Source organism: Actinosynnema sp. NPDC037264 (assembly GCF_055603705.1).
This window is the reverse complement of sequence record NZ_JBVJVK010000040.1, coordinates 1-57,671: the sequence shown is the minus strand read 5'-3', so window position 1 is coordinate 57,671 and position 57,671 is coordinate 1. Positions and strand designations below refer to the sequence as shown.

The following is a 57,671-nucleotide window of genomic DNA, read 5'->3' as shown; positions in this document are numbered from 1 at the left end:
CGCAGGACACGATCCTCCTGGCGCACCGCACCATGAGCGCGCTGCTCCGCGTGCTGCCGCGCGAAGACTCCGCCACGGCCGGGTCGTCCACACTGGACGCCCAGCTCGTGGGGTGGGCGGGCGCGCGCGGCGAGGGTGACGTGCCCCCCGCCGTGCTGCTCACCGGCCTGCGTGCGTTCACCAGGCTGCACGGCGTGCTCAGCCTGGAGGTCTCCGGCCAGTTCGGGCCGATGGGGGTCGACCCGGCGCTGCTCTACCGCGCCGAGGTCGAGTCCTTGATCCTGGGTGATTCGGGGGTCCGGGGCTCCACCAGGCTGTCGGGGCCGGGGTAGACCAGCCCTTCGTGGCCGTCGGAGAAGCGGACCCGATACGGGGGCGCACCTTCCGGGCCGCGCACTTCGAGGATCTCGCCGACCGTCTCGTCGAGACCAACCGCGCGGCTGTGGATGTGCAACCGGTCGCCTACTGTCGCGTGCATCTGCAACACCTCCGGTGCGTCACAGCGTAGGACTGTTCCGAAGGTACCGACAGCCTGACGTTTCCGCTCAGGCGCAGGCGTTGGACAGCTTCGCCACCTGGTCCAGCTTCTGCTGCGACCACCCGGCGATGTTCGCCGGGTTCAGGTCGTCCAGCGTCACCTTGCCCATGGTGTCGGAGACGCCGGTGATGGCGTCCTGGAGCGTGGCGTCGCCTGCCTTGGCGGCGAGCGCGTTCAGCTCCTCGGCCTTCTTCTGGGTCTCCTCCAGCGCCTTCTGCGGGTCGGTGGCGTCGGGCGTGAAACCGGCCAGCTTGAGCGCGTCGATGCACAGCTGCGCCTTGTCCGCGGCCGCGCCGACCTGGTTGGCGGTGTCCGAGGCCTGCTGCACGGCCTCGCAGCCCGAGACCGCGGCGGCGAGTCCCATTGCCAGCAAGAGGGTGGCTACCGGACGACCTGCGCGCATGAGGTGCTCCCGTTCTACGTTGACCGTTTCGTCCGACTCTACCGACGCGCGTACAGCCGACGCACCACGTCGTCGATTTCCGGCTCGACGACCACCAGGTCGTGCACTTCCGCCCTGGTGGCCACGGCCGAGATCAGCGCCGCCGCCGTGGTGTCCGCCCGGCGGAACGTGAGGTGGTGTCGCAAACCGTTGAGCTCGACCCGGCTCGACGTCACGCCGGGCAGCCCGGCCAGCTCACCGCTGGGCTTCTCCAGGTCGATCACCAGCACCCGCTCCGGGGCCACCTCGGCGCGCAACTCCTCCAGCGCGCCGTCCGCGAGCACCGTGCCCCGGTCGATGACGACCAACCTGGGGCACAGCCGTTCGATGTCGTCCAGGTCGTGCGTGGTGAGCAGCAGGGTGGTGCCCCGGTTCGCGTTGAGATCGGCCAGGAATTCCCGGAGCCGTTCCTTGGATTCCAGGTCGAGCCCGATCGTCGGCTCGTCCAGGACGAGCAGTTCCGGCCCGTGCAGCAAAGACGCCGTGACCTCGCCCCGCATCCGCTGGCCGAGCGACAACTGGCGGACCGGCGTGTCCAGGAAAGGCCCGAGCTCCAACAGCTCGACGCACTCCCGCAACCGACTCCGGTAGTCGCCCGCCGGCACCCGGTAGATCGCCCGCAACAACTCGAAGCTGTCCCGCAACGGCAAGTCCCACCACAGCTGGCTGCGCTGACCGAACACCACGCCGATCCGCCGCGCCAGCTCCCGCCTGCCCCGCGAGGGTTCGACCCCGCACACCCGGACGTGACCGGACGTGGGCACCAGGATCCCGGTCAGCATCTTGATGGTGGTCGACTTGCCCGCGCCGTTGGGCCCCACGTACCCGACGGCCTCGCCCGCCGCCACGTCGAACGCGACGGCGTCGACCGCCCGCACCACCCGCTTCTCCCGTCGGAACCGGCCGACCTTGGTGGTCACCGTGAACTCGCGACGCAGGTCGCGCACTTCGATCATGATCCAGTCCCTCGGTAGTGCCGAACGGCCGTCCGCCACACCAGACCGGCCAGGACCGCCGCCGCGACCGCGACCAACGGCGAGATCCACCCCAGCAGGGCGGGCCCGCCCAACGGGTCCGGCCGGTCCAGCAGGGCCAGGGCGGGGTAGTAGGCGACGAACGCGCCGGGGACGACGAACGCGAAGAACCGCCGCAGCCAAGGCCCGAAGACCGTGGCGGGGTAGGAGGTGAACGCGTTGCTGCCGTACGTGACCGTGTTGGCCAACTCCTGGCCGTCCACGACCCAGAAGCACACGGCGTTGGCCGCCACCCAGATCGCGGAGAAGATCACCGCGCCGCTGATCGGCGCCAGCACGACGAGCCCGGCGGTCCACACCGACCACGCGATGTCGTTGTGGCCCAAGGCGTACACCAGCGCGCCGACCCCGGCGGCGATGCGCCCGACCTTCCGCAGGTGCAGGTCGGACGCCATCATCTGCGCCAACGTGCTCAAGGGGCGCAGCAGCAGCACGTCGAACGTCCCCGTGCGGATGTACGTGGGCAGTTCGTCCAACTGCCCCGCCACCAGGTCGGCGATCCCGAACGCCGTGCCCGCGATCGCGTACATCAGCACGACTTCCGAGACCGAGAACCCGCCCAGCGCGCTCACCCGGTTGAACAGCACCAGGATGATGGCCAACTCGGCGAGCTGGTTGACCGCCTGCGCGAGGCACTGCATGAGGAACGACGCGCGATAGGACATCTGCCCGCGCAACCGCGCGCCGACGAGCTTCGCGTACACGCTCTCAGCCACCCTGGACCACCACCTTCCGCACCGCCCGTGACAGCACCAGGTGCCCCGCGGCGAGCACCGCGACGGCCCAGAACGCCTGCCCCGCGAGGAGAGGCCACGGCGACCCGCGTTCGAGGAAGACGTCGATCGGCGCCTGCAGCATGGCCGCGAACGGCGTCGACCACACGATCGGCAGCGCCCACTCGGGGAAGAACGCGAGCGGCACGGCCAACCCGCACAGCAGCCAGGTGAGCGCCGTGTAGAGCGCTTGGACGCCGCGGTTGTCCAGCAGCCAGAACGTGGTCGCGTTGAGCAGGAACCGCAGGCCGAAGCTGACCGTCACGGCCAATGCCACGCTGACCGCGAAAGCCGGCAACGTGCCGATCGACGGCCAGCGGAAGGGGAACAGCAACGCCCCGAACGCCACCGGCGGAGCGAACCGGACGGCCACGGCGTAGCACGCGCGGCCCACGTCCTCGGCGAACAGCGCCAGTTGCAAGTGCCACGGCCGGTACAGGTCGACCACCACGTCACCGCTGCGCACCCGATCGGAGAGGTGCTTGTCGCCCCAGAGGACGACCACGGCCATCAATCCCTGGCCCAGCCACACGTAAGTCGCCGTGGCGGCGACGTCATAGCCCGCGATGGCGCCCTGCGTGACCGCCGCGACCAGCACGGCCAGCCTGAGCAGGCCGAAGGCGACGTTCGTCGCCATTCCGGCGACCATCGCCTGTCGATAGGTGGAATACCTGCGGAATCCGGCCAGCGCTAGGAAAGCGTAAGCGCGCACGGTTGTTCACCCTAGGAACCACCGCAACCGAATTACCGGACTACGACCGCGCCGACACCCACTCCCGCACCCGCTCCCTCAACCCCTCGTCCCGCACCTGCGAGACCACCGGCTCGACCGCCCGTGCCACGGCCTTCGCGTACCTCCCCGACAACCCGTCCTCGGCCAGCACGTCCACCGCCAACGCGTCCGGATCCGCCGCCCGGACACCCAGCGACCGCACCACCCGGGCCCGCAACGCGAACCGGTCGGCCACCGCCCGGTCCCGCCGCACCCCGCTCCGCTCGCCACCGCGCGAGGCCGCCAACGCCACCGCCGCCCACGCCAGCCGGTTCACGGCGGGCCGCTCCTCGTCGTACACCCGCCCCTGGGCGAGCACCCGCACCCACTCCCAGTCGTTCGCGTCACTCACCGCCGTGCCGCCAGCACACCGTCGAGCAGCCCCGGGAACAGCGCATCCAAATCCTCCCGGCGCAACGAACTGATCCGTGACGTCCCCTGCGGTCGAACGCGCACGACACCCGCCTCCCGCAACGTCCGCACGTGATGGGTGAGCGTCGACGCCGTCACCCCCAGCGGCAGCACCCCGCACGACAGGCCCTCCTCGTGCGTCGCCAACGCGCGCACGATGCGGAGCCGCACCGGATCGGCCAGCGCGTGCAGCACCGACGCTATCCGGATCTCGTCCCGCTCCGGGTGGGGGAGCACAACAGTCATAACGCCCATAGTACGAGCGTCATCAAACTTCGATGAACGTCGTAGTACGATCCCCGTCGAAACACACTCGACTGGGGGATCACACATGTCGGCACGCACCTACCTCCTCGCCGCCGGGGCGTTCGCCATCGGCACGAGCGGGTACATCGTCTCCGGCGTGCTGCCGGCCGTGAGCGAGGAACTGGACGTCTCGCACGCCACCGCGGGACAGCTGCTCACGGCGTTCGCGATCGCCTACGCGGTCTCGTCACCCCTCCTCGCGGTCCTCACCGGCCGGTGGGAGCGCCGCACGCTCCTCGTCGTCGCCCTCGGCGTGGCCGCGTTCGGCAACCTCCTGGCCGCGCTCGCCCCGAACTACCCGCTGCTCATGGTCGCCCGCGTGATCAGCGCGCTCGGCGCGGCGATCTACACCCCCGCCGCGACCCTCGTCGCCACCGTCCTGACACCGCCGGAACACCGCGGCCGAGCCGTCGCCCTGGTCTTCGGGGGCTTGTCGTTCTCGCTCGTCCTCGGCGTGCCCGCGGGCAACGTGCTCGGCGGGCCCCTCGGCTACCAGGGCGTGTTCGCGCTGATCGCGGCCGTCTCGGTGCTCGCCGCGATCGCCGTGCGCCTCTGGCTGCCCCGCGTCGACGCCCCGCCGGCCGTCGGCCTGCGCCAGCGCATCGCACCCGCCGCCGACCGCCGCGTGCTGATGGTCCTCGCCCTGACCGTGCTCGCGTGCCTGGCCGTGTTCAGCGTCTTCAACTACATCGCGCCCCTGCTGGCCGAGACCGCGGACGTGGAAGGCGCCACGATCGGCGTCCTGCTCATCGCCTACGGCCTGGGCTCCGTGCTCGGCAACTGGGGCGCGGGCCGCCTCTCGGACCGCTTCGACACCCGCAAGCTGCTCGTCGTCCTGTTCAGCTGCTTCACCGTCGTGCTGGCGACGTTGCCCCTCACCGCGACGACCCCGGTGTCGGCCGGCGTCGCGCTCTTCGCCTGGGGCGCGCTCACGTGGTCGGCGAACCCGCCCATCCAGAGCTGGCTGATCGAGCTGGCGCCCGCCAACAGCGGCCTGCTGCTCTCGCTCAACGCCTCCGCGATCTACCTCGGCGTGGGCCTGTCCGGCGTGCTCGGCGGCGTGGTGATCAGCTGGGTCGGGCTCGGCCCGCTGGCCCCGATCGCCGCGCTGCCCGCCCTGACGGCCCTGGTGATGCTGATCTTCGCGCTCAAGCCCGAACCGCGTCAGGACCCGCCGAACGCGCTGGTCGTCGTCTCGCCGCCCGCGGAGGGCGCCGCCAAGCAGTGGAAGTAGGCCTGGTCGCCGTCGGTGAACCCCACCGCCGTGAACCTCCAGCCGGAGGTGTCGACCCTCGGCCGGGTGTTGGCCGCCATCACCTCGGCCGTGCAGGCGCTCGCCACCTCGGGCGCCTTGACCAGCTCGTCGTTGTCGACGTCCGGGACCGGTCCGGACAGCCACCCGCCCGCGAACGCCTCCCAGAAGTGCTCCTCCGAGCAGTTCCCGACTTTGCGCGCACTGGCCGCCTGGCCGCCGACGGACACGATGCCGCGGTAGCAGGTCGGTTCGGCGACGCAGTACCCGGTCGCGCACTCCTTCAAGGCGGGCGGCGGGAGGGGCTTGCCGGAGCTTTCGCCGGTGGACCCGGCTCCGGTCGTCGTCGTGGTGGTCGTGGCGGTGGACTTGGACGCCCACCACCACGTGCCCAGGGCCACCAGCGTCGCGAGCACCGCGGCGCTGATCACCAACGGCCAGGGCTTCTTGGCCGGCGGCCGAACGTAACCGGCTCCCGCCGACGGCGGCGACACCCGAGGCGTCGACCCCGCCAACGGTTGCGGATCCCGGGGCGGCAACCCGGCCGCCGGCGGCGACCCCCAAGCCGGTGACTCGGCCGCCGGCGAGGACCCCCAGGCCGGTGACTGGGCCACCGGGGGCGACCCCCAGGCCGGTGGCTCCGCCGGCCGGTAGACCGGCGACGGGCCCGACGCCTCCACCACCCGGCTCAACTCGTCGCGCAACCGGTCCGCCGTGGGCGTCCGGCGACCGACCTCGGGCTCCAACGCCCGCACCAACGCCTCGTGCATCCCCTGCGGCACGCCGGGCACCCACGGCACCGGCGCCCGCAGCACCTGCCCCAACTGGTCGAACGACTCCACGGGCCACGGCACCGGCCGCGGCGGCTTGCCCGCCAGCAGGTCGTACAACGTGGCCGCCAGGGAGTACACGTCCGCCGCCGGCGTCGGCGGCGCCATCGCGAACGCCTCCGGCGGCGCGTAGCTGGGGCTCAACGCGTCCCGCGTGACCGTGCTCGAACCCTCGGCGTCCAGCAACGCCGCCAGCCCGAAGTCGGCCAGCTTCACCGTGCCGTAGCGGTCCAGCAGGATGTTGCCCGGCTTGATGTCCCGGTGCAGCACGCCTTCCGCGTGCGCGGCGGCCAGCGCGTCCGCCAACCGCACGCCCAACTCGAGCACCCTCGCCGCGGGCAGCGGCCCGTCGCGCTGCACCACGTCGGCCAGCGACCCGCCCGTGCACAGCTCCATGACCAGGTAGGGCGTGCCCTGCGGGGTGAAGTTCGCGTCGTGCACCGACACCACGTGCGGGTGCCCGGACAGCCGCGCGGCGGCGTGCGCCTCGCGCAGGAACCGCCGCCGGTCCCGCTCGCTCTGCAGGACCCGGTTGTCGACCTTCACCGCGACGTCGCGGTTCAACTGCACCTGGCGGGCCCGGTAGACGGTGGCGAAACCACCCTGGCCCAGCGGCGTGAGATCGGTCAGACCGGGCAACTCCACGCCGGGACTCTAGCCCTTCGCCGCCGCCTTGCCCGCCGTTTTCCCCTTCGCCACGGCGGTCTTCCCCTTCACCGCCGCCTCCGCTCCCGCCGGGCCCTCCACCTGACCGCCTGCCTTCGCCGCCTTCTTGAACGCCCGCACCTCGGCCAACGTCTCGGCGCTGGTCACGTCGGCGATGGACCGCCGCGAACCTTCCTCCCCGTACGCGCCGGCGGCCTCCCGCCACCCGTCCGGCGTCACCCCGCGCTGCTTGCCGAGCAGCGCGACGAAGATCCGGGCCTTCTGGTCACCGAACCCCGGCAGCTCCTTCACCCGGCGCAGCACCTCCTTGCCGTCCGGTTGGCCGGCCTTCCAGATGTTCGCCGCCTTGCCCTTGTAGTGCTCGATCACGTGCAACGCCAGCGCGTGGACCCGACGTGCCATCGACGCGCCGTACCGGTGGATGGCCGGCGGCTGCACGCACAGCTCGACGAACGCCTCCACGTCGGTCTCCGCGATCTTGGTGATGCTGAACCCGTCCATCCGGTCCGCGATCTTCCGCGGTCCGGCGAAGGCGTGCTCCATCGGGAACTGCTGGTCCAGCAGCAGCCCCACCAGCAACGCGAACGGGTCGTCGCTCAGCAGCTTGTCGGCGGCCGGGTCACCGGTCAGGCGCAGCTTCTTCGGCATGCGGGCCATCCTCCCACCGGATCCCACGACTCCACCCGCCGAACCTCGCCGATCACCCCGCCCTGTCGAACTCGCCGGTCAGCTGGCCGACCGGTGGCGGGCTCCGCACGACGTCCTCGTGCCTCGGAACGCAGCCCGCGCCCGCTGCCGACCTGCGCCATCCGGTTGACTGCTTAACCGGTTAATCGCTACCGTCCAACGATCCGCCGCCACGCTCCGAAGGCCGCCACCTTTCGAGAGGCAGGACGCAGTGCGAGCAGTGCGAACAGCGATGACGCTGGTAGCCCTACTTCTGGTCACCCTCGCCCCACCCGCCGCCTCCGCCGCGGCGGCACCGCCGCCGATCCCGGTCGTCGACTACCTGAAGCGCATCACCGGCACCCGCACGGTGACCGGGATGCACAACAAGGAGCCCAACTCCGACCCCGCCCGCCACACCGCGAAGGTCCACGCGATCACCGGCGTGTACCCCGGCCTGTGGGGCGGCGACTTCCTCTTCGCCCAAGCCGACGTCGACCACCGCCGGACGATGGTCGACCAGGCGCTCACCGAGTGGCGCAACGGTTCGCTGGTCACGTTGACCTGGCACGCCTGCCCGCCGACCCGGCCGACCGCGTGCGGCTGGGACGCGGGCGTGAACGACGACCTCACCGACGCCCAGTGGGCGCAGCTGATCACCGACGGCACCGCGCTCAACAACGCCTGGAAGGCGCGCCTCGACGAGGTCGTGCCGTTCCTGCGCCTGCTGCTGGACGCGGGCGTGCAGCCGCTGTTCCGGCCGCTGCACGAGATGAACGACGGCTGGTCCTGGTGGGGCGGCCGGCCCGGCGCGAACGGCAGCCGCCGCCTCTACCAGCTCACCCACGACCACCTGGTGAGGACCCGCGGCCTGGCCGGCATGGCGTGGGTGTGGAACGTCAAGGACCTCGACCCGGCCGGCATCGCCGACTACTACCCGGGCCCGGCGTACGCGGACGTCCTGTCGCTCGACGCGTGGAACAGCTTCTGGCCCGCGAGCACCTACCGCGACGTGCTCAAGTCGCTGGCGCAGGGCAAACCGCTGGCGCTGGCCGAGGTCGGCAAGGTCCCGTCACCCGCGGAACTGGCGTCCCAGCCCGAGTGGTCGTACTTCATGGCGTGGCCGGAGTTCTTCGACGACAAGCAGCTCAACCCCGACAGCGCCGTCCGCGCCACCTACGCCTCGCCGCGCGCGGTCAACCAGGGCGGGCTGACCGGGTCCGCCAACCTGGCCCTCGGCCGCCCGTCCTGGTCCACCACCACCGAGAGCGCCGCCCACCCGTCGGCCCACGCGTTCGACGGCAACCCGGCCACCCGGTGGAGCAGCGCGTTCACCGACCAGCACTCGCTGTGGGTCGACCTCGGCTCGGCGCGACCGGTCCGCCGCGTCCGGCTCGACTGGGAGGCCGCGCACGCCCGGCAGTACCAGGTGCAGGTCTCGTCCGACGGCACGACGTGGACCACCGTGCACGAGAACTACGCGGCCGACGGCGGCACGGACGAGATCACGCTGGACACGAGCGCGCGTTACGTGAAGCTGTACGCCTTCCAGCGCGCGACCCCGTACGGCTACTCGCTCTGGGAGATGGGCGTCTTCGGCTAGTCAGCCCGCGGTCCGCGCGATCGGCACGACCTGCCCGATCAGCAGGCGCAACGCCTCCCGGTCCACCGTGGCCGGGTCCTCGGCCAGCCAGTCGCCGATCTCCTCGACGAACTGGGCGGGCGTCATCGGCGGCACGATGGCGTCCGCCGGTTCCTCGGTGGTCACCACGCCGTCGCGGCTCGGGTAGACCAGCAGCGCGGTCCGGATCTCCAGCCACGGCAGCAGCTTCCGGTACACCGCGAGGCTGCGCGGCATCCGCATGCCGCCGCCCCGGAACGGGTGGCCGTTGCGCCACACCGTGCCGTCGTCCTCGGCCTCGTAGTGCCCGGGCAGCCACGACTTCGACTCGATCAGCACCAGCTTCCGCCCGCACAGCACGGCGTGGTCGACGTCGGCGAACACCGAGCCCGGCCAGGCGAGCCCGTGGAAGATCCGCGCGCCGGGCAGCCGGGTCAGGTACTGGCTGAGCAGGTCGGCGGTGAGCCGCTCGCAGACCCGGTCGTCCGTGGTCCCGTGCACGACGCCGGTGTCGTGGTCCGCCGTGAACGACCGGTCGGCCCGGACCGCCGCCAGGTACCGCCGCACGAGCCGGAACGCCGCCGTCGCCGCGGCGGCCACCACCAGCAGCCAGACGCCGAGCGCCAACGGCGAGAAGTCGATGACGACCACGGGCAGCAGCAGGAAGAACCACCCGCACATGGCGGCCAGCGCGGGCGCGTGGCCCGGACCGGAGGCGGGCGCGTACCGGACCCGCTGACCGACGTCGACCAGGTGCCACCACGCGAGGCCGCCGAGGTCCACCACGGGCTTCGGAGGTACGAAGTCGGGATCTTCGCCGAAGTTGCGCAACCGACCGGTCCGGCCGGAGCGCGGCGGGCGGGTCGGCGACGTCGGGCGTGCGCCCGGACGGGTGAACGACCAACCGCGGTCGTAGTCACGTCGGCGAGCCGGGTCCCGCAGGGTGTCATATGCCTCTTGCAGCATCCGGAAGGTGCCGGAGGACCCGCCCGCGTCCGGGTGCATGACCTTGGCCAGGGAGCGGTAAGCGGACTTGATCTCCGCCTCGGACGCGTAGCGGCCGACCCCGAGGAGTTCGTAGTAGTCGACTCCGCGCACGAGGGCAGACCTTAGCGGCCCTGTCTCCGCGACCTCGGTCATGGTTAGTGTTGGGCAGGAGCCCGGTAGCGCAGTGGTTGTCGCGCCCTCCCCAAGGGAGGGAGGACGCCGGTTCGAATCCGGCCCGGCTCGGGACCATGTAGCGCAGTGGTTGACGCGCCCTCCCCCTGGGAGGGAGGACGCCGGTTCGAGTCCGGCCTGGTCCGCTCGGTCCGACCTCGTGCGCGCGCACGGGGTCCGGGTTCGTCGAGCGGGTTCGAGTTGCCGGTGCCCGCCGACCGGCGCACGCTTCGGCCATGGCGACTTGCGACGTCTGCGGCAACGACTACTGGATGGCCTTCGAGGTCCGCACGGTCGGCGGTGGCGTGCACACGTTCGACAGCTTCGAGTGCGCGATCCAACGCCTGGCGCCGCGCTGCGAGCACTGCGACTGCCGCATCCTGGGCCACGGCGTCGAGGTGCAGGGCCGGTTCTTCTGCTGCGCCCACTGCGCGCGCAGCGCGGACCGCCTCGGCGCCGAGATCAAGGACACCGTCGGCGCGCACCCCGGCTGACCGCCGAGGTCTCAGCCGCAGTCCAGCACCAGCCGGCCGTTGACGAACGTCGGCTGCAGGTCGCCGCGCGCGTCCACGCTCTTCGTGCCGTGCGGCAGGACTTCCTCGATCGCGCTGAACGCGAGGATGTCCGACACGCCGTAACGGCCGCGCAGCGTGCGCTGGCCGGGGAACCGCAGCGCCCGGCCCTCCTTGCGGTCGCGGTGCGCCAACGCCGCCCGCAGCGCGCCGCGGGTCAGCTCCTCGGGCCCGGCGAGCCGTTGCAGGGAGCCGTTGTGCACCGCCACGCCGTAGCCGCGTTCGATCAGCGTCGACACGGTGTTCTCCGAGGGCTCCTCGGTGAGCCGGAACGACATCGCGTGCCGCCCCTCCACGTCGTGGACGCACACGAGTTGGGCGTGGAACAGCAGCGTTTCGTAGAGCGAAACCGCGACGGCGTCCGCGGTCGTCCGGTCGTCGTGACCGGCGTTGAGGCCCAGCCAGGTGGTCATCCGGCGGCCTCGACAACGTTGTCGTGCGTGGGGTGGGGCACGAAGTCCTCCTCGACGCGATCGGCGCGGGACAGGATTTCGGAGGAGGCTAGTCCGTTCGGGTGATGAAGTGGTAGCCGCCGAATGGCCGGTATCTGAAAATCAGATGGGCAGCAGGTCGAAACTTTCGAGGAACGGGAGCGCGCCCGCCTGTTGCAACGCGGCGGCGGACAGCCAGACGCTCAGGATCGTGACCAGCGGACCGACGATGGCCATCTCGACCCGGCCGCCGGTCTTCATCCGCATGATCTTCGGCGGCGCGACCGGGAACCAGGTCTTGCCCATCAGCGGGATCGGCCACAGGATCGGGCAGCCCTGCTCGGTGATCGCGTCGCCGAGGTAGTGGGCGAAGCACCCGACGCCCACCGCGACCCCGCACGCCGCCGCGCTGGCGGGCGTCTGCGCCGTCCAGGCCACGCAGGCGACCGTGATGGCGGCCGAGACGCCCGTGATGAGCAGGGCGTCCTTCTGCGGGCACCAGTCGTTCATGATCCCGCGCACGGCGAGGCCCGCGAACACGAACATCAGCGCGGGCAGCGCCCACTTCTGGGACTGCTGCACCACGGCGGTCGTGCCGACGGCGGCGACCAGGGCGAAGGCCAGCGTGTGCGTGAGGCCGCGGTGCCCGCCGTCGCGGTTGGAGTCCTTGCGGGTGCGGGTGGTGCGGTAGACGAACGAGCTGATCGTGTTGATCAGGGCCGACGCGCCCGCGCTGACCGGCCCGAACGTGCGGGAGATCGTCGAGGACGGGTGGTCGAGGTCGGGCAGCAGGGCGGCGCCGGTGGCGAGCACCGCGCCGACCGCCCAGCTCTGCGGCGTGAGCTGGCCGATGGGGTGGTTCTCGGCTATCGCGGTCACCGCCGCCCAGGCCAGCAGACCGCTCATGGCGTGGGTCGGACCCGTCGACAACGCTGCCCCCTTGATCACTCGTCCGGGTCCGAGGTTAGCGGGGCGGGGACGTCCGGAGGGTGCATTCCGCGAACGCGTGTTCGAGTGTCGCCCCCGGTCGTCCCCGTGCGGCGGCCCGGCGGCGCGGCTGGTTGTATTGGCCGGAGACCACACGTGCCACCGGCGGTCGCGGCTCGGCGCAGATGTGACGCCGTTCCCTTTTTCCGCCCGGGTGGACGCAAGCAACCCGACATAGCAGTACGCTTGTCTTGCTTGCATTGTCGCGAGAGGAGCGCCCTGAGTATGGGCAAGATCAAGGTTCAGGGGACCGTCGTCGAACTCGACGGCGACGAGATGACGCGGATCATCTGGCAGTTCATCAAGGACAAGCTGATCCACCCGTACCTGGACGTCAACCTCGAGTACTACGACCTGGGCATCGAGCACCGGGACGCCACCGACGACCAGGTCACCATCGACTCCGCGCACGCCATCAAGAAGCACGGCGTCGGCGTGAAGTGCGCCACCATCACGCCCGACGAGGCGCGGGTGGAGGAGTTCGGCCTGAAGAAGATGTGGGTCTCGCCGAACGGCACGATCCGCAACATCCTCGGCGGCGTGGTGTTCCGCGAGCCGATCATCATCTCGAACATCCCGCGGCTGGTGCCGGGCTGGACGAAGCCGATCATCATCGGCCGTCACGCGCACGGCGACCAGTACAAGGCGACCAACTTCAAGGTCCCCGGCGCGGGCGAGCTGACCATCACGTTCACGCCCGAGGACGGCTCCGAGCCGATCAAGCACGTGGTGGCCAACTACGGCCCCGACGGCGGCGTGGCCATGGGCATGTACAACTTCAACAAGTCCATCGAGGACTTCGCGCGCGCCTCGTTCTCGTACGGGTTGCAGCGCAACTACCCGGTGTACATGTCGACCAAGAACACCATCCTCAAGGCGTACGACGGCGCCTTCAAGGACATCTTCCAGCAGGTGTTCGAGGACGAGTTCAAGGCGCAGTTCGACGCCGCGGGCCTGACCTACGAGCACCGGCTGATCGACGACATGGTGGCCGCCGCGATGAAGTGGGAGGGCGGCTACGTCTGGGCGTGCAAGAACTACGACGGCGACGTGCAGTCCGACACGGTCGCGCAGGGCTTCGGCTCGCTGGGCCTGATGACGTCGGTGCTGATGACGCCGGACGGCAAGACCGTCGAGGCCGAGGCCGCGCACGGCACGGTGACCCGGCACTACCGCCAGCACCAGGCGGGCAAGCCGACGTCCACCAACCCGATCGCGTCGATCTTCGCGTGGACCGGTGGCCTCAAGCACCGCGGCAAGCTGGACGGCACCCCCGAGGTGACCGGCTTCGCGGAGACGCTGGAGCAGGTCATCGTGGAGACCGTCGAGAGCGGCCGGATGACCAAGGACCTCGCCGTGCTCGTCGGCGCGGACCAGGAGTGGCTGACCACCGAGGACTTCCTCGGCACGCTGGACGAGAACCTGCAGAAGAAGATGGCCGGCTGACCCCGCCCTTCGGCTCGCGCGACAAGGGGACCGCCTCCGGGCGGTCCCCTTGTCCGTTCCGGCGCCGTTCCCCGGTGCGCTTGGCGGTGCGGTTCGCGGTTCCGGTGCCGTTTCCGTGACGGCGTCACCCGACCGGTTCCCCGGTGGGGTGGAATGTGCCGCCGACCGGCCCGCGGCCCACCGGCCCGCGCTATATCTGCACTTCGGCAGAGGTGTCGGGAGGCGTGATGTTCGGGATTCCGGTGCGCGGCATGGTCGTCGTGGGTGTGCTCGCGGCGGCGGGGCTGATGTACGTCGCCAACGAGGGCAAGAAGCTCGGGGTGGACGAGACCGCCGCGCGCGAGTGCAGGGTGACGGTGATCGCCGACATCCTCAACGTGCGGTCGGGGCCCGCCGACACCCAGCCGATCGTGGCGACCATGCCGCGTGACGCGGTGGTGCGGGCGGAGGCGAGGATCGAGAACGGCTTCCGGCTGCTGTCCGACGGGCGGTGGGTGAAGGCCGAGTTCGTGACACCCACCTCGGACAGCGGCTGCACGTGATGTGATGGGCGGATGTTCTTCAAGTGGCGGTCGTTCCGGCGTGGCGTGGTGACGTGCGCGTGCGAGCCGGAGTGGCCGGGCCTGCGGTCGGTCGTGGACGGGCACGAGATGGCGGGGGTGGCGTCGCCGGAGGGCAGCAGCCCGTTGGTGCTGATGTGGGGCCTGACCGCGTCCTGCACGGGCTGCGGCGCCGAGTACCCGCACGGCTGGGCGGTCGCGGATCGCGGTTAGGCTGCCCGGGTGCTGACCGTCTCCTCGATCAACGTCAACGGGCTGCGTGCCGCCGCGAAGAAGGGCTACCTCGAGTGGCTGGCCGCGACGGCGGCCGACGTCGTGTGCCTGCAGGAGGTGCGCGCCGAGCCGGGGCAGCTGGCGGACGAGGTGCGCTCGCCGGAGGGTTGGCACGTGGCGCACGCGTACTCCGAGGTCAAGGGCCGCAACGGGGTCGCGGTGCTGACGCGCGAGGCGCCGCAGGCCGTGCGGATCGGGTTCGGGGTGACCGAGTTCGAGCACTCGGGCCGGTACGTCGAGGTCGAGCTGGCCGACGTGGTCGTGGCGTCGCTGTACCTGCCCAGCGGTGACGTCGGCACGCCGAGGCAGGACGAGAAGGACCGGTTCATGGCGGCGTTCCTGCCGTACCTGGTGGAACTGCGCGACAAGGCCGCCGCCGACGGGCGCGAGGTGCTGGTGTGCGGCGACTGGAACATCGCGCACCGGGCCGAGGACCTGAAGGCGTGGAAGACGAACCAGAAGTCGTCCGGCTTCCTGCCCGAGGAGCGCGCCTGGATGGACCGCGTGTACGGCGAGGCGCGCTACGTCGACGTGGTCCGCTCCCTGCACCCGGACGTGGCCGGCCCGTACACCTGGTGGTCCTACCGGGGCAAGGCGTTCGACAACGACTCGGGCTGGCGGATCGATCTCCACGTCGCCACGGCCGCCCTGGCCGCGACCGCCCGCACCGCCGTGGTCGAGCGGGCTGCGACCTACGCCGAGCGCTGGTCCGACCACGCGCCCGTCACGGTGAGTTTTGACTGGCCCAAGGCGGGGCAGTGAGTCGTACGGCTTGATCCCGCGGCGGAGGCGGTCGATCTAGCATCGGCCGGTGTCCGTCGACCTCGAAGCGACCGTCCCCGAGCCGGTGCGGCTGGACGTCCTCGTGGCGGCGGCCGAGCGGCTCCTGGCCGGGTTGCTCGCCCTGCCGAGCCGGCCGGAGGTCGTGGTGTTCGGCGGGCGTCGGTACCAGCAGGGGCGCCGGGTCGGGGAAGGTCGCCGGTTGAGCCGACCGGAGTTGGTGGCGCAGGTGGTCGGCCCGCACTCACCCGGGCGGTCGGACGGCGCGTTCGAGTTCGAGGTGCTCGGCGGCGAGATCGCCTGGGCGTGGATGTCGGTGATGGACGACGTGGAACCGGGCGAGCCGACCTACGTCCTGTTCTCGCCCTCGCGGACGTGCGGGGGTGTCGTGCTGGCGACGGCGCTCGCGCTGGCGGTCGCCGAGTGCGCGGGCGGTGAGTTCCGGGACGAGGAGATCGGGATGCTCGTCCCGCCGGAGACCGATCCGGCCCGGGTGGTCGAGGTGACGCGGTTGACCGACCCCGCCTTCGACTTCGGTGACGCTTGCGAGCGGTACCTGCGGCAGTTCCCGCAGCTCGGCGGGTGGCCGTCGCGGGCCTGATCCCTTGCCGCGCAACGGAACCGATCCACCCGACGATCGACTTCGCTCGTTCGGCCGCACTTCACCCCGAGTTCGTGACGCGCTCCCCGGTTCGTGAGAACTTTTCACCTAACCGAGACGCGGGAGTGTTCGATGGGGATCAGCCGGCGGCGTTTCTTCCAGGCGACGGGTGCGGCGGGCGCGGTGTTGTTGTGGGGTGGGCCCGCTTGGGCGGCCACCACCGGCACGACCCTGGACGCGGCGGCCACGGCGGTCGGCGGCACGGGGTACCGGAGGTTGCAGGCGGGACCGGGGTGGCCGGTGGTGGTGCGGTCGGACCTGGCCGCGCCCGGCGCGGGGCGGGCGGACCGGCGCACGTCGCTGGCCTGCTTCGTCCAGTTCACCGACATGCACATGGTCGACGCCCAGAGCCCGGCCCGCTTCGAGTACACCCACCCGTTGCTGGGCGCGGGCGCCTTCCGGGCCCACGAGACGCTGGCCCAGCACACGTCGACGGCGCTGGTCCAGCGGATCAACTCGATCGGCGCCGGGCCGTTCACCAACCGCCCGATCGACTTCATGATGACCACGGGCGACAACACCGACAACCACGAGCTGATCGAGCTCGACTGGTTCCTCACCGTCCTCAACGGCGGCCGGATCACCGCCAACACCGGCGACCCCGCCCGCTACGAAGGCGTGCAGGACTCCGGCGTGAAGTCCTACTGGAACCCGCACTCCACCCTCGTCGACGACTACAAGGCCAAGGGCTTCCCCCACCTGCCCGGCCTGCTCGACGCCGCCATCCGCCCGTTCGACAGCCCCGGCCTGCGCATCCCGTGGTACTGCACGTTCGGCAACCACGACGACAGCGTGGTCGGCACGCTGCCCGACGGCCTCCCGATCGTCGACGGCCTCTACACCTCGAACCGCAAGATCATGGGCTTCGCGGACGGCCAGGTGCAGCGGCTCGCCAAGGCCATGACCGACCCCGCGCACGTGCTGGACGCGGCAGCCGTCGTCGCCGAGGGCGGCCTGGTCCGCACCGTCACGCCCGACGCCCGCCGCCGGCCGTTCACCACCGCCGAGTTCGTCCGGGCGCACCTCGACCCGCGCCACACCGGCCCCGGCCCGCACGGCCACGGCTTCACCGACGACAACGCCGACGGCGTGGACGTCTTCTACACGTTCCCGATCGCGCCCGGCGTCACCGGCGTCAGCCTCGACACCACGACCACCGGCGGCTTCGCCGACGGCTCGATCGGCCTGCACCAGTACCTCTGGCTGGAGCGGACCCTCAAGCGCGGCAGCTCCCGCTACTACGACGTGCTCGGCTTCCCGCACCGCCAGGACGTCACCGACGAGCTGTTCATCCTGTTCAGCCACCACACCAGCTGGACCATGGGCAACGTCCTGCCCGACCGCCGCCGCCCGCTCGACCCGAGGCTCGACGGCAAGGCGCTCGTCGACCTCCTCGGCCGGTTCCCGAACGTCGTCGCCTGGGTCAACGGCCACACCCACGAGAACCGGATCGTCCCGCACGGCACGGGCGAGCGGGCGTTCTGGGAGATCAACACCGCCGCGCACGTCGACCACCCGCAGCACGCCCGGATCATCGAGCTCGCCGACAACGGCGACGGGACGTTGTCCCTGTTCACGACCCTGGTCGAGGGTGACGCGCCCTACCAGGCAGACTACGGCGACTTCTCGCCGCGCGGCCTCGCCTCACTGGCCCGGGAGTTCGCGTTCAACGACCCGCACGCCAACGCGAACGCCGTCGGCACGCCGACCGACCGCAACACCGAACTCCTCGTCGCCGGGAGGGCGCCGGTCCGGTGACCCGGTCGGGCTGACGGGCGACCAAGCCCCGACTGCGCTTCGTGTTGGAGATCACACTGAGCGTGATCGGGAATCTTCGCCGCCTAGTGTCGTTGTCGTGGCCGTGGACATCTCGATCGCCCCGCCGGATCCGACGCCGAGTGGGTCGTCGATGCGACGTGCGTTGCGCCGTGCCGCCGATGGTGCGGTGTTGGACGTGACCGAGGCCGCGGTGCTGTTGCACGCGCGTGGTGAGGACCTGGAGGCGTTGCTGCGGGCCGCGGGTCGGGTGCGGGACGCGCATCTGGTGGCGGAGGGTCGGGCGGGGGTGGTGACCTACAGCCGCAACGCGTTCATCCCGTTGACGCGGTTGTGTCGGGACCGGTGTCATTACTGCACGTTCGCCACGGTGCCGCACAAGCTGCCGGCGGCGTTCCTGGAGCGCGACGAGGTGTTGGAGATCGCGCGTGCGGCGGCGGCGCAGGGCTGCAAGGAGGCTCTGTTCACGTTGGGCGACCGGCCGGAGGAGCGGTGGCCGCAGGCCAAGGAGTGGCTGGAGGCCCGCGGCTACTCCTCCACCCTGGACTATGTGCGGGCGTGTGCGATCGCGGTGTTGGAGGAGACCGGGCTGCTGCCGCACCTGAACCCGGGCGTGCTGAGCTGGGAGGAACTCCAACGGCTGCGTCCGGTGGCGGCGAGCATGGGCATGATGCTGGAGACCACGGCGGAGCGGTTGTGGTCGGAGAAGGGCGGCCCGCACTACGGCAGCCCGGACAAGGAACCGGCGGTCCGGTTGCGGGTGCTCACGGACGCGGGTCGGGTGAACGTCCCGTTCACGACCGGGATTCTGATCGGGATCGGTGAGACGATCACCGAGCGCGCGGAGTCGTTGTTGGCGATGCGGGGGATCGCGCGGCAGTACGGGCACATCCAGGAAGTGATCATCCAGAACTTCCGGGCCAAGCCGGACACCGCGATGCGCGGCATGCCCGACGCCGACCTGCACGAACTGGCCGCCACGATCGCGGTCGCCCGACTGGTGATGCCCTCGTCCACCAGCGTGCAGGCCCCGCCGAACCTGGTCGGCGAGGAATTCGCCCTCATGCTCCGCGCCGGTATCGACGACTGGGGTGGTGTGTCGCCGGTGACCCCGGATCACGTCAACCCCGAACGCCCCTGGCCCCACGTCGACACCCTGGCTGAACACACCCGGGCAGCGGGCTTCGACCTCCAGGAACGGCTCGCGGTCTATCCCCGCTATGTGACGGCTACCGCCGGGCAGTGGATCGACACCCGCCTCACCGCCCACGTCTCCGCCCTGTCCCGCGCAGACGGCCTGGCCGACCCCGACGCCCCGGTCGTGGGTCGTGAGTGGCAGGAACCCGATGGTGGTCTGGACACCTACGGCCGCGCGGACCTGAACACCGCCATCGACACCGAGGGTCGCACCGAGGACCGGCGTGGCGACTTCGACAGCGTCTACGGCGACTGGGCGTCGTTGACGGTCCCCAAGGCGATCGAACGGTTGCCGGAGGACACCGCCCGCGCCCTGCGTCTCGCCGCGGACAACCCGGCCGGGATCCTCGACGACACCGAGGCCGCGATGGCGCTGCTCACCGCCGACGGTGCGGCGTTGGAGACGATGACGAGGCTTGCGGACGAGTTGCGTGCCGAGGTGGTCGGCGACGATGTCACGTATGTGGTGAACCGGAACATCAATTTCTCGAATGTCTGTTATGTCGGGTGTCGGTTCTGTGCGTTCGCGCAGCGTGAGCGGGACGCGGACGCGTTCCGGCTCTCGATCGCCGAGGTGGCCGACCGGGCGCAGGAGGCGTGGGACGCGGGCGCGACCGAGGTGTGCATGCAGGGCGGCATCGACCCGAAACTGCCGGTCACCTACTACGCCGACGTCGTCCGCGCGATCAAGACCCGCGTGCCCGGCATGCACGTGCACGCCTTCAGTCCGATGGAGATCGTCGCCGCCGCCACCAAAGCCGGCGTCAGCGTCCGCGAATGGTTGACCGAGTTGCGGGAGGCCGGTCTGGACACCATCCCCGGCACGGCCGCCGAGATCCTCGACGACGACGTCCGCTGGGTGCTGACCAAGGGCAAACTCCCCGCCGCCACCTGGCTCGACGTCGTCGCCACCGCGCACGAGGTCGGCATCCGGTCCTCCTCCACGATGATGTACGGCCACGTGGACCATCCCGGGCACTGGCTCGGCCACTTCCGGGCGTTGGCGGCGTTGCAGGACCGCACCGGCGGCCTGACCGAGTTCGTCGGGCTGCCGTTCGTGCACCGCAACGCCCCCATCTACCTCGCCGGCGTCGCCCGCCCCGGCCCCACCCGGCGGGACAACCGGGCCGTGCACGCCTTCGCCCGCCTGGCCCTGCACGGCCGCGTCGACAACGTCCAGTGCTCCTGGGTCAAGCTCGGCGACGACGGCACCGCCGAAGTCCTCCGGGGCGGCGCCAACGACCTCGGCGGCACCCTCATGGAAGAGACCATCAGCCGCATGGCCGGCTCCGAACACGGCTCCGCCCGGACGGCCGTGGAGCTGCACGCGACGGCGGCGTTGGCCGGTCGCCCGGCCCGGCAGCGGACTACGACATATGGCCGAGTCGACGTCGTGAGGTAACCCCCTGCGGGGACGGGTGAGGGCGGCTGTGGTTAGTCTGCCGCCGGTCGTGTTTACCTGAACCGAACACCCGAGCCCCACAGCTTCGGTAGGTTCGCGGCCGTCCGTCAACAAGGTTCACTCCTCGGTGGAGTGGCACGGTGTTGGTGAGGAGGCTGGGCGGTGCGCGGTCGCGGTGCGGTCCTGGGTCTGGTCCTGGGCGCGGCGTCTTCCCTGGTCGTCGAAGGTGTCGCGGTGGCGGCCGACGGCGCGGTGGCGGACCCCGTCTCCCTCGAAGCACCGGTCGGCATCGCCGCGGTGGCGCTCGGCGGGATCGGCCTCGTGGCCGGTCTGGTCCGGCGGCGGAGAACCGCGGTGGTCCGCACGGCGGCGAACCAGCCCGTCGCCACCACCCCGGCGGTCGACGGCGGGGACCCGGCCGAGGTGCGGCCCGCCACCACGGGGGTCTGATCGGCCTGGGAGAATCCTCCCGTGGCCGTCGAAAACTCTACGGAGAACGCCGCAGGCGAGGCCGTGGGCCAGCCTGTCGAGAACCCGGCTCCGGTGAGCCGCCCCCGCGTGCTGTCCGGCATCCAGCCGACCGCGGGCTCCTTCCACCTCGGCAACTACCTCGGCGCGCTCCGCCAGTGGGTGGCGCTGCAGGAGACGCACGACGCGTTCTACTGCGTCGTCGACCTGCACGCGATCACCGTCGAGCAGGATCCCAAGGTGCTCCGCCAGAACACCCGCGTGTCGGCCGCGCAGCTGCTCGCGCTCGGCATCGACCCGGACCGCTCGGCGCTGTTCGTGCAGTCGCACGTGCCGGAGCACGCCCAGCTCGGCTGGGTGCTGCAGTGCCTGACCGGTTTCGGCGAGGCCAGCCGGATGACCCAGTTCAAGGACAAGTCCGCGCGGCAGGAGTCGGCCATCGGCGTCGGCCTGTTCACGTACCCGATCCTGCAGGCCGCGGACATCCTGCTCTACCAGGCGCACCACGTGCCGGTCGGCGAGGACCAGCGGCAGCACCTCGAGCTGACCCGCGACCTGGCGCAGCGGTTCAACACCCGCTACGGCAAGACGTTCCGGCTGCCCGAGCCCTTCATCGTCAAGGACACCGCGAAGATCTACGACCTCCAGGACCCGACGTCGAAGATGTCGAAGTCCGTGCCGGCGGGCGTGGTGGAGCTGCTGGAGGACCCGAAGCGGTCGGCCAAGAAGATCAGGTCGGCGGTCACGGACACCGGCCGCGAGATCGTGTACGACCCCGAGCACAAGGCCGGCGTGAGCAACCTGCTGGTGATCTACTCGGCGTTGACCGGGCGGTCGATCGAGTCCCTGGTCGCGGACTACGACGGCAAGGGCTACGGGGACCTGAAGAAGGACCTCGGCGAGGTGTTCACCGAGTTCGTCACGCCGGTCCGGGCGCGGGTGGCCGAGTACCTGGACGACACCGCCGAGCTGGACAAGGTGCTGGCGCGCGGCGCGGAACGGGCGCGCGGCGTGGCCGCGAAGACGCTGGCGCGGGCCTACGACCGGATCGGCTTCCTGTCGAGTGGCGTGTGATCACCTGACGCATTAACTTTTCCGTGTGGCGGAAAAGGGTGGGACCGAGTCGAAGCTCGACCGGATGCGTCGTCAGCGGCCCTGGCTCGACCACCTGTTCCGGGCCGCCGAGCGGTACAGCGAGCAGTACGGGGCGCACTACGCGGCGGCGGTGACGTACTTCAGCGTGCTGTCGCTCGTGCCCATGCTGATGATCGGCTTCGCCGTCGCCGGTTTCGTGCTCGCCTCGGAGCCGGGCCTGCTCGACGAGCTGAAGGCCTCCATCGCGGAGGCGGTGCCGGGCACGCTCGGCAACACCATCAACGAGGTGGTCGAGCAGGCCATCGAGTCCAAGGGCACGGTCGGCGTGCTCGGCCTGCTGGCCGCCGCCTACTCCGGCCTCGGCTGGATGAGCAACCTGCGTGACGCGCTGACCGCGCAGTGGGGCCACGCGAAGGCCGACCGACCGTTCCTGAAGACGATCGCGAAGGACTTCCTGGCGCTGATCAGCCTCGGGCTGGCGCTGGTGGTGTCGTTCGGCCTGACGGCCGCGGGCAGCGGGTTCGCCGAGCTGGTGCTGCGGTGGGTCGGCCTGGACGGCGTCGGGTGGGCCGAGGCGATGCTGAAGATCGGCACGATCGCGCTGGCGCTGGTCGCGAACTGGCTGGTGTTCCTCTGGGTGCTGGCCAAGCTGCCGCGCGAGCCCGTCGGCTGGCGCAGCGCGGTCAAGGGCGCCGCGGCGGCGGCGATCGGGTTCGAGACCCTCAAGCAGGTCGCGACGATCTACCTGAGCAGCGTCACGAGCTCACCGGCCGGTGCGGCGTTCGGGCCGGTCATCGGTGTGCTGGTGTTCGCGAACCTGGTGGCGCAGTTCCTGCTGTTCATCACCGCGTGGACGGCCACGGCGCGGGAGAACGCGGTCAAGGAGCCGCCGGCGGCGCCACCGCCGGCCGTGATCCGGCCCGTGGTGGAGGTGCGGTCCGGGCCCAGCCCCCGCGCCGCCGTCGGGCTGGTCGGCGCGGGGCTGCTGCTGGGTGCGTTGTTCCGGCGGCGTTGAGGTCCGCGCCTACGTCCAGAAGACGGCGATGCCGACGTTCACCACGACGAGGCCGGCCAGCACGGGCGTGAGCCAGGCGGCGGGCTTCTTCTTCAGGTTGAGCGCGACCAGCGCCGCGATGACGACCAGGACCAGCAGCTTCACGCCGATCTTGATGTCGTTGTAGTCCTGGTCGGTCACCGGGGCCAGGCCCATCAGCGCCAGGCCGGTGAGCAGCTGCAACGCGCTGCCGTGCAGCCAGCCGTTGTTCAGCGGGGCGTCGGCCCCGGACCGGCGCTGGACGAAGAACATCGCGATCAGCATGCCCATGCCGAGCAGGTGCAGGAACACCAGCAGTAGGCGCACGAACTCCACGGCGGAGCCTCCAGGTGTGGTGGGTTTACTCGCTCTTGGCGCTTCTGGCCGCCCGCAGCCCGCGCACGCCCAGCACACCGATGACCGTGCCGAATGTGAGCGACGCGACAACGAGCAGCAGGTGGACGGTGAAGAACGTGGTCGGGCCGCCGTCCCACGAACGGGGGTCCTTCCAGATGTTGCGCAGGAAGGTCGGCCAGATCACCCAGGACCACACCCCGAAGGCAAGCAGGAACACGGACATGCCGCGGGAGAGCTTCACCGGAGCAGTATCGGACGTGGCGGGTGCAGGTCACTCATCCGGGGTGGATAGCCTGGGCGGGTGCGTTCCTCCGCGTTCCGACGGCCCGTTGCCCTGGTCCTGGCTGCTTGTGCGCTGATGGCCGGCGCGTCGTTCGTGGCCGCACCGGTCGCGGCCGCACAGCCGGCCTGCGAGAACAAGGTGTCACCGCCCCCACCGGTCGACACCTCCGAACAGGTGGCGCCAGGCGAGAAGCCTCCACCACCGATCGAGGTACCGGAGAGCCCGATCGGGGGACAGCGCCTCGGTGAGTGCGGTCTCGTGCTGCCACCGAACGCGCCCGTGCCGCCGGACGGCATCACGGCCAAGAGCTGGCTGCTCGCCGACATGAACAACGGCGCCGTGCTCGCGGCCCTCGACCCGCACGGCCGGCAGCGGCCCGCGTCGGTGATCAAGGTGCTGCTGGCGATGGTGGTGGCCAAGGAGCTGGCGCCCGACGCCACGGTGGCGGCGACGCCGGAGGACCTCGCGCAGGAGTGCACCTGCATCGGGCTGCGCAACGGCGCCGAGTACAGCGTCGAGCAGATGCTCCAGGCGCTGGTCATGGCGTCGGGCAACGACGTGGCGCACGCGCTGGCCCGTCGGCTCGGCGGGGTGCCGTCGGCGATCCGGAAGATGAACGCCCTGGCGGCCGAGCTGGGCGCGCTGGACACGCGGGCCGTGACGCCGTCCGGGCTGGACGCGCCGGGCACGTCCACGTCGGCCTACGACGTGGCGTTGATCTACCGCGAGGCGATGAAGTACCCCGACTTCGTCAAGGCCGTGATGACGCAGCGGATCGACTTCCCGGCGGCCAACGGCAACGGGACCGTGCCGATCGTCAACGACAACCGGCTGCTGACCACGTACCAGGGTGCGTTGGGCGGCAAGTCCGGGTTCACCGACGACGCGCAGCACACCTACGTGGGTGCGGCCGAGCGCAACGGCAAGCGGCTCGTGGTCGTGCTGCTGCGGGGCCAGCAGCAGCCGGTCCGGATGACCGACCAGGCCGCCCGCCTGCTCGACTACGGCTTCGCCCTGGAACCCGCCGCGTCGGGCAACCCGGTCGGCAGGCTGGTCGAGGGCGCGCCGCAGGCGAAGAAGAAGACCACCGAGCCCCGGCCGACGCCGACCAGCGCCGGTGTCGGCGAGGTCGCCAACTCCAGCCCGGACGGCACCCAGCCCTCCGCCATGCAGACGGCGTTCGGCAACGTGGGCGGCCCGATCACCGCCGTCGCCGGCCTCGGCCTGCTCCTGGGCCTGGTGATGTACCTGCGCAACCGCCGCGCCAAAGCCGCCCGCGCCGCCCGCGCGGCCGCCCAGAACCAACCCTGACCGCGAGTCGAACGTTCCGGTCCCGCCTGTCGAACCTCCAGGACCGGTGAGTTCGACGCCCAGGACGGCACCAGGGCCGAAGTCCGCGCCGGGTGCCCGTCCTGGGCGTTGAACTCGGGGTACCCGGCCCACGGACGAGAGAAGGGCCCCCGAGGTGCTCGGGGGCCCTTCGCGTCGGGTGCGGTGGGGTCAGGTGCGCTTGAAGAGGAGGGCGCGCTTGACCTCCTGGATGGCCTTCGTGACCTGGATGCCGCGCGGGCACGCGTCGGTGCAGTTGAAGGTGGTCCGGCAGCGCCACACGCCGTCGACGTCGTTGAGGATGTCCAAGCGCTCCTCGGCGCCCTCGTCACGGCTGTCGAAGATGAACCGGTGCGCGTTCACGATCGCCGCCGGGCCGAAGTACGAGCCCTCGGTCCAGTACACGGGGCACGACGTGGTGCACGCCGCGCACAGGATGCACTTGGTGGTGTCGTCGAACCGCTCGCGGTCGGCGATGGACTGGACCCGCTCGCGCGTCGGCTCGTTGCCGTACGTGATGAGGTACGGCTTGACCGCCTTGAACGCCTCGAAGAACGGCTCCATGTCGACCAGCAGGTCCTTGTGGACCGGCAGCCCTTTGATGGGCTCGATGGTGATCGTGGTCGGCTTGCCGCCGCTCGCCAGCAGGTCCTTCAGCAGCACCTTGCACGCCAGCCGGTTCACGCCGTTGATGCGCATCGCGTCCGAGCCGCAGATGCCGTGCGCGCACGACCGGCGGAACGTCAGCGTCCCGTCGAGGTACCACTTCACGTAGTGCAGCAGGTTCAGCACGCGGTCCGACGGCAGGGCCGGGATCTCGAACGAGTCCCAGCGCGGCTCGTCGTCGAACTCCGGGTTGAACCGGCGCACCTTCAGGGTGACGGTGATCGCGCCGTCCGGCACGGGGGGCTGGTTCCCGCGCGAGCCGGTGGACACTTCAGCGGTAGCGGTCATCAGTACTTGCGCTCCATCGGCTGGTACCGGGTGAACGTCACGGGCTTGTAGTCGAGCCGGATGTCGGCCGCCAAGCCGTCGCCCTGCTTGTAGTACATGCTGTGGCGCATGAAGTTCGTGTCGTCGCGGTTCGGGTAGTCCTCGCGCGCGTGACCGCCGCGGGACTCCTTGCGCGCCAGCGCGCCCACGACGAGAACCTCGGCCAGCTCCAGGAGGAAGCCCAGCTCGACGGCTTCCAGGAGGTCGGTGTTGAACCGCTTCCCCTTGTCCTGCACGGTGATCCGCTGGTAGCGCTCCTTCAACGCCTGCACGTCGTGCAGCGCCGTCTTGAGCGTGTCCTCGGTGCGGTACACCGACGCGTTGGCGTCCATGGTGGCCTGCAGCTCGGTGCGGATGTCCGCCACCCGCTCCTCGCCGTGCTCGGACAGCACCAGCGCCACCTGCGCCTCGACCTGGGCCGCCGGGTTCTCGGGCAGCTCGACGTGGTCGTGCGCCAGCGCGTACTCGGCGGCGGCGATGCCCGCGCGGCGGCCGAACACGTTGATGTCCAGCAACGAGTTCGTGCCGAGCCGGTTCGCGCCGTGCACGGACACGCACGCGCACTCGCCGGCGGCGTAGAGGCCGGGCACGACGTTGTCGTTGTCCCGCAACACCTCGCCGTGCACGTTGGTCGGGATGCCACCCATCGCGTAGTGCGCGGTCGGGTAGACCGGCACCGGCTCCGTCACCGGGTCGACCGCGAGGTACGTGCGGGCGAACTCGGTGATGTCGGGGAGCTTCGTCTCCAGCACCTCGGCGCCCAGGTGGGTGCAGTCGAGGAGGACGTAGTCCTTGTTCGGGCCGGCGCCGCGGCCCTCCAGCACCTCCAGGGCCATCGAGCGGGCGACGATGTCGCGCGGCGCGAGGTCCTTGATGGTGGGGGCGTAGCGCTCCATGAACCGCTCGCCGGACGCGTTGCGCAGGATCGCGCCCTCGCCCCGGGCGCCCTCGGTGAGGAGGATGCCGAGGCCCGCCAGACCGGTCGGGTGGAACTGGTAGAACTCCATGTCCTCCAGCGGCAGGCCCTTGCGGAACACGATGCCCATGCCGTCGCCGGTCAGCGTGTGCGCGTTGGAGGTGGTCTTGAAGACCTTGCCGAAGCCGCCGGTGGCGAACACCACGGACTTGGCCTGGAAGACGTGGATCTCGCCGGTCGCCAGCTCGTAGGCCACCGCGCCGGTGCACACCGGGCCGTCGGCGGTCTCGGTCATGCAGATGTCGAGCACGTAGAACTCGTTGAAGAACTCGATGCCGTGCTTGACGCAGTTCTGGTACAGCGTCTGCAGGATCATGTGGCCGGTGCGGTCGGCCGCGTAGCACGCCCGGCGCACGGCCGCCTCGCCGTGGTTGCGGGTGTGGCCGCCGAACCGCCGCTGGTCGATCTTGCCCTCGGGCGTGCGGTTGAACGGCAGGCCCATCTTCTCCAGGTCGAGGACCGCGTCGATGGCCTCCTTCGCCATGATCTCGGCGGCGTCCTGGTCGACCAGGTAGTCACCGCCCTTGATCGTGTCGAAGGTGTGCCACTCCCAGTTGTCCTCCTCCACGTTCGCCAGCGCGGCGCACATGCCGCCCTGCGCGGCGCCCGTGTGGGAACGCGTGGGGTAGAGCTTGGTGAGCACGGCCGTGCGGGCGCGCTGGCCGGACTCGATCGCCGCGCGCATCCCGGCGCCACCCGCGCCGATGATGACGACGTCGTACTTGTGGAACTGCATGGCTCTGAGCACTCCCCGCAGCGGGTCAGTCGGTGATGTTCGGGTCGAAGGTGAAGATCACGTACGTGCCGAGGGCGATGATCAGCACCATCGAGACGTAGAGCAGCACCTTGAGCCAGAACCGGGTCGCGTCCTTGCGGGCGTAGTCGTTGATCACGGTGCGCAGGCCGTTGCCGCCGTGGATCTGGGCCAGCCACAGCATGGCCAGGTCCCACATCTGCCAGAACGGCGAGGCCCAGCGGCCGGCGACGAAGCCGAAGTTGATGCGGTGCACGCCGCCGTCGAGGATGTTCATGATGAACAGGTGCCCGAGCACCAGCACCACCAGCGCGACACCCGAGATGCGCATGAACAGCCAGCTGTACAGCTCGAAGTTGCTGCGGCGGGCGGCGGGGCGGCGCGGTGCGCGCGGCTTGGCCAGGGTCAGTTCGCTCATGATCAGTGACCCCCACCGAGCAGGTCGGTAACCGTGCGGACCATCATGTAGTAGGTGCCCGGGATCATCACCAGCACCCAGATGCCGAGCACCACCCACAACATCTGCTTCTGGTAGCGCGCGCCCTTCTCCCAGAAGTCGACGAGCATCACGCGGATGCCGTTGAGCGCGTGGTAGAGGACCGCGCCGACCAGGCCGACCTCGAACAGGTTGACGATCGGGTTCTTGTAGGTCTCGATGACCTTGTCGTACGCGTCCGGCGACACCCGCACCAGCGCGGTGTCCAGGACGTGCGCGAACAGGAAGAAGAACGTCAACACACCGGTGATGCGGTGCGCGACCCAGGACCACATCCCCAGGTCGCCGCGGTAGAGCGTTCCGCCCCCTTTAGAGGTGCCCGCCCGCTCGGGTGCGGTGGTGCCGGCCATGCGCAACGGCCTCCAGCGTCAGTGGTGGACTGGTCTCCGGTACGTGCGTACGCGGACCTTGACCCCCGGATGCTAGACCCGCTCGAGCCACCCGACCCAACAGCCCGACCCGTCTGTGAGCGACGAGACACCCGACGGCTGCTGTATCGATTCGCCTCACGCCTCCAGGCACCCCGCTGTGCGGTGCAGGCCACTCGGAAGAGTGACCTGCGTCGTCCATTGCGGACCTTCAGTCCTGGTCAGCGGGGTCGGTAGGTAGCCACCCCGCCCACCACGACGAGGTCGACGTGCACCTCGGGCTGGACCGGGCCGGTGAATGGCGGCAGCCGCAGCGGCTGCGGCACACCGGGCAGGTGGATGACCAGGTTGACGCCCAACCGGGTTGCGATGAGCCGACCCGCGAGGTCGCGGGCATGACCCGCCCGGACGTTCTCCGCCGGATCCCTGAGCGCCCAGTTCACGTTCTCGACCAGCGCGCTGTACAGCTGGCTCTTGCGCATCGAGTGGGTGGCGGTGTAGTCCGCCACCTGCTCGACCTGGCCGATCGACGTGCTCACCACGTCGCGCCGGAGCGTCGCCGGTGGGATGGCGGTGACGTGACCGACCGCCGCGTACAGGCCGCCGGGAGTCGGCGGCGGCGCCGTCGCCAGGTCGTCGGCGGTGAACCGCAAGTGCCGCAGCGCCTCCTCGACGTGTCCGGACGTGACCGGCCCGTGCTCCGGCTGCCCGCCGCCCGTACCGTCGTGGAACGGCGTGGGTTCCGGGAGCGCCGGGTTCGGCGGGTTGCCGGGGACGGGGTCGCCCGACGTGCGGGCGGTGTCCGGAATGGACGGTGCGCTGCCGGTCGTCCGGAAGTCCGGGGAACCGTCGACCGGCGGCGCGGGCGGCGCCGGCCGGGTGGAGGTCGGGGTCGTCGTCGGGGGCACCGAGGACCGGGCGGTGGCGGACGCGTGGTCGGCAGGTGCTGGAACCGGCCGGGCTGCCGGTGGTGCGGCGTTGAAGGCGTCGACCCGCTGGTCCACCACGCTCTTGGCGTCCCACCAGGTCTGCTGCTTGGCGTCCGCCTCGCCGCGCTTGGCGTTCAGCTCCACCTCGGCTGCCGTGATGCGGGCCTCCTGCGCGTCACGGGCGGCGACCAGGGCGTCGTGCCGCTGCTGCGCGTCGGAGCGCGCCTTGGCCCCGTCGTGCACGATCTTCTTCTGCTCGCGCAGGTTGTGCTGGGCCTCGGTGAGGTTGTCGTTCGCGGTGGTGTAGCCGTCCTGCGCCAGGCGCAGGGCCTCGGTCGCCGCGTCCAGGGCCTCCTTGGCGCTGGTGGCGGCTTCCTTGGCGTCCTGCTGGTCCTCCAGGTCCTTCTTGTGCTGCTCGTGCGCCTCACCGAGTTCCTCGGCCAGCCTCTTGGCCTCGGTCTTGAGGCCGTCGCGGGCGGTGCGGGCCGAGTCGACCGCGCTCCGCAGGCCCTGCTCGACCGCGGGGTCCACCGGCGGCGCGTCCTCGGCGGGTGGCGTGGTCCAGTGCTGGGACAGGGCCTGCTCGGCGGTCAGCAGGGCGTCGTTCGCCGTGGTCAGCCGGTCACGGGTCGTCTTCAGTCGTTCTTTCAGGTCGGCGACGGCATCGGCGCTGTCGATGACGTCGCCGTTCCGGTCGCGGAGGACGTTGTTCGCCGTCAGCACCGCGTCCTGCAGCCCGGGAATCTTGCCGCTCAGGTCCTTGACCCGCTCCTCCGCCTTCGCCACGGCCTCGCGGGAGTCCTCGACGTCGGTCGTCAGGTCACCGACCTTGCCGGACGCGGTGAGGCCGGTCTCGATCGCGGTGTTGAGCTCGAGTTCGAGGTCGGTGAGCGTGCTGTCGGTCTTGGCGAGTTCGGCCGCCACCTCGTTGATGGTGTCCTGCGCGTCGTGACGGGCCTTGTCGACCGCGATCTCCGCGTCCCGCCACGCCTTCGCCGCGCTCTTCACGTCGTCCTGGGCGGCGCTGAGTTCCGGGTCGAACGCGTGACCGAGCACGGCCTCCGCCTCCGGGGCGGGCATCCGCACCGCGGCCGAGGCGGGCACCGCCAGGTCCACCACGCCGGTCTTGCCGCCGATGGTGGCGACCACCCGGTACTCGACGTCGAACTCGACGAGCCCGGACCGGCCCTGCGGCTTGAGGTTGTTGACCTTGTTGTCGGTCGCGCCGCCGGAGACGGCCTGCGAGTCCTCGCTCGCGTGCCGGACCTCCACACCGCCGGTGGTGAAGTTGAGGGTGTCGGCCGGGTCGTCGTTCCGCTTCACGGCGACGCTGCCCGTCGCCAGGCCCAGCGACACGTCGGCGTTCTGGCTGACCTTCGCCTCGCCGCTGGTCGTGCTCACGGTGGAGCGCGGGTTCTCCAGGTTCACGCCGTCGCTCAGCGCGCCGAGCCGCGGGTTGACGAGCTTCGCGTAGACCTTGACGTCGGCGTGCTGCCCGAACGTCAGCGCCGCCTCGTGCAGGCCGGGCACGTCCAGCGGACCGTCCAGCATCCCGGGCAGGTTCGGCTGGAGGTTCTCCGGGCTCAACGTCGACAGCAGCGTGTTCAGCGGCCCGGAGCCCTTGCCGGTGATGCCCTGGTTCGCGCCCGCCTCGGTCAACGCGCGCAGCGCCGCGTCCCGCAGGTCCTTCGTGCCGCGGAGGTTCTCCACCGATGCGCCCGGCGGCAGGGTGGCCGGGTCGTTCGTCCGCTGCCACGCCGTCGCGGCGCTCGGCACGCCGAAGTCGGGGCTGCGCTTGATCGCCGCCGCCATGTAGGGGTAGTTCGGCGTGGTGATGCCGTCGACCTTCAGGTTGTCCGCGTGCAGCCGGACGACCATGTCCTGCGCGGGGCTGGTCCTCGTGGCGACGACCCGAGCGCCCCTCTCCACCACCAGTTCGAATTCGACCGGCACGGTGTACTTCGCCGCCGGGCCGCCGCCCGCGCGCAGGTGGCCGAACTGCCGGGTGGTGGCGTCGGTGATCGAACTGCTCTGCGCGTGGTTGAAGCCGGCCGATGCGATCGCGCCCACCGTGCCGGACAGGTTCGGGTTCGCGCTGCTCGGCTGGAACAGGCCCGGCGCCTTGAACCCGACACCCCACCCCTTGCCCCGGCCCTGGCCGTCGGTGACCTTCTCCGCGGTGGCGGTGGTGTGCTCCATGTCGACGCCGTCGTTGACGACCCGGTCGAACCGCGGCTCGCCCGTCTTCGCGCGCAGCGTGACCTGGTACGTGTCGTTGCCGAACGTGCCCGGCTGGTGCACGAGCAGCGGCACGCCGCCGTCCAGCGCGCTGTCGATCATCGCCTTGACGCTGGTCGGCGAGCTGAAGTCGACCAGGCGCTGGAGGTTGTTCATCGAGTCCTTCAGCACCGAATCGGGCACCAGCGGGTCACCGAAGAGCTTTCCCGTCTTCTGGTTCACGTCCGCGATCAGGTCGGTCACCACGCCGTTCAGGTCCGGCACCTGCTCGACGGCGGACAGGCCGAGCGCGCCGGGCTCGTCGACGGCCAGCGTCCTCGGCGGCGCCATCGTCGGGAAGGAGGGCGTGCTGACGTCCGGTTTGACGTTCGGCAGCACGCCCATCTCACGTGCCACGTCCTCGCTGACCCGCACGAACACCGACTTCGGCAGCGTCACGGTGGAGCCCTCGACGTGCGGCGTGCCCCCGTGGAACACGTTGCCCGCCCGGCTCTCGGCGACGATCGTCACGTCCGCGTCCAACTGCACCAGCACGGTCCTGGCCGTGCCCGGTGTCACGACGTTGCGGTCGACGCTGCCGCTGATCTCCCGCGCCTCGGCCTTCGAGTCCGACCACGGGGTGTACTTGCCGATCCCGGCCACGCCGCCGGCACCGCTGGCCGGGGTCGGCTCGCCCGGGGGTGGCGCGGTGGGGGTCGGTTTGACCATGACGTTCACGCCACCGGTGATGTCGACCGACCGGCTCACCGACTTGGCGTCGCCCGCCTTGTAGCCGCCGGTGATCGCGTTCTCGGTGCCGGTGTCGTCGGAGATCGACACCAGCTTGGGGTTGCCGAGCTTCATCGACACGCCGACCGAACCGGTGCGGTCGGTGACCCGTCGGTCGTACCGGAGGCTCTGCTCCTGCATCCCGGTCTCGACCATCTTGCGCAGGTTGGCCTTCACGTTCTCCGGGCTGAACATGCGGTCGATCTGGTTGCGCGCCTCGGTGCCGGGCACGGTCAGCGCCGAGTCCTTGCCCGCTGCCCGGTTGAGCGCGTCGACTGCCGCGTCGCGCAGGGCAGTGGTGTTCGCCACCGCTTCGACGTGCAGGAACTCCGGCGACTTCGGCCCTGTCCGGGTGGTGAGCAGGTCCTTGACGGTGGGCGCTTCGGTCAGCGCGGTCACCACCGGGTCGCCGGGCCTGAAGCCGGACGGGTCCGACTTCATCGCCGAGCCGTCGGACACCCACAGGGTCGCCGCGCCGTGGATCTGCGGCAGGATTTGGGGGTTGTTCCGCGCGGTCGGGTCGATCGACGCGCCGACCGTGCGCGCCACCACGCGCGGCTGCGGCGCGTGCTGTCCGGGCAGGCCGGGTGTCACCCGCCGCAGCCACGACCGCGGCCGGGTGAACGTGGTGATCTCGACCTCGAACTCCACGTCGCTCGCGAACACCTGCGCGTTCGGGCTGCCGACGTTCAGCGAGGTGCTGTTCACCGTGGGGCCGCCGGTGTTCTTCGTCGTCCACGAGTGGTTGTACTTCACGCCGACCTGCGGCGTCGGGGTCACCGTGGTGGTGGCGCCCTTGACCGGGATGACGACCAGGCCCTCGACGCCGCCGCTCCAGCCCTTGGTGGTGGCGGTGGTGCTGTCCAGCTTCGGCCCGCTGGACGACGAGCCGCGCACGTTGCGCGCGTCCGCCTGCCCGAGGTGCCTGGTGTTGTCGATCTTCGCCTTGACCGTGATGTTGACGTAGGTGTCGGTGGTGGCGTCGGAGCTCTTCAGCTGGACCTGGACGCCCGGTCCGAGCAGACCGTCCATGTTGGACTTGAGCGCGGTCGGCGACAACTGGTCCAGCTTGCGCTGGTTGGCCAGTTGCCGTGACACGTCCCCGAAGCCCTGGCCCTTGCTGCTGCGCGGGTTCGCCTGGGGGTTGTTCCAGTTCGGCAGCAGGTCCGATAGGCCCTTGACGTTCTTCAGCGCCGCCTCGACCTGCGGCTGCACCCGGGAGGCGGGTTCGAAGTCGCCCACCTTCACGTTGCCCGCGGCGAACGCGCCGTCCACGTACGGCGGCGCCCACCGCGGTTGCGCCGTCGGCTTGGCGATGCCGGTGGGCGTGCCCTCCGGCACCGGCAGGTTCAGCGCCGCCGCTTCCGGCGTGCCGATGCGCATGTAGGTGGTCACCGGGACGATGACGTTGTCGCCGCTGGGTGTGCGCACCTCGACGTCGGCCGTCACCTTGTACAGGCCGGTCTGGCCCTTGAGCTGGATGCCGGTGCGGTTGCTGGTGTTCGTGCCCGCGTTCGAGGACTCCGCGGTGCGGGCCGAGTAGCCCACGGTGACGCCGCCCCGGCCGCCGACTTGGTTCGGCACGATGGCGCCGCCGCCGACACTCGCGTTGGCGTCGAACCCGGTCTTGGTCGTCGCGGTGACGCCAGTGCTGTACGACGTGGTCTCGTGCAGCCGCAGCTGGGTGGAGTCGTGCACGCCGACGAGTTCGGCGGTGCGCAGCGTCGCGTGCGCCTGGACCGCGGCGCCCTTGCTCGCGTGGGGGCTGACCAGGTCCGGCGAGGTCACCCAGCCGTTGAGCATCGCGCCGAGGTTGTCGCGGATCGTGGTCGGGCTCAGGAACGTCTGGAGCGCGGCGCGGCCGGGTGAGCCGATCTTCACGATGGACGGGTGCAGCTTGGCCGCCACGTCGGTGAACGCCTTGCCGGGGTCGGTGACCGCGACGGTCTCCGGCACCGGGTGCTCCAACCGCGCGCCCCAGTCGCCGGTGGGGGCGTTCGGGTTCTGGGCGAGGGTCGGGTTCGACTCCACGATGGTGGTGAGGTCGTCGGGGATCTGGAGCGTGACGTCGACCGGGTCGGCGGGGGTGGAGTCCACGGTGATCGGGGCCTGGGCGACGCCGTGGGCGTCGGTGAGCGTGATCTGGTAGCTGACCGGGACCTTGGCCTGCGTGGAGTACTCGCCCGAGCGGATCGCCCGTTGGTCCACTGTGGACGTCGAGCTGACGTGGGCGGTGGCGGGGGTGGCGAGCTGGGCCTTGCCGCCGAGCGAGCCGTACGGTCCGACCGCGACACCGGCCGTGGCGGCGCCGCCGACGTCGTTGGCGGTGGCCAGGGTGTTGGTCGTGGACGTGCTCGTGCCGCCCAGCGCGGTCATGTCCACCTTGGTGTTGGTGGACGGCGTTTCGACCGCGGTGGCCTGATCGGCCGGCGGGAGCATCGTGGCCTGCACGTGGGCCTCGTACCAGCGACCGCCGACCTTGACCTGGAAGTCGCGGCCGTGCCCGAGGAACGACTCGAAGTCGGAGCCGATCGCGGTCTCGATGCGGGCCGCGTCCTTGGCGTCGAGGCCGTCGATCGCGCCCGCGACCCTGGCGGCGCCCCGCACGTCGACCGGTGCGATCGAGCCGAGGCCCTGGTTGTGCTGGAAGAAGTCCGGCAGGTTGGTGGCGGTCAGCACCCAGCCCGGGGTGGGCGGGGTGATCCTGGCCAGACCGATGACCGGGTTCGGGGTGGTGCGGCGGAACGGCAGGCGCGGCGCGTTCGGCGGCCGCACGTCGGCGTCCTGGGCGGGCGTGGTGCTCGGCGTGGTGGTCGGGGGCGTGCCCGGCGGGTTGAACGACTCCAGCGCGTGCATCCGGTTCTCGACCAGCCACAGGTTGCGCGGCTTGACGCTCGCGTCCGGCGCGTCGAGGTCGGCCGTCATGGGCGCGTTGTCGTCGACGACGCGGCCCTTGCCGTCCTGGTGCTGGAAGATCGGCTTGACGTCGCCGGTCTCGAAGTACTCGTCGTGCAGGCCGAGGAAGTGGCCGACCTCGTGGCCGAGCGTGCGGGCGTCGGAGTCGACGGGCCAGTTCAGCTGGTTGGCGCGGCCCTCGGGGGCGGTCACGGTGATGCTGCCGTGCGCGTCGGCGGGGTCGTCCGTGAACTCGACGGTGACGTGGAACTGCTCGCCGCTGGGCAGCCGGCTGCCGTTGTTGAACAGCGCCTCGACGCCCTGCCTGGTGCGGTTGCGGACCTCGGAGACCTGGTCGGGGGTGGCGTTGCCGGCGGGGTCGAGGAAGACCTTGACGGTGAAGTCGCGCACCGGCACGCCGTTGACGTCCAGCACGCGGGTGTCGTAGGCGATCGGACCGCGCCACGCCTTCATGCTCACGCCGTCGGGACCGATGGTGGTGCTGTCCAGGACACCGCCGTCCTCGCCGCGGACGGTGCTGGTGACGGGGGCGTCCGCGCGCGCGGTCCGGATGTCGGCGGAGGTGGCGGCGTCCGGCTTCGGGTCGAACCAGTCGGCGCCGGGCGCGGTGCTGTGCCGCCAGTCCGGGTTGTCCAGGACCGGGTGCGGCCCCTGCGGCGCGGGTGAGGTGATGACGGTGTCGGTGACCTTCACGCCCTTGGGCGCTTCGGGCGGCGTCCAGCCGTCGGGGCGGCGCAGGTCGTGGTCCACGTGCACGTCGGTGGTGGTGCCGTTCGTGTCGCGGACGGTGGCGTCGATGCCCTTGGCCGTGAGCACGTCGGCGACGGCTCGGGCGTGGGGGCCGGAGACCTCGACCACGGCGGGCCGGTAGCCGTTGCGGTCGCGCATCGCGTTGGACTCGGCGAGGTCGGCGGCCAGGGCGTCGAGCCGGGCGACCTGCTCCGGTGACGGCGCTGAGGTCGGCGGGACGTCCAGGGACAGCTCGGGACGGGGACCGCCGGCGGCCCGCTCGGTCGGCTTGGCCGGTGCCGGTGCCGGTGCGGATGCGGATGTGGGTGTCTGCGGTGCGGTCGACGGGGTGGTCGGCGGCGCCGGTGCGTCCGTGGTGGATCGGGTGGTGTCGGGCGATCGGGGCGGTGCCGGTGGTGCGGTGGTGTCGGTCGTGGACGACGGGGCGGGCTGCGTGCCGTTGGTCGTCGTGGACGAAGAGGCGGGCTGCGTCCCGTTCGTCGTCGTGTCGGCCGGCGGGGTGATGGTGATGACCGGCGTGCCGGCGGGCGGGGCGGGAGGCGCGGGAGGCGGGGTCGGGCGGTTGAAGTCGGCGATCCGCTGGTCGACCTCGATGCGGGCGTTCCACCAGTCGCGCTGGCGGGCGTCGGCCTCGGCGCGGCGCTTGTCGAGCTCCACCTCGGCCGTGGTGATCTCCGCTTCCAGTTCCGCGATGGTGCTCTCGACCTGGTGGTGGGCCAGCGCCGCGGACTGCTGCGCGCCCGCCGTGCGCTGAGCGGCGTCACGGCCGGTCTCCAGGCCGGTTTCGGCGTTGTCCAGCTCGCCCTGAGCGGTCTCCAGGGTGCCGTTGGCCCGGTCGAGGTCGATCCGCGCCTGCTCGGCGGCGGTCCGGGCCTGGTCGACCGCGACCTGCGCGGCGGCCCGCGCCTCGATCGCGCTGGTGTTCGCGGCCTGCGCCGCGTCGGCGACCTCGACCGCCGTCTCGACCTCGGTCGCCCGGGTGTCGCGCGCGGCACGGGCGTCGTCCACCTTGCCGACCAGGTCCTTGGCGACCTTGTCCTCGGCGATCGGCGGCGCGTCGTCGGGGCGGTTGTCGAGGTGCGCGTCGAGGTCGCCCTGGGCGACGTCCAACGCCGCCTGCGCGTCGTCCAGCCTGACCCGCGCCGCGTCCAGCTCAGTGTTCGCGTCCGCCAGGTCGCGCCCGGTGGAGCGCACCTCCGCGTCGGCGTCGGCCAGCGCGACCTGCGCGTCCCGGTGGGCCGAGTCGAGGCCCGGGATCCGGTCGCGCAGGTCCGCGACCACGTCGTTCGCCGCGTCGCGCCGGGTCTGCGCGTCCTGGACGGCCTGCTCCAGGGCGGGCACGCGGCCGGCCTCGGTCAGCTGGTGGCCGATCGCGTCGTTGTGGTCGACCTGCGAGCTCGTCAGGTCGCTCTGGAGCCGGGCGACGTCGGCGGCCACCCGGTTGATCACGGCCTGCGCGTCGTGCCGCGCCTTGTCGACCGCCAGCTCCGCGTCGCGCCACGCCTTGGCGGTGTCCTTGACCGCGGTCTGCGCGTTGCTCAGCCCGGCGTCGAAGTCACGCCCGAGCACGGTCTCGGCCTCGGTCGACGGCATCCGCACCGACGCCGAGCCCGGCACGCTCAGGTCGACCACGCTGGTCCGGCCGCCGACCGTGGCGACCACGCGGTACTCCACGTCGAAGTCGACCAGACCGGTGCGGCCCTGCGGCTTGAGGTTGTTGGTCTTGTTGGTCGCCGAGCCGCCGGACAGCGCCTCCGCGTCCTCGGCGGCGTGCCTGGTCTCGACGCCGCCGGTGGCGAAGTTCGCGGTGTCCTTCGGGTCCTGGCTCGGCGCGACCGCGGCGCTGCCGGTGGCCCAGCCCGCCGAGAGGTCGCCGGTCTCGCTGTGCTTGGCCTCGCCGGAGGTCGTGGTGACCGAGGACTTCGGGTTCTCCAGGTTCACGCCGTCGCTCAGGCCACCCAGCCTCGGGTTGACCAGCTTGGCGTAGACCTTCACGTCCGCGTGCTGCCCGAACGTCAACGCGGCCTCGTGCAGCCCCGGCACGTCCAACGGGCCGTCGAGCATCCCCGGCAGGCTCGGCTGGAGGTTCTCCGAGCTGAGCGTCGACAGCAGGGTGTTCAGCGGGCCGGTGCCCTTGCCGGTGATGCCCTCGTTCGCGCCCGCCGCGGTCAGCGCCCGGATCGCCGCGGCACGCAGGTCCTGGGCCCCGCGCAGGTTCTCCACCGACGCCTTGGCCGGCAGCGTGGCCGGTGAGCCGTTCTGCTGCCACGCCGTCGCGGCCTGCGGCGTGCCCTGCGCGGCCGGTTGCCGGGTCGTGGTCGACGTGTAGCCGGCCGGTGGCGTGGCGGCCGGGGTGAACACCTTCTGGTTGTCCGCGTGCAGCCGCACCACGACGTCCTGCGGCGGGGCGGTGGCGCTGGTGACGACCTGGGTGCCCTTCTCCACCACCAGCTCGAACTCGAGGGGCACGGTGTACTTCACGGCCGGGCCGCCGCCCGCGCGCAGGTGGCCGAACTGCTCGGTGGTGGCCTTCGTGACGTTGCTGCTGTGCTGCTGGCCGACGTTCGCCGCGGCGATCACGCCGACACCGCCGGACACGTTCGGGTTCGCGCTGCCCGGCTGGGCGAGGCCGGGCGACTTGAGGCCGACGCCCCACCCGGTCGACCGGCCGAGGCCGTCGGTCGCCTTCCGGGCGCCCGCGATGGTGTGCTCCATGTCGACGCCGTCGTTGACGACGCCGGAGAAGGCCGGCGCGCCCTTGACCTTCGCCTTGAGCGTGACCTGGTAGGTGTCCTTGCCGAACGTCCCCGGCTGGTGCAGCAGCAGCGGAACGCCGCCGTCCAGCGCGCTGTCGATCATCGCCTTGACGCTCGTCGGCGAGGTGAAGTCGACCAGCCGCTGGAAGTTGTTCATCGAGTCCTTGAGGACCGAGTCCGGCACCAGGTCGCTCTTGAACGGACCGCTGGTCCGCTGGTTGAGGTCGGTGATCAGGCCGGAGACCAGGCCCGACAGGTCCGGCGCGGTGTCCAGCGTGCTCAGGCCGAGCGAGCTGGGCCGGTCCGGCGTCAGCGTGGCCGGCGGCGCCATCGTGCCGAACGAGGGCGGCGGCGTCGTCGGCTGCACCTTCGGCAGCACGCCCAACTCGCGCGCCACGTCCTCGCTGACCCGCACGAACACGCCGCCGGGCAGGGTGACCTTGGCGCCTTCGACGCGCGGGGTGCCGCCGTAGACGACGTTGCCCGACCGGCTCTCGCCGACCACGGTGACGTCCGCGTCGAGCTGGATCAGCACGGTCCGCGCGCTGGGCGGGGTGACGTAGTTGCGGTCGACGCTGCCGCTGACCTCGGTCGCGCTGGTCTTCGACGACGAGTACGGCGTGATCTTGCCCGCCACGGCGACGCCGCCCGAGCCCGACGCGGGCTTCGGCTCGCCCGCGGGCTGCGGCGCCGCGTTCGGCTTGACCGGCAGGTTGACGCCGGCGGTGAGGTCGACGGTGTGGCTGCTGCTCTTCGCGTCACCGGCCTTGTAGCCGCCGGTGGTCGCGTTCTCCGTGCCGGTGCTGTCGGAGATCGACACCAGCTTCGGGTTGCCCAGCTCGATCGCCATGCCGATGGCGCCGGTGCGGTCGGTGACCCGGCGGCCGTACTTCAGGCCGTTCTCCTGCATGCCGGTCTCGGTCAGCTTGCGCAGGTTGGCCTTGATGCTCTCCGGGCTGAACAGCTTGTCGATCTGGTTGCGCGCCTCCGTGCCCGGCACGGTGAGCGACGAGTCGCCCTTCGCGGCCAGGTTGAGCGCCTCGATGGCCTGGTCGCGCACCGCCTCGGTGTTGACCACGGCCTCGACGTGCAGGAAGTCCGGCGCGGCGGGCCGCGGCGCGGGCGGGTTGAGCAGGTCCTTGATCGACGGCGGCCGGTCCAGCTTGGTGGCCACCGGCTTGCCCGGCTCGAAGCCGGACGGGTCGTGGTCCATCGCCGAGCTGTCCGACACCCACAGGTGCACCGGGCCGGAGATCTGCGGCAGGCTCACCACGCCGGGCTGGTTGGGGCCGCCGGTCCTGGCGACCGGCTTGGGGTCGGGCACCTGGAGGATCGGCGAGCCGGGCGTGACCCGCTTGACCCACGCCCGGTTGCGGCTGAACGTGGTGATCTCGACGATGAACTCCAGGTCCTGCGAGAACACCTGGGCGTCCGGGCTGCCGACGTTGAGCCCCGTGCTGGTGACCGTGGGTCCGCCGGTGTTCTTGGCGCCCCACCCGTAGGTGTACTTCGCGCCGACCTGCGGCGTCGGGGTGAGCGACGCGGCGCCGGTCTTGACCGGGAACACCGCCTTGCCCTCGACGCCGACGCTGACCGACTTCTGCGTGGCGGTGGTGCTGTCCAGCTTCGGCGCGGTGTTCGCCGAGCCGCGCACGTTGCGCGCGTCGACCTGGCCGAGGTGCCGGGTGCCCACCGGTCGGGCGCGGACGGTGACGTTGACGTACTCGTTGGTGCTCAGGCCGCGCTTCTTGAGCTGCACCTGCACACCGGGGCCGAGCAGGCTGTCCATCTTGGTCTTCAGCGCGGTCGGCGACAGCTCCGCGTCGAGCTTGCGCTGGTTCGCCATGGCCTCCGCGACGTCGGCCAGGCCCTGGCCCTTGCGCGCGCCGGTGTCCGGGTCGTTCCAGCCCGGCAGGAACTTGCCGAAGCCGGGCAGGTCGCGCAACGTGGCCTGGACCTGCGCCTGCACCTGCGCGCCGGGGCCGAACTCGCCGACCTTGACGTTGCCCGCCGCCAGGTCCGCGGCCAGGTAGGGCGGGAGGTGTTTGGTGCCCGCCGTGCCGGGCTTGGTCAGGCCGGCGTCGGTGCCCGGCGGCACCGGCAGGGTCAGCGAGGCGGCCTCGGGCAGGCCGACCCGCATGTAGGTGGTGACCGGCATGACGACGTCCGCGCCGTTGGGCGTGCGGACGTGGACGTTCGCGGTCACTTTGTAGAGGCCGGTGGCACCCTTGAGCTGGATGCCGGTGCGGGTGCTGCTGGTCGTGCCCGAGCTCGAGGTGTCCGAGGTGCGGGCCGAGTAGCCGGCCGTGACGCCGCCCGTGCCGCCGATCACGCCCGGCACGCCCACACCGCCGCCCACGCCGGCCGCGGCGTCGAAGCCGGTCTTGCTGGTGGCGGACAGGGAGCTGCCGGTGGACTGGGACTCGTGCAGCCGCAGCTGGGCGGCGTCGGTCGTGCCGACCAGTTCGGCGGTCAGCAGGGTGGCCTTCATCTGCACGGCGTTGGCCTTGCTGCCGTGCGGGCTGACCAGGTCCGGGGACGTGACCCAACCGCCGAGCATCGCGCCGAGGTTGTCGCGGACGGTGGTGGGGTTGAGGAAGTCCTGCAACGCGGTGCGGCCCGGCGCGCCGATCTTGGTGATCGACGGGTGCATCTTCGCGGCGACGTCGGTGAACGCCTGCTTCGCGTCGAAGTCCGTGACCGCTTCGGGCGTCGGGTGCTCCAGCTTCGCGCCCCAGCCCGGCGGCAGGGCCGCGGCCGGTTGGGCGTTGCCGGAGTTGGCCATCGTCTCCAGGTCGTTCGGCACGGCGAGGGTGACGCCGCCGTTGACCGCCTGGATCGGGCGCACGGTGCCGTTGGCGGCGGTGAGCGTGACCTGGAAGGAGACCGGGACGTCGACGTTCGTCGAGCTCTCGCCGCCGCGGATGAACCGCTGGTCCACCGTGCCGGAGGAGGTGTTCAGCGTGGTGGCGGGGGTGGCGAGCTGCGCCTTGCCGGCCAGCGAGCCGTACGGGCCGACGCCCGCGCTCGCCGCCGCGGCGAGGCCGATGTCGTTGGCGGTGGTGAGGTTGGTGGCGGTGCCCGTGTTGGCGGCGGACTGGGCGGCCATGTCCACCTTGGTGGTGGTGGACGGCGTGCTGGTGACCGCGGCGACGTCGGCCGGCGGGAGCATGGTGGCCTGGACGTTGGCCTCGTACCAGGTGCCGTCGATCTTGACCTGGAAGTCGCGGCCCTGGCCGAGGAACGACTCGAAGTTGTTCTCCAGCGCGCTTTCGATGACGGCGGCGTCGGCCGGCGTGATGCCGGTCATCGTGCCGGTGACGTGCTGGGCGCCCCGCACGTCGGTGGGCGCGATCGTGCCGAGTGCCTTGCCCTGCTGGAAGAAGTCCGGCAGGTTCCGCGACCCGAGCACGGGCCCCGGTGCGGGGTTCGGTGCCGGGGCGGGTGCCGCGGGGGCTGGTGCTGCCGGCGCGGGCGTGGCCGGGGTGGGCGTGGTGTCGGTGTTGCCGTTGGTGTTGCCGTTGGTGTTGCCGTTGGTGTTGGCGTTGGTGGGCGGCAGGTCGACCAGCGGGATCGGCGCGGAGATCGACGGCGGCGGTGGCGGGGGCGTGGAGCGGAACGGGTTGCGCCACGGTGCGTTCGGCGGCTGGACGTCCTGGTCGACGCCCCGCGTGGTCGGTGCGGTGCTCGGCGGCGCCGGACGCGTCCCGGACGTGGTGGCGGGTGGCGTCGTGCCGACGAAGTAGTCGCCGAGCATGGTCTGGAACGCCGGGCCGGGTTTGAAGCTGTCCCACTTGGACCGCGGCCGGTCGAACTCCCGGTTCAGCAGGTCGATGTTGGTCTGGTAGCGGACGTTGCCGTCCTCGAACTGGTTGTACTGGCTGGGTTTCCCGTTCCGCTCGGAGAGCGCGTCGGTGATGTTGCGGGCGAGCAGCTCGGTGACGGCTTCGTCGGGGTTCAGGTTCTTGTTGTAGACGCCGCCTTGCCCGTCGCGGTGCGCGAAGGTGACGTCGCTGCCGACGGAGTGCACGTGCATGAACTCGTGGGTCAGCAGGTGCTGGATGGCGTCGGCCTTGCGCGCGGGGTCGGTGGTGAGGCCGTCGAGGTGGTCGGTGTTGAGCAGGACGTGCCCGTTGATCGCCCGCGCCGGGTTGGTGAGCGTGCTCTCGACCAGGCTGTTCCGCGTCGCGACGACGTCGCCGGCGGGACCGGCCTTGGCCTGGGCGACCTGGTTCAGCAGGGTGTCGAGGCGTGCGGCGGCGGTGGGGTTGCCGTTGTTGAGCTGCCGCAGGAAGTCGGCGGACAGGATCTCGGCGCGGACCTGCGCCGGGTCGATGCCCTGCCCGTTGAGCTGACCGGTCGTGATGTCGGAGTCGCCCCGGTCGGTGGGCTTCAACGCCGTGTCCAGCTCCTGCTGGATGGCGAAGTGCTTGGCGAACGTCTGCTGGTCGAGCTGCACGACCAGGTCGGGGTTCACGTTCGGCGTGGTGGTGATGCCGAACTCGCCCAGCTTGCCGGACAGCGCGTCGAAACCGGCCCGCACCTGCCCGAGGTCGACCTGGACGCCCGCGATCTGCAGCGGCACCGGGGTGATCTGGGCGGGCAGCCTGGTCAGGATGCCGTTCTTCAGGTCGGCGTCCCGGACGTTCGAGTACGGGCCCGCCGGGGTGGCGGGCGCGTTCGCCGACGTGCCGGCCGTGTCGGGTCCGGGCGGTGGCGGCGGCCCCTGGGGCCCGGGCGGCGGTGGGGGCGCCTGAGGTCCGCGCGTCGTCCCCGGCGGGGGTGGCGGCGGCGGTGCCTGCGTCCCGAAGGCGGGCGGTGGCGGAGGCGGCGGCGGAACTGACGCGGGCTGCGTCGAGGTCACCGCGGGTGGGGGCGGTGGTGGAGGGGGTGCCTGCGTCCCGAAGGCCGGTGGCGGCGGGGGAGGCGGTGGCACCACTGCTTGCTGCGTGGCGGTGGCCCCTGGCAGTGGCGGCGGGGGTGGTGGCGCGAGTGGGATGGCCGGCTGCGCGTCGGCCTCGGTGTCCGTGTCGCTGTCGGAGTCGGAGTCGCTGTCCGTGTCGCTGACCGGCCGGGGGTGGATGTCCGGCCGGGTGCCCTGGTCGGGCGGTCGCGGCGGCGGGGTCTGGCGGGGCGAGTCGGGGTCGTGCAGCGTGGCGTGGTCGGCGTCGGGCACCATCACCTGGCTGTCGGTGGTGCGCTCGATCGCCCACAGGTGCCGCGGCTTGATCGACGGGTCGCCGTGCACGCCCGCGCCCATCAGCCCGTCGTCGTTCACGACGAGGTTCGACTGGGTGTGCCCGGGCGGCAGCGGTTTGCCGTCGCTGTTGAAGATCCGGGCGTCCGGACCGGCCGCGTCCTTGTACTCGTCGGGCAGGCCGAAGTAGTGCGCCACCTCGTGGGCGAGCACGTTCTCCGAGGTCTGCACGCCCCAGTTGAGCTGGTCCGCGGTGGTGGACGTCTTCACGTCGACCGTGGTGTGCGCCTGCGCGGGGTCGGTGACGAACTCCACCCTGGCGTGGAACTGGTCGCCCGAGGGCAGCCGGTAGCCCTGGTTCAGCAACCGGTCGACGCCGTTGGTGGTCTTCTGGGCCACCGCGTCCACATCGGACTGGGTGACGCCCTCGCCGGGCTTGAGGTGGACCTTGAGGGTGTACTCCTTCACCCAGGTCCCGGGCGCGACCTCCATCCGGCGCACGTCGTGCTGGATCAGCCCGGTCAGGGAGTCGACCTTGCCCGGGGTGCTCGACCGCTGCACGTCGGCGACCTCGGTGTCGACCGTGCGCACGGGAGCCTTGTCCCGCACCGAGTCCCACGCCGCCGAGGGCTGCGGGTCCTTCGGCGCGAACCAGTCCGCGGTGCTCGCCGTGCTGTGCCGCCAGGACTCGTCGGCGGCGACGTCCTTGACGTCCTTGTCCTTCGCCGGTGGCACGTCCGGGTCGGCTGCCGGTGGCGCGTCGATGTCGGCGGGTGGGGCGGAACGCGTCTGGGGCGGGTCGTCGGGCTCGGTGACACCGAAGTAGTCGTCGAGCATGTCCTGGAACGTCGCGTCGGGGTCGAACGGGGCCGCCCACCGGCCGCGGGGCTTGTCGAACTCGTTGTTGAGCAGGTCGATGTAGTTCTGGTAGCGGTTGGCGCCGTTCTCGTCCTGGTTGTACTGGCTGGGTTCGCCGAGGCGTTCGGAGAGGGCGTCGGTGATGTTGCGGGCGAGCAGTTCGGTGACGGCTTCGTCCGGGTTGACGTTCGTGCTGTAGACGCCGCCTTGGCCGTCGCGGTGGGCGAAGGTGACGTCGCTGCCGACGGAGTGCACGTGCATGAACTCGTGGGTCAGCAGGTGGCGGATCGCGTCGGCCTTGCGGGCGGGGTCGGTGGTGAGGCCGTCGAGGTGGCCGGTGTTGAGCAGCACGTGGCCGTTGATGGAGCGGGCCGGGTTGGTGCGGGTGCTGTCGACGAGCGCTTCCAGTGCCGCGTCGACGTTGCCGTTGGGGCCGACCTTGGCTTGGACGACGTCGTTCAGCAGCGCGTCCAGGTGCGCGACGGCGTCGGGGTTCCCGTCGTTGAGCTGGTGCAGGAAGTCGCCGGACACGATCTCGGCGCGGACCTGGCCCGCGTCGATGGTCCGGCCGTCGGGCCGCTGGATGACGGCGGGCTCGCCGGGGGCGGCGGTCTGCAACGCCGTGTCCAGTTCCTGCTGGAGGGCGAAGTGCTTGGCGAAGGTGTTCTCGTCGAACTGCACGACGAGGTCGGCGCTCACGTTCGGGGTGGTCGTGACGTTGTGGTTGGCGCGCAGGGTGTCGAACATCGCGTCGAACCCGGCTTGCACCTGGCCGAGGTTGATCTCGACGTCGGTGACGGTCAGGGGCACGTCGGGGAACACGGCCGGCAGCCCGTCGAGGGTGCCGTTCTTCAGCGTGGAGTCCCGCCGGGGCGAGAACGGGCCCGCCGGTGCGGTGGGCGGGTTGACCTGCGCGCCGGGCGCGCCGGGCGGCGGCGGGACCGGGATCCCGAACACCGCGCCGGGTACCTGCGCTCCGGGCGGCGGAGGCGGTGGCGGCACGGCGGCCCCGAACCCGGGCGGCGGGGGCGGAGGCGGCGGAACCGCGGCCCCGAACCCGGGCGGGGGCGGCGGAGGCGGCGGCACCACACCACCGAACCCTGGCGGCGGAGGCGGCGGTGGCGGCACGGTGGACCCGGTCCCGGGTGGCGGGGGCGGGGGTGGGGGAGCGGGCGTGTTGGTCTGCTGCCCGGGCGCCGTGGGGTCGGCGGCCGGTGCCGGCCGGGTGGCCGGTGGGTTGGTCGCCGGTGGGTTCGCTGCCGGTGGGGTGGTTGCCGGAGGGGTCGCTGCCGGTGGGTTTGCCGCCGGGGGCGCGGTGTCGGTGGGCGGTGCCGGCCGGGTGGCTGGGGGTGTGGTGGCCGGTGGGTTCGCGGCTGGCGGGTTTGCCGCCGGTGGCGCAGTGTCGGCGGGTGGTGCCGGTCGCGTGGCCGGTGGTGTGGGAGCCGGTGGGGTTGCCGCAGGGGGTGCGATGTCGGCGGGTGGCGCCGGCCGGGTGGCCGGTGGTGTGGGGGCCGGTGGGTTCGTGACTGGCGGGTTTGCCGCCGGTGGCGCGATGTCGGCCGGTGGTGCCGGTCGCGTGGCCGGCGGAGTGGTGGCCGGAGGTGGGGTGTTGACCGGTGGAGTGGTGTCAGTGGGCGGTGCAGGCCGGGTGGCCGGCGGCGTGGCAGCCGGCGGGTTTGCGGCTGGTGGAGTGCTGGCCGGGGCCGTGGCGGCTGGCGGTGTGGTGGCTGGCGGCGTCGCGGCCGGTGGGGTGGCGACAGGGGGCGCGGTGACCGGCGGCGCGGTAGTCGGCGGGGTGGTGACCGGCGGGTTGGAGATGGGTGGTGGCGTGATGGTGACCGGCGGTGGTGTGGGCCTTGGGGTCGCCGGGGCAGGCGTCGGTGGGGTGGCCGGTGCCGGGGGCGCGGTGGTGGTTGGAGCGGTGGCGGTTGGTGGAGTGGTGGCCGGCGGGGTGGTGATTGGCGGGGCGGACGGCTTGGCCGGCGGCTGAGGTGCTGGAGGGGTGGAGGCGGTGGTGTCGGCCCGCGGGGTTGCCGGCGGCGGGGTCGGGGTTGCGGCGGGCGGGGTGGTGGCGGGCGGCGGGGTGGTGGGCTTGGGGGTGGTGATGTCGGCCGGTGGTGTGTTGATCGCGCTCGGGGCCGGCGGTGTGCTGATGGTGGGCTTCGGCGCTGGTGGCGGGGTGGAAGGCGAGGTGGCCGGGGCCTTGTTGATGTTGCCGTCGCCGGTGGGCGGTTTGGGCGTGTCGAACACGCCCTTGTCCGGCCCGCCCGTGAACTTGCTCGAACGGTCCGTCGACGGGTTCCCGCCCGGAGCCGCTGCGGGCGGTGGTGCTGCTACTGGCGGCACTGCCGGTGCGCTCACCGGAGGTGCGACGACAGGGGACGGCTTCGGGCCCGTCGCTGGTGGAGCGGTGGCGGTGGAGGCGCTGTTGGCAGGTGTGCCGGTGGCGGGGGTGCTGATCGGCGGGGCGGTGGGTGTGCTGATGGTCGGCTTCGGCGCTGGTGGCGGGGTGGAGGGCGAGGCAGCCGGGGCCTTGTTGATGTTGCCGTCGCCGGTGGGTGGCTTGGGTGCGTCGAAGACGTCCTTGCCCGCTCCGCCGGTGAACTTGCTCGAACGGTCGGACCCACCTGCCGCACCGGGAGTGGCGCCGGGGGCCATCGGCGCACCGGCCATCGGGGGCGCCACGGGAGCGCTCACCGAGGGCGCGGCGCCCGAGGCCGGCTTCGGACCGGTGGACGGCGGAGCGGTCGCGGTGCTTGGCGTGCCGCTGCCGGGTGCGTTGGCGCCGGGCGTGCCGGTGGTGGGTGCGCCGGTGGTCGGGGTGCTGATGGCGGGAGCACTCGGGATGCCCCCGCCGCCAGGGGTGCTGATGGTCGGCTTCGGCGCCGGTGGCGGGGTGGAGGGCGAGCTGGTCGGGGCCTTGTTGATGTTGCCGTCACCGGAGGGTGGCTTCGGTGCGTCGAAGACGCCCTTGCCGGGCCCACCCGTGAACTTGCTCGAACGGTCGGACCCACCTGCCGCACCGGGAGCGGCGCCGGGGGCCATCGGCGCACCCGCCATCGGGGGCGGCGTCACGCCGGGCGCACCGGACAGCGCGCCGCCGATGCCGCGGGCCGCCGTGCTCCCACCAGGCGCGGTGACGCCGGTCGCCGGGCCCGCACCCGGCGTCGGACCGCCCTTGGCCGTCGGACCACCGGACGTCGACGAACCGGGCGGCGTCACACCGGGCACACCGGGCACACCGCCGCCGGGCACACCGCCGCCGCGCGTGCCACCCGTCGCACCGGGAGCGCCCGGAATGCCGGAGATCGGCCCCACCGCCGGCCCACCGGTGCCGCGCGAACCACCGGGCGGCGTCACGCCCGGTGCACTCGGCAGGTTCTTGATCGGCCCGACCGCGGGCCCACCGGGCGACTTGGACGTCCCACCCTGATTCGGGCCGGACGCACCGGGCACGTTCGTGATCGGTCCGATCGCGGGCCCACCGGTGCCACGAGGCCCACCGGGCGGCGTGACGCCGGGTGCACCAGGAAGGTTCTTGATCGGCCCGACCGCCGGCCCGCCGGACGTCTTCGGCGCTCCACCAGGCGGCGTCACGCCGGGCGCACTCGGCAGGTTCTTGATCGGCCCAACCGCCGGCCCACCGGTGCCACGAGGCCCACCGGGCGGCGTCACGCCCGGCGCACCAGGCAGGTTCTTCACCGGCCCGACCGCGGGCCCACCCGTCCCCTTGGGCCCACCGGTCCCGTTCGGCCCGGTCGCACCCGGCACGTTCTTCACCGGCGTGACGGACGGCCCGCCCGTCCCCTTGGGCCCACCCGTCCCGTTCGGCCCCGACGCGCCCGGCACGTTGGTCACCGGCGTCACCGCCGGCCCACCGGGCCCCTTCACGCCGAGCGGTCCGTTGCCGGGTGAGCCGGGCGGCCGCTGGGCGTTCGAGTTCGGGTCGATCTTGGTGAACTGGTCGCGGCTGAACTGGTCGTTCTGCACGTGCGTCTGGAGCGTGGCCTTCAAGCCCGACTGGACGTTGCCCATCGCGCTGGACGCGTTGTTCGCCTGCTTCACCGAAGCGTCGTTCGAGCTGTTCAACGCGGGCACGGCGACGATGCCGATCGGGCCGAGCGCGTTGGGCGCGAGCTTGAGCCCCTGCAACCCGCTGGAGATCGCCGCGAGCCGGTCCCGCAGGCTGCCGGCCCGCTTGTCCAGGTCGGACATGGTCGACTCGTTCATGCCGAACCCGGAGTTGCCGGTCGGCCCGCCCGGTGACGGCGGTGGGGGCGACGGCGGCGGTGACGACGGGGTGCCCGAGGGACCCGGGGTGTTCGAGTCGACGCCGCCGCCACCGCGTGCCATGGCTGGTTCTCCGTGGTTCTTCCGGGGGTTCTGCCAGACCTGGGCCGAACCGGTTGAGGGCTAGCCCGCAGCGGGCTGGGAGTACTGCGACTGGAACGAGTCGTAGCTCGACTTCGCCGCCTCGCCCGCCGACTTCGCGTCGGCCGCCGCCTGCTCGACGCTCGTGCCCGCCTGCTCGGCCTTGCGCGACGCCTCCTCGGCGGCCTTGATGTCGGCCTCGCTGCCGGACGCGAACGCCTTGGCGTTGGCCTCGGCCGCCGCCGCGTTGGCCGCCGCGAAGTCCACGTTCGCCTGCTCGTAGGTGGCGTTCGCCGCCTTCGCCGCGTCGTTCTTGGCCGACATGTCGCTCTCGGCGGACGCGCGCGCCGGGTCGTCCTGGCCCGGGTTGTTGCGCTTGTACTCCTCGTACGCGGCCTTCGCGGCCTCGTCGGCGGGCTTCGCGTCGGCCAGCGCCTCGTTGCTCGCCTTGGCCGCGTCGGCGACGTCGCGGGCTTCCTTCGCCGCCTTCTCGGCCGCCTGCGCCGCCTCGCCGCGCGCCGCGTCCGCCTCGACCTTGGCCGCCTCGTACTTGGCCATGGCCGCGTCCCGGCCCGCCTGGTCACCACGCGCGGCGGCGGCGTTCGCCTCCTCGACGAACGCGTTGGCCTTGGCGTTGGCCTCGCTCGCCCTGGTGGCCGCCGCGTTCACGTCCTCGTTGGCCTTCTTGGCCTCCTCGGCGGCCGCCGCCTCCTCTTCCTTGGCCTTGCCGTACCGCTCGTTGGCCTCCTCCGCCTTCTTGTTGGCGTCGGTGACCTTGTCGTCCTGCACGTCCTTGGCCAGCGCCTTGTCGATCTCGCGGTCGACGCCCTTCTGCGCCTTCCACGACTCGTAGCCGACCTCGGCCACGTCGGCGATGTTCTCGAACCGGTTCCAGCCCTTGCCGACGTTCTCGGTGATCTCGTCGAGGTTCTTGATCCGGCCCATCTGCCTGCCCAGCGCCGCGGTCAGCCGGGCGATCCGGGACGCGATGTTCACGCCGAGCGCGACGGCCTTGCCGACCGCGAAGCCGATGTAGGCCGCGATCGACGCGCCGAAGGTGATGACCGCGGTGGCGGCGGCGATCAGCGCGCCCGCCAGCAGCGACCCGAGCAGCTGGGCGATCAGGTCGCGCACGATGTCGCGCAGCACCGACACCAGCACGCCGCAGATCGCGACGATCTTGGCCTTCTGCTCGACGGCGTTGGCCAGCGCGTCCAGCTCCTGGCCCATCGACTCCATGTTCTTCTGGAACGCCTCGGACGACGCGCCGGTCCACCCGTCGAACGTGGCCAGCTCGCGCCGGTGGTCCTCGGCCAGCACGCGCAGCTCGGCGGCCTGCTTCTTGGTCGCCTCGACGTTGGCCTCGATCTCGTCGGGGTCGCCCATGAGCTGGTCGAGCGGTTCCTTCAGGAACGACACGTGCTCGATCAGCCAGCCGATGCCCGCGCCGAGGATCGTGCCGAACGGGTCGACCGCCAGCATGGCCATGGACGACGCCGTGCCGATCGCGGCGAACGTGATGTCCAGCGCCTTCTCGGTCTCGGTCTCCGCGTCCTTGCCGATCGTGGTGATCATCTCGTCCCAGGCCGAGATGAACAGCGAGCCCTTGAACTTGTTCTTCTCGGTGATCTCCATGCCCGGCGGCGAGGCGATCGGGGTGTCGGGGGCGGTCATCGCTCAGGGTCTCCTCGTCACCAGGGCTGGTTGTCGTCGTCCTCGTCGTCACCGGGGCGCGAGGGGCGCGCCGGTCGCGACGGCATCTGCGGCTGCCTGCTCGCCGGGGCCGGGGCCGGGGCGTAGGCCGGGGGTGGCGGCGGCGCGGGCGCGGCCTCCGGCTCGGCGTAGTCGGGCTCCGCGTAGTCGGCCTCGTCGGCCTCGACCTCGTCGTCCGGGATGGCGTCGCTGACCATGCGCATGGCCTCGGTGCCCTCGCCGAGCGGCTCGAACGCCGCCATCACCTGCTGCGCGGCCTGCTTCTGCGCGACCTTGGCCGTCTGCATGATCACGGCGGTGAGGCGGGCGGAGCCGAGCTCGGTCGCCCGGTGGCCCAGCTGGATGTTCAGCAGCCCGCCGTTCGGGCCGACGGTGATGGTCACCGCGCCGTCCGGGCTGGAAGCCGTGGCCTGCGAGTTCTCGAAGTTCTCCTGGAGGTCGGCCGACTTCCGCTGCAGATCGGCCAGCTTTGCCTCGAAGTTGTCGAGCCACTGCTGGGGGTCCAACTCAACCTCCTAGGGGGGATATCGGTGCAGCGTGGAGTGCACCGGACCTCGCCAACGCCGCCCCAACGCCTCACCAACGGGTTAACCCTGCGGGCCTCCGAACCTTGATCGGCCCACGGTCACCGGACGGCCACTTCACCCGGTCCGCGTATTGACAGTGAGTAATCGGCTACGACGCGGGGAAGTCGCGCTATCACTACGAGTGGCGGAGTCGCCTGATGGCACCAACGATTAGGTCACGTGCGGACCGGTACGTACGCGGGTGTCATTACTACGGGGTACGGTTCGCCACTCGGAAGCCCCGACGGCCCAGCCGCCGGGATTTGTCTGCTCCTAGACGAGCAGGGAGGGAGACGAGCCGTGCGTCGTCGAATGCGTGGCCTCGCGGTGGCCGCGATCGCGCTGACCAGCGTTCTCACGATGGCCGCCTGCGCCAAGGACACCGGTGGGAACAACACCGGGTCCGGGTCGACCAACACCGCCGGTGGCTGCAAGCTGGCTGACAAGCCGCCGGCCGCCACCGCGACCTCCAGCAGCGCCGCGTCGGGCGAGAAGGTCGACGGCAGCGCGCTGAAGGTGGGCCTGGCCTACGACATCGGCGGTCGGGGCGACGCGTCGTTCAACGACTCCGCCGCGGCGGGCCTGGACAAGGCCAAGGCCGACTTCGGCGTCGCCGAGGTCAAGGAGCTGACCGCCGCGCCGAACGAGCCGGAGGACGCCAAGCAGACCCGGCTGCGCCAGCTCGCGAGCGAGGGCTTCAACCCGATCATCGGTGTCGGCTTCGCCTACGCCGAGTCCCTGAAGGTCGTCGCGCCGGAGTTCCCGAACGTCAAGTTCGCGATCGTCGACGGCGCGGTCGAGGGTGCGGCGAACGTCACGCCGCTGCTGTTCGCCGAGGAGCAGGGCTCCTTCCTGGCCGGCGTCATCGCCGCCTACAAGTCGAAGGCGTGCCACATCGGCTTCGTCGGCGGCGTGGAGATCCCGCTGATCCAGAAGTTCGACGCGGGCTACGCCCAGGGCGCCAAGACCGCCGCGCCGGACATCAAGATCGAGACCAAGTACCTGACCCCGGCGGGCGACTTCACCGGTTTCCAGGACCCGACCAAGGGCCAGGAGGCCGCCACCGGCCAGATCGAGGCCGGCGCCGACGTGCTCTACCACGCCGCCGGCGCGTCCGGCAAGGGCGTGTTCTCGGCCGCGAAGACGGGCAACGCGCTGGCCATCGGCGTCGACTCCGACCAGTACAACCAGAAGACGGTCGAGGAGTCGAAGGACGTCATCGTCTCGTCGATGCTCAAGCGGGTCGACGTCGCGGTGTACGACTTCGTCAAGGCGGTCGCCAAGAACGACCTGGCGAGCCTGCCGAAGGTGTTCGACCTGTCCGTGGACGGCGTCGGCTACTCCACCTCCGGTGGCAAGATCGACGACAACTTGAAGGCGGTCCTCGAGGGCTACAAGGCCCAGATCATCGCGGGCAAGATCAAGGTCGAGTCCACGCCGTAACCCCATCCGGCCTCCGGCGCACTGGGCCCTGCGAGCCACCCTCGCGGGGCCCAGTGCGTGGTTAGCCCCGGCGCAGCCGGAGATCAGACGGAGCTTCCATGAGCACACCCACCCCTGCCGTCGTCCTGTCGGGCATCACCAAGCGCTTCCCGGGTGTCGTCGCCAACAGCGACGTCCACCTCAGCGTGCAGGTCGGCGAGGTGCACGCGCTGTGCGGTGAGAACGGCGCCGGCAAGTCCACCCTGATGAAGATCCTGTACGGGATGCAGCAGCCCGACGAGGGCACCATCGAGGTGGCGGGCGAGCAGGTCCGGTTCCGCACGCCCGCCGACGCGATCAAGGTCGGCATCGGCATGGTGCACCAGCACTTCATGCTCGCCGACAACCTGACCGTGCAGGAGAACGTCGTCCTGGGCGCGGAGTCCCTGCACGGCATCGGCGGCAAGGCGCGCAAGCGCATCCTGGAGCTGGCCGACGCCACCGGCCTGACCGTCGACCCCGGCGTGCTCGTCGAGCGCCTCGGCGTGGCCGACCGGCAGCGGGTGGAGATCCTCAAGGTGCTCTACCGGGGCGCCAAGGTGATCATCCTGGACGAGCCGACCGCGGTGCTCGTGCCGCAGGAGGTGGACGAGCTGTTCGCCACCCTGCGCGGCATGCAGCAGCAGGGCTTCACGTTCCTGTTCATCTCGCACAAGCTGGACGAGGTGCGCTCGATCGCCGACTCCGTCACGATCATCCGCCGCGGCACCACGGTCGGCACCGCCGACCCGAAGGCCGTCAGCTCGCGCCAGCTGGCCGAGATGATGGTCGGCAGCGAGCTGCCCAGCCCGGAGACCCGCGAGTCCACCGTCACCGACCGCGTCGTGCTCCAGGTGGAGAACCTGGGCCTGGTCGCCGCGGAGGGCACCCGGCCGGTGCTCGACAACATCGACCTGGTCGTGCGCGCGGGCGAGATCGTCGGCATCGCGGGTGTCGAGGGCAACGGGCAGACCGAGCTCGTCGAGACGATCATGGGCATGCGCAGGGCGCACCACGGCCGCGTGCTGCTCGGCGACCGCGACCTGACCCGGCTCGGCACGCTCGCCCGCCGTGAAGCGGGCATCGGCTACATCCCCGAGGACCGGCACCGCCAGGGCCTGCTGCTCACCCAGCCGCTGTGGGCCAACCGCATCCTCGGCCACCAGACCCGCCGCCCCGTGTCGAAGGGCCAGTGGCTCGATCTCGCGGGCGCGAAGAAGGACACCGAGCGCATCGTCGAGGACTTCGACGTGCGCACGCCGGGCATCGACGTGGCCGCCGTCGCGCTGTCCGGCGGCAACCAGCAGAAGCTCGTGGTCGGCCGCGAGCTGTCCGGCGACCCGGTGCTGCTCATCGCGTCGCACCCGACCCGCGGCGTCGACGTCGGCGCGCAGGCGTTGATCTGGGACGAGATCCGCAACGCTCGCGCCCGCGGCCTGGCCGTGCTGCTGATCTCGGCGGACCTGGACGAGCTGATCGGTTTGTCCGACACCATCCGGGTGATGCTGCGCGGTCGGCTGGTGGCGGACGCCGACCCGGCCACGGTCACCCCGGAAGACCTCGGCAGTGCGATGACGGGCGCCACGAGCGCCGAGCACGCCACTGGCGCCTCTCCGGCGTCGGAATCGGAAGGCGAGTAATGGGAATCTTGCGCGGCAAACTGCTGCCGCCCGTGCTGGCGATCCTGTTCTCCGCCCTGCTGTGCGGTATCGCGCTGGTGGTGTCCGACGCGAACCCGCTGCAGGCGTTCGGGGTGATGTTCGCGCAGGTCGGCGAGGGCACCACCGCGGTCGACATCATCAACAGCACCGGCACCTACTACATCGCGGCGCTGGCGGTGGCGATCGGGTTCCAGATGAACCTGTTCAACATCGGCGTCGAGGGCCAGTACCGGGTCGCGGCGGTCGTCGCGGCCGTGGTCGGCGGCTCGATCGCCCTGCCGCCCGGCCTGCACGCCCTGGTGATCATCCTGACGGCCGCCGTCGCAGGCGCGCTGTGGGCCGCGATCCCGGCGATCCTCAAGGTGACGCGCGGCGTCAACGAGGTCATCTCCACGATCATGATGAACGGCCTGGCGCTCGGCCTGGCCGCGTACCTGATCGGCGCGGACGTGTTCGGCGAGCTGCGCGGCAACAACATCCGCACGCCGGAGATCCCGGAGAGCGGCTGGGTGCCCGGCATCCCGCTCGGCTCGTCCGGCACGGTGTTCGGCCTGGTGTTCCTGGCCGCGCTGCTGGGCATCGGCTACTGGGTGATGATGAACCGCACCCGGTTCGGCTTCGAGCTGCGGGCCTCCGGCGAGTCGTCCACGGCCGCCGCCGCGGGTGGCGTGAACGCCAAGAAGATGGTGCTGATCGCCATGCTGCTCTCGGGCGGCATCGCGGGCCTGGTCTCCATGCCGGAGATCCTGGGCCGCGACCACACCTACAACCTGAACTTCCCGGCCGGGATCGGCTTCTCCGGCATCGCGATCGCGCTGCTCGGGCGCAACCACCCCGGCGGCATCGCGTTCGGCGCGCTGCTGTGGGCGTTCCTGGACAAGTCGGGCCTGGCGCTGGACAACGTGGGCGTGCCCCGCGAGATCGTGACGATCATGCAGGGGGCGATCGTGCTGTCGGTCGTCGTCGCGTACGAGGTGGTCCGCCGGTTCGAGCTGGCCGCGCAGCAGCGGCAGGTCGGCCGGCAGCTGGGAACGGTGGATGCGGCATGAGCACTTCATTGATGAACCCGTCCGAGGCGCCCGCCACCGTTCCGCCGCCGCGCAAGTCGCGGCGGATCCCCGGCTGGGCCGTCGGCGCGCTGGGCGTGGCGGGCGCGGTCGTGCTGCTGTCCACCACGTCGTACCTGACCGGTGTGCCGCAGCTGACGTCCACCGGCACCATCCAGACCGCGGTGCGGTTGGCGTTGCCGATCCTCCTGGCCGCCCTCGGCGGTCTCTGGGCGGAACGCGCGGGCGTGGTGAACATCGGCCTCGAAGGCATGATGATCATGGGCACGTGGGGCGCCGCCTGGGCCGGCTACCAGTGGGGCCCGTGGGCGGCGCTCGTCTCGGCCGCCGTGTTCGGCGCGCTGGGCGGTCTCCTGCACGCCATCGCCACCGTGACGTTCGGCGTGAACCACATCGTCTCCGGCGTGGCGATCAACCTGCTCGGCGCGGGCCTGACCAAGTACCTCTCCACGCTGATCTTCTTCCCGCTCTCGAACAACCCCCGGGAATCGCCCGCCGTCCCGAAGTTCGACACCTACTCCGCCTCCGGCCTCTCGGACTGGCTCGGCGAGCTCGAAGCGCAGCAGCGGGTGGGCCTGTCCGACGTCGCCGGCATCCTGCGCGGCCTCGTCACCGGCGTGTCCCCGTTGACCATGCTGGCGATCCTGCTGGTGATCGGCAGCTACCTGGTGCTGTGGCGGACCCGGTTCGGCCTGCGGCTGCGGTCGTGCGGCGAGAACCCGGTGGCCGCGGAGTCCCTCGGCGTCAACGTCTACCTCTACAAGTACGTCGCCGTGATCTCGTCGGGTGCGCTCGCCGGCATCGGCGGCGCGGCCCTCGTGCTCAACCCCGGTCAGCCCGGCTACCTCGAAGGCCAGACCAACGGCCGCGGGTTCATCGGCCTCGCCGCGATGATCTTCGGCAACTGGCGGCCCGGCGGCCTGCTCGGCGGCGCGGCGCTGTTCGGCTACGCCGACGGCCTGCAACTGCGCTCGGGCGGCAAGACGTTCCTCGCCCTGGTCTACGGCGCGGTCCTGCTGCTGGTCGTCATCGTGATCTGGCAGCTGATCCGCCGCCGCTGGTTCGCCGCCGCGTTCGGCATCCTGGCCGCCGGCCTGCTCTACGCCGTGTACTACTCGGTGGACGAGGTGCCGAGCGAGCTGACCACCTACGCGCCGCACCTGGTCACCCTGGTCGTCCTCGCGGTCGCCTCCCAACGATTGCGCATGCCCGCGGCGGACGGCGTGGTGTACCGCCGTGGTTGACATCGACTGGGACGTCCTGCGGAGCCGCGCCGTCGAGGCCGCGCGGTCCGCCTACTGCCCGTACTCCGGGCTCCAGGTGGGCGCGGCGGCCCTGTGCGACGACGGCCGGGTCGTCGTCGGCTGCAACGTCGAGAACGCCGCCTACGGCGTCGGCCTCTGCGCCGAGTGCACGCTGGCCGGCCAGTTCATGCTCACCGGTGGCGGCAGGCTGGTCGCCCTCGCCTGCCGCAGCGGCGCCGGTGACCTGCTGATGCCGTGCGGCCGGTGCCGTCAGGTGATCTACGAGCTGGGCGGCGCACCGTGCCTGATCGACACCCCGTCCGGCATCCTGCCGATGAGCGAGGTGCTGCCCGACGCGTTCGGCCCGGAGGACCTGCCATGACACCCTCAGTGTCAACCTCAAGAATTAGATCAAGCGGCTGCGGCTTGGTCGGTGAGTCGTTGCGCGCCGCCGTGGAGTTCGGGGTCGT

44 protein-coding genes and 2 tRNA genes (1 of these 46 running past the window's edge) are annotated in these 57,671 nt (G+C 71.5%); 25 read left to right on the top strand and 21 right to left on the bottom strand.

Annotated elements, in window-relative coordinates:
* Positions 1-332, top strand: partial view of a TetR/AcrR family transcriptional regulator gene (locus ACZ7GX_RS31955; RefSeq protein WP_498782068.1) — the 3' end only. Its footprint begins 367 nt before the window's first position; the window shows 332 of its 699 coding nt (coding positions 368-699); the start codon falls outside the window, past its left edge; the stop codon is at positions 330-332.
* On the opposite strand, the gene ACZ7GX_RS31950 is transcribed toward ACZ7GX_RS31955, so the two are convergent.
* From ACZ7GX_RS31950 to ACZ7GX_RS31920, 7 genes are all read right to left on the bottom strand, one after another.
* Positions 254-478, bottom strand: coding sequence for a DUF1918 domain-containing protein (locus ACZ7GX_RS31950; RefSeq protein WP_073885810.1), 225 nt, complete (start codon positions 476-478; stop codon positions 254-256). The two genes, ACZ7GX_RS31955 and ACZ7GX_RS31950, sit on opposite strands and share 79 nt — an antisense overlap.
* A gap of 67 nt (positions 479-545) precedes the next feature.
* Positions 546-941: a bacteriophage spanin2 family protein gene (locus tag ACZ7GX_RS31945; RefSeq protein WP_498782066.1), complete on the bottom strand. Its 396-nt coding sequence runs from the start codon at positions 939-941 to the stop codon at positions 546-548.
* 38 nt (positions 942-979) lie between these two features.
* Positions 980-1,936: an ABC transporter ATP-binding protein gene (locus ACZ7GX_RS31940; RefSeq protein ID WP_498782064.1), complete on the bottom strand. Its 957-nt coding sequence runs from the start codon at positions 1,934-1,936 to the stop codon at positions 980-982.
* Entirely contained in the window at positions 1,933-2,730 is a 798-nt protein-coding gene (locus ACZ7GX_RS31935; RefSeq protein ID WP_498782062.1) for an ABC transporter permease, read from the bottom strand. Before ACZ7GX_RS31935 ends, ACZ7GX_RS31940 begins: the two co-directional genes overlap by 4 nt.
* Positions 2,723-3,424, bottom strand: a complete 702-nt coding sequence (locus tag ACZ7GX_RS31930) for an ABC transporter permease (RefSeq protein ID WP_498782060.1) — start codon at positions 3,422-3,424, stop codon at positions 2,723-2,725. The genes ACZ7GX_RS31935 and ACZ7GX_RS31930 overlap by 8 nt, the downstream gene beginning before the upstream one ends.
* A 115-nt stretch (positions 3,425-3,539) precedes the next feature.
* Positions 3,540-3,911, bottom strand: coding sequence for a hypothetical protein (locus tag ACZ7GX_RS31925; RefSeq protein WP_498782058.1), 372 nt, complete (start codon positions 3,909-3,911; stop codon positions 3,540-3,542).
* Entirely contained in the window at positions 3,908-4,225 is a 318-nt protein-coding gene (locus ACZ7GX_RS31920; RefSeq protein ID WP_498782056.1) for an ArsR/SmtB family transcription factor, read from the bottom strand. The genes ACZ7GX_RS31925 and ACZ7GX_RS31920 overlap by 4 nt, the downstream gene beginning before the upstream one ends.
* Positions 4,226-4,301: 76 nt before the next feature.
* Here ACZ7GX_RS31920 and ACZ7GX_RS31915 point away from each other — a divergent pair, with 76 nt between their 5' ends.
* Positions 4,302-5,510, top strand: coding sequence for an MFS transporter (locus ACZ7GX_RS31915; protein WP_498782054.1), 1,209 nt, complete (start codon positions 4,302-4,304; stop codon positions 5,508-5,510).
* Here the strand turns inward: ACZ7GX_RS31915 and ACZ7GX_RS31910 are convergent.
* On the bottom strand, positions 5,441-7,003 hold the full coding sequence (locus ACZ7GX_RS31910) for a serine/threonine-protein kinase (protein WP_498782052.1): 1,563 nt from the start codon (positions 7,001-7,003) through the stop codon (positions 5,441-5,443). The genes ACZ7GX_RS31915 and ACZ7GX_RS31910 overlap by 70 nt on opposite strands.
* Positions 7,004-7,012: 9 nt before the next feature.
* Complete coding sequence (locus ACZ7GX_RS31905; RefSeq protein ID WP_498782050.1) at positions 7,013-7,672, bottom strand: HhH-GPD-type base excision DNA repair protein; 660 nt, start codon at positions 7,670-7,672, stop codon at positions 7,013-7,015.
* Positions 7,673-7,943: 271 nt separating this feature from the next.
* On the opposite strand from ACZ7GX_RS31905, the gene ACZ7GX_RS31900 reads away from it, so the two are divergent.
* Entirely contained in the window at positions 7,944-9,293 is a 1,350-nt protein-coding gene (locus ACZ7GX_RS31900; protein WP_498782048.1) for a glycosyl hydrolase, read from the top strand.
* Here the strand turns inward: ACZ7GX_RS31900 and ACZ7GX_RS31895 are convergent, their stop codons facing one another.
* The gene (locus tag ACZ7GX_RS31895; RefSeq protein ID WP_498782046.1) at positions 9,294-10,409 is read right to left on the bottom strand and encodes a J domain-containing protein; all 1,116 of its coding nucleotides are present in this window, start codon (positions 10,407-10,409) and stop codon (positions 9,294-9,296) included.
* A 58-nt stretch (positions 10,410-10,467) separates the two neighbouring features.
* Between ACZ7GX_RS31895 and ACZ7GX_RS31890 the strand changes: the two genes are divergently transcribed.
* The 3 genes from ACZ7GX_RS31890 to ACZ7GX_RS31880 all read left to right on the top strand — a co-directional run bounded on the left by ACZ7GX_RS31890 (position 10,468) and on the right by ACZ7GX_RS31880 (position 10,963).
* A tRNA-Pro gene (locus tag ACZ7GX_RS31890) sits at positions 10,468-10,541 on the top strand.
* Positions 10,542-10,615, top strand: a tRNA-Pro gene (locus tag ACZ7GX_RS31885).
* A 90-nt stretch (positions 10,616-10,705) separates the two neighbouring features.
* A complete protein-coding gene (locus ACZ7GX_RS31880) occupies positions 10,706-10,963 on the top strand; it encodes a metallothionein (protein ID WP_498782044.1) in 258 nt (85 codons plus the stop codon).
* Positions 10,964-10,974: 11 nt separating this feature from the next.
* On the opposite strand, the gene ACZ7GX_RS31875 is transcribed toward ACZ7GX_RS31880, so the two are convergent.
* Both ACZ7GX_RS31875 and ACZ7GX_RS31870 read right to left on the bottom strand, forming a co-directional pair.
* A complete protein-coding gene (locus ACZ7GX_RS31875) occupies positions 10,975-11,454 on the bottom strand; it encodes a hypothetical protein (protein WP_498782042.1) in 480 nt (159 codons plus the stop codon).
* 141 nt (positions 11,455-11,595) lie between these two features.
* Entirely contained in the window at positions 11,596-12,402 is an 807-nt protein-coding gene (locus ACZ7GX_RS31870; protein ID WP_498782098.1) for a metal-dependent hydrolase, read from the bottom strand.
* Between the two features lie 282 nt (positions 12,403-12,684).
* On the opposite strand from ACZ7GX_RS31870, the gene ACZ7GX_RS31865 reads away from it, so the two are divergent.
* From ACZ7GX_RS31865 to yhjD, 10 genes are all read left to right on the top strand, one after another.
* Positions 12,685-13,905 (top strand): NADP-dependent isocitrate dehydrogenase, encoded by a 1,221-nt coding sequence (locus tag ACZ7GX_RS31865; protein ID WP_230572336.1) that lies wholly within the window; start codon positions 12,685-12,687, stop codon positions 13,903-13,905.
* 227 nt (positions 13,906-14,132) lie between these two features.
* Positions 14,133-14,447 (top strand): SH3 domain-containing protein, encoded by a 315-nt coding sequence (locus tag ACZ7GX_RS31860; RefSeq protein WP_498782040.1) that lies wholly within the window; start codon positions 14,133-14,135, stop codon positions 14,445-14,447.
* A 12-nt stretch (positions 14,448-14,459) separates the two neighbouring features.
* The gene (locus ACZ7GX_RS31855; protein WP_498782038.1) at positions 14,460-14,678 is read left to right on the top strand and encodes a hypothetical protein; all 219 of its coding nucleotides are present in this window, start codon (positions 14,460-14,462) and stop codon (positions 14,676-14,678) included.
* 9 nt (positions 14,679-14,687) lie between these two features.
* The gene (locus tag ACZ7GX_RS31850) at positions 14,688-15,500 is read left to right on the top strand and encodes an exodeoxyribonuclease III (protein WP_498782036.1); all 813 of its coding nucleotides are present in this window, start codon (positions 14,688-14,690) and stop codon (positions 15,498-15,500) included.
* A 49-nt stretch (positions 15,501-15,549) separates the two neighbouring features.
* The gene (locus ACZ7GX_RS31845) at positions 15,550-16,119 is read left to right on the top strand and encodes a hypothetical protein (RefSeq protein WP_498782034.1); all 570 of its coding nucleotides are present in this window, start codon (positions 15,550-15,552) and stop codon (positions 16,117-16,119) included.
* Positions 16,120-16,251: 132 nt separating this feature from the next.
* On the top strand, positions 16,252-17,937 hold the full coding sequence (locus tag ACZ7GX_RS31840; protein WP_498782032.1) for a TIGR03767 family metallophosphoesterase: 1,686 nt from the start codon (positions 16,252-16,254) through the stop codon (positions 17,935-17,937).
* A gap of 97 nt (positions 17,938-18,034) precedes the next feature.
* On the top strand, positions 18,035-20,554 hold the full coding sequence (locus ACZ7GX_RS31835; RefSeq protein WP_498782030.1) for a bifunctional FO biosynthesis protein CofGH: 2,520 nt from the start codon (positions 18,035-18,037) through the stop codon (positions 20,552-20,554).
* A 162-nt stretch (positions 20,555-20,716) separates the two neighbouring features.
* Entirely contained in the window at positions 20,717-21,004 is a 288-nt protein-coding gene (locus ACZ7GX_RS31830) for a hypothetical protein (RefSeq protein ID WP_498782028.1), read from the top strand.
* A gap of 63 nt (positions 21,005-21,067) precedes the next feature.
* Positions 21,068-22,096, top strand: a complete 1,029-nt coding sequence (gene trpS, locus ACZ7GX_RS31825) for a tryptophan--tRNA ligase (RefSeq protein WP_498782096.1) — start codon at positions 21,068-21,070, stop codon at positions 22,094-22,096.
* 25 nt (positions 22,097-22,121) lie between these two features.
* Positions 22,122-23,132 (top strand): inner membrane protein YhjD, encoded by a 1,011-nt coding sequence (yhjD, locus tag ACZ7GX_RS31820; RefSeq protein ID WP_498782026.1) that lies wholly within the window; start codon positions 22,122-22,124, stop codon positions 23,130-23,132.
* A gap of 9 nt (positions 23,133-23,141) precedes the next feature.
* Here yhjD and ACZ7GX_RS31815 read toward each other — a convergent pair whose 3' ends face one another.
* The gene (locus ACZ7GX_RS31815) at positions 23,142-23,486 is read right to left on the bottom strand and encodes a hypothetical protein (RefSeq protein ID WP_498782024.1); all 345 of its coding nucleotides are present in this window, start codon (positions 23,484-23,486) and stop codon (positions 23,142-23,144) included.
* Positions 23,487-23,511: 25 nt separating this feature from the next.
* Complete coding sequence (locus tag ACZ7GX_RS31810; RefSeq protein ID WP_498782022.1) at positions 23,512-23,748, bottom strand: SCO4848 family membrane protein; 237 nt, start codon at positions 23,746-23,748, stop codon at positions 23,512-23,514.
* Between the two features lie 60 nt (positions 23,749-23,808).
* Between ACZ7GX_RS31810 and ACZ7GX_RS31805 the strand changes: the two genes are divergently transcribed.
* A complete protein-coding gene (locus ACZ7GX_RS31805) occupies positions 23,809-25,101 on the top strand; it encodes a D-alanyl-D-alanine carboxypeptidase family protein (RefSeq protein ID WP_498782020.1) in 1,293 nt (430 codons plus the stop codon).
* A 189-nt stretch (positions 25,102-25,290) separates the two neighbouring features.
* Here the strand turns inward: ACZ7GX_RS31805 and ACZ7GX_RS31800 are convergent, their stop codons facing one another.
* The 5 genes from ACZ7GX_RS31800 to ACZ7GX_RS31780 form a co-directional block, all read right to left on the bottom strand.
* On the bottom strand, positions 25,291-26,073 hold the full coding sequence (locus ACZ7GX_RS31800) for a succinate dehydrogenase iron-sulfur subunit (protein WP_498782018.1): 783 nt from the start codon (positions 26,071-26,073) through the stop codon (positions 25,291-25,293).
* Complete coding sequence (gene sdhA, locus ACZ7GX_RS31795) at positions 26,073-27,824, bottom strand: succinate dehydrogenase flavoprotein subunit (protein WP_498782016.1); 1,752 nt, start codon at positions 27,822-27,824, stop codon at positions 26,073-26,075. The genes ACZ7GX_RS31800 and sdhA overlap by 1 nt, the downstream gene beginning before the upstream one ends.
* Positions 27,825-27,849: 25 nt before the next feature.
* The gene (locus tag ACZ7GX_RS31790; RefSeq protein ID WP_123745404.1) at positions 27,850-28,260 is read right to left on the bottom strand and encodes a succinate dehydrogenase hydrophobic membrane anchor subunit; all 411 of its coding nucleotides are present in this window, start codon (positions 28,258-28,260) and stop codon (positions 27,850-27,852) included.
* Positions 28,261-28,262: 2 nt separating this feature from the next.
* The gene (sdhC, locus tag ACZ7GX_RS31785) at positions 28,263-28,688 is read right to left on the bottom strand and encodes a succinate dehydrogenase, cytochrome b556 subunit (protein ID WP_230570370.1); all 426 of its coding nucleotides are present in this window, start codon (positions 28,686-28,688) and stop codon (positions 28,263-28,265) included.
* A gap of 239 nt (positions 28,689-28,927) precedes the next feature.
* Complete coding sequence (locus ACZ7GX_RS31780; protein WP_498782014.1) at positions 28,928-46,075, bottom strand: hypothetical protein; 17,148 nt, start codon at positions 46,073-46,075, stop codon at positions 28,928-28,930.
* Between the two features lie 652 nt (positions 46,076-46,727).
* Between ACZ7GX_RS31780 and ACZ7GX_RS31775 the strand changes: the two genes are divergently transcribed.
* The 3 genes from ACZ7GX_RS31775 (at position 46,728) to ACZ7GX_RS31765 (ending at position 49,535) form a co-directional block, all read left to right on the top strand.
* Complete coding sequence (locus ACZ7GX_RS31775) at positions 46,728-47,108, top strand: hypothetical protein (RefSeq protein ID WP_498782012.1); 381 nt, start codon at positions 46,728-46,730, stop codon at positions 47,106-47,108.
* 12 nt (positions 47,109-47,120) lie between these two features.
* Positions 47,121-48,551, top strand: a complete 1,431-nt coding sequence (locus tag ACZ7GX_RS31770; protein ID WP_498782010.1) for a hypothetical protein — start codon at positions 47,121-47,123, stop codon at positions 48,549-48,551.
* A 297-nt stretch (positions 48,552-48,848) separates the two neighbouring features.
* Positions 48,849-49,535: a hypothetical protein gene (locus ACZ7GX_RS31765; RefSeq protein ID WP_498782008.1), complete on the top strand. Its 687-nt coding sequence runs from the start codon at positions 48,849-48,851 to the stop codon at positions 49,533-49,535.
* Here ACZ7GX_RS31765 and ACZ7GX_RS31760 read toward each other — a convergent pair.
* Positions 49,532-51,163 carry a WXG100 family type VII secretion target gene (locus tag ACZ7GX_RS31760; protein WP_498782006.1) on the bottom strand — a complete coding sequence of 544 codons (1,632 nt, stop codon included), beginning with the start codon at positions 51,161-51,163 and terminating at the stop codon, positions 49,532-49,534. The genes ACZ7GX_RS31765 and ACZ7GX_RS31760 overlap by 4 nt on opposite strands.
* A 17-nt stretch (positions 51,164-51,180) precedes the next feature.
* Positions 51,181-51,708 carry a YbaB/EbfC family nucleoid-associated protein gene (locus ACZ7GX_RS31755; protein WP_498782004.1) on the bottom strand — a complete coding sequence of 176 codons (528 nt, stop codon included), beginning with the start codon at positions 51,706-51,708 and terminating at the stop codon, positions 51,181-51,183.
* A gap of 372 nt (positions 51,709-52,080) precedes the next feature.
* Between ACZ7GX_RS31755 and ACZ7GX_RS31750 the strand changes: the two genes are divergently transcribed.
* From ACZ7GX_RS31750 to ACZ7GX_RS31730, 5 genes are all read left to right on the top strand, one after another.
* A complete protein-coding gene (locus tag ACZ7GX_RS31750; protein ID WP_498782094.1) occupies positions 52,081-53,211 on the top strand; it encodes a BMP family lipoprotein in 1,131 nt (376 codons plus the stop codon).
* Between the two features lie 98 nt (positions 53,212-53,309).
* The gene (locus ACZ7GX_RS31745; protein ID WP_498782002.1) at positions 53,310-54,869 is read left to right on the top strand and encodes an ABC transporter ATP-binding protein; all 1,560 of its coding nucleotides are present in this window, start codon (positions 53,310-53,312) and stop codon (positions 54,867-54,869) included.
* On the top strand, positions 54,869-55,939 hold the full coding sequence (locus ACZ7GX_RS31740) for an ABC transporter permease (RefSeq protein WP_498782000.1): 1,071 nt from the start codon (positions 54,869-54,871) through the stop codon (positions 55,937-55,939). Before ACZ7GX_RS31745 ends, ACZ7GX_RS31740 begins: the two co-directional genes overlap by 1 nt.
* A complete protein-coding gene (locus tag ACZ7GX_RS31735) occupies positions 55,936-57,201 on the top strand; it encodes an ABC transporter permease (protein ID WP_498781998.1) in 1,266 nt (421 codons plus the stop codon). The genes ACZ7GX_RS31740 and ACZ7GX_RS31735 overlap by 4 nt, the downstream gene beginning before the upstream one ends.
* Positions 57,194-57,583 (top strand): cytidine deaminase, encoded by a 390-nt coding sequence (locus tag ACZ7GX_RS31730; protein WP_498781996.1) that lies wholly within the window; start codon positions 57,194-57,196, stop codon positions 57,581-57,583. Before ACZ7GX_RS31735 ends, ACZ7GX_RS31730 begins: the two co-directional genes overlap by 8 nt.
* Positions 57,584-57,671 lie beyond the last annotated feature (88 nt).

Bases quoted from the DNA above. Each gene is read 5' to 3' on its own strand.
- ACZ7GX_RS31950 (WP_073885810.1), bottom strand. From the start codon at position 478: ATGCACGCGACAGTAGGCGACCGGTTGCACATCCACAGCCGCGCGGTT.
- ACZ7GX_RS31945 (WP_498782066.1), bottom strand. From the start codon at position 941: ATGCGCGCAGGTCGTCCGGTAGCCACCCTCTTGCTGGCAATGGGACTC.
- ACZ7GX_RS31940 (WP_498782064.1), bottom strand. From the start codon at position 1,936: ATGATCGAAGTGCGCGACCTGCGTCGCGAGTTCACGGTGACCACCAAG.
- ACZ7GX_RS31930 (WP_498782060.1), bottom strand. From the start codon at position 3,424: ATGGCGACGAACGTCGCCTTCGGCCTGCTCAGGCTGGCCGTGCTGGTC.
- ACZ7GX_RS31920 (WP_498782056.1), bottom strand. From the start codon at position 4,225: ATGGGCGTTATGACTGTTGTGCTCCCCCACCCGGAGCGGGACGAGATC.
- ACZ7GX_RS31915 (WP_498782054.1), top strand. From the start codon at position 4,302: ATGTCGGCACGCACCTACCTCCTCGCCGCCGGGGCGTTCGCCATCGGC.
- ACZ7GX_RS31905 (WP_498782050.1), bottom strand. From the start codon at position 7,672: ATGCCGAAGAAGCTGCGCCTGACCGGTGACCCGGCCGCCGACAAGCTG.
- ACZ7GX_RS31900 (WP_498782048.1), top strand. From the start codon at position 7,944: ATGACGCTGGTAGCCCTACTTCTGGTCACCCTCGCCCCACCCGCCGCC.
- ACZ7GX_RS31880 (WP_498782044.1), top strand. From the start codon at position 10,706: ATGGCGACTTGCGACGTCTGCGGCAACGACTACTGGATGGCCTTCGAG.
- ACZ7GX_RS31875 (WP_498782042.1), bottom strand. From the start codon at position 11,454: ATGACCACCTGGCTGGGCCTCAACGCCGGTCACGACGACCGGACGACC.
- ACZ7GX_RS31865 (WP_230572336.1), top strand. From the start codon at position 12,685: ATGGGCAAGATCAAGGTTCAGGGGACCGTCGTCGAACTCGACGGCGAC.
- ACZ7GX_RS31860 (WP_498782040.1), top strand. From the start codon at position 14,133: ATGTTCGGGATTCCGGTGCGCGGCATGGTCGTCGTGGGTGTGCTCGCG.
- ACZ7GX_RS31855 (WP_498782038.1), top strand. From the start codon at position 14,460: ATGTTCTTCAAGTGGCGGTCGTTCCGGCGTGGCGTGGTGACGTGCGCG.
- ACZ7GX_RS31840 (WP_498782032.1), top strand. From the start codon at position 16,252: ATGGGGATCAGCCGGCGGCGTTTCTTCCAGGCGACGGGTGCGGCGGGC.
- ACZ7GX_RS31800 (WP_498782018.1), bottom strand. From the start codon at position 26,073: ATGACCGCTACCGCTGAAGTGTCCACCGGCTCGCGCGGGAACCAGCCC.
- sdhA (WP_498782016.1), bottom strand. From the start codon at position 27,824: ATGCAGTTCCACAAGTACGACGTCGTCATCATCGGCGCGGGTGGCGCC.
- ACZ7GX_RS31790 (WP_123745404.1), bottom strand. From the start codon at position 28,260: ATGAGCGAACTGACCCTGGCCAAGCCGCGCGCACCGCGCCGCCCCGCC.
- sdhC (WP_230570370.1), bottom strand. From the start codon at position 28,688: ATGGCCGGCACCACCGCACCCGAGCGGGCGGGCACCTCTAAAGGGGGC.
- ACZ7GX_RS31760 (WP_498782006.1), bottom strand. From the start codon at position 51,163: ATGACCGCCCCCGACACCCCGATCGCCTCGCCGCCGGGCATGGAGATC.
- ACZ7GX_RS31750 (WP_498782094.1), top strand. From the start codon at position 52,081: ATGCGTGGCCTCGCGGTGGCCGCGATCGCGCTGACCAGCGTTCTCACG.
- ACZ7GX_RS31745 (WP_498782002.1), top strand. From the start codon at position 53,310: ATGAGCACACCCACCCCTGCCGTCGTCCTGTCGGGCATCACCAAGCGC.
- ACZ7GX_RS31740 (WP_498782000.1), top strand. From the start codon at position 54,869: ATGGGAATCTTGCGCGGCAAACTGCTGCCGCCCGTGCTGGCGATCCTG.
- ACZ7GX_RS31735 (WP_498781998.1), top strand. From the start codon at position 55,936: ATGAGCACTTCATTGATGAACCCGTCCGAGGCGCCCGCCACCGTTCCG.